55 protein-coding genes (2 of these 55 only partly in view) are annotated in these 55,433 nt (G+C 73.5%); 33 read left to right on the top strand and 22 right to left on the bottom strand.

Annotated features, from left to right (window positions below; all coding sequences use genetic code 11):
• A protein-coding gene (locus tag H576_RS15000; RefSeq protein WP_051172468.1) for a SpaA isopeptide-forming pilin-related protein crosses the window boundary here: on the bottom strand, positions 1 to 3,098 show its 5' portion. It extends 172 nt beyond the left edge of the window; the window shows 3,098 of its 3,270 coding nt (coding positions 1–3,098); it begins with the start codon at positions 3,096 to 3,098; its stop codon lies off the left edge, out of view.
• 373 nt (positions 3,099 to 3,471) lie between these two features.
• Between H576_RS15000 and H576_RS0108540 the strand changes: the two genes are divergently transcribed.
• Complete coding sequence (locus tag H576_RS0108540) at positions 3,472 to 6,366, top strand: helix-turn-helix domain-containing protein (RefSeq protein WP_029150595.1); 2,895 nt, start codon at positions 3,472 to 3,474, stop codon at positions 6,364 to 6,366.
• A gap of 15 nt (positions 6,367 to 6,381) precedes the next feature.
• Here the strand turns inward: H576_RS0108540 and H576_RS0108535 are convergent, their stop codons facing one another.
• Together H576_RS0108535 and H576_RS0108530 are read right to left on the bottom strand one after the other, a co-directional pair.
• Positions 6,382 to 6,846 (bottom strand): SIP domain-containing protein, encoded by a 465-nt coding sequence (locus tag H576_RS0108535; RefSeq protein ID WP_029150594.1) that lies wholly within the window; start codon positions 6,844 to 6,846, stop codon positions 6,382 to 6,384.
• A gap of 64 nt (positions 6,847 to 6,910) precedes the next feature.
• Positions 6,911 to 7,378, bottom strand: coding sequence for a carboxymuconolactone decarboxylase family protein (locus tag H576_RS0108530; protein WP_029150593.1), 468 nt, complete (start codon positions 7,376 to 7,378; stop codon positions 6,911 to 6,913).
• 195 nt (positions 7,379 to 7,573) lie between these two features.
• On the opposite strand from H576_RS0108530, the gene H576_RS14995 reads away from it, so the two are divergent.
• The 6 genes from H576_RS14995 to H576_RS0108500 are packed head-to-tail and all read left to right on the top strand — an operon-like array spanning position 7,574 to position 13,267.
• Positions 7,574 to 8,407, top strand: coding sequence for an alpha/beta fold hydrolase (locus H576_RS14995; RefSeq protein ID WP_245559146.1), 834 nt, complete (start codon positions 7,574 to 7,576; stop codon positions 8,405 to 8,407).
• On the top strand, positions 8,404 to 9,924 hold the full coding sequence (locus tag H576_RS0108520) for an ABC transporter substrate-binding protein (protein ID WP_029150592.1): 1,521 nt from the start codon (positions 8,404 to 8,406) through the stop codon (positions 9,922 to 9,924). The genes H576_RS14995 and H576_RS0108520 overlap by 4 nt, the downstream gene beginning before the upstream one ends.
• Before the next feature lie 4 nt (positions 9,925 to 9,928).
• Positions 9,929 to 10,879, top strand: a complete 951-nt coding sequence (locus tag H576_RS0108515; protein WP_029150591.1) for an ABC transporter permease — start codon at positions 9,929 to 9,931, stop codon at positions 10,877 to 10,879.
• A complete protein-coding gene (locus H576_RS0108510; RefSeq protein ID WP_029150590.1) occupies positions 10,876 to 11,709 on the top strand; it encodes an ABC transporter permease in 834 nt (277 codons plus the stop codon). The genes H576_RS0108515 and H576_RS0108510 overlap by 4 nt, the downstream gene beginning before the upstream one ends.
• Positions 11,706 to 12,485, top strand: a complete 780-nt coding sequence (locus H576_RS0108505; RefSeq protein WP_029150589.1) for an ATP-binding cassette domain-containing protein — start codon at positions 11,706 to 11,708, stop codon at positions 12,483 to 12,485. The genes H576_RS0108510 and H576_RS0108505 overlap by 4 nt, the downstream gene beginning before the upstream one ends.
• The gene (locus tag H576_RS0108500; RefSeq protein ID WP_029150588.1) at positions 12,482 to 13,267 is read left to right on the top strand and encodes an ABC transporter ATP-binding protein; all 786 of its coding nucleotides are present in this window, start codon (positions 12,482 to 12,484) and stop codon (positions 13,265 to 13,267) included. The genes H576_RS0108505 and H576_RS0108500 overlap by 4 nt, the downstream gene beginning before the upstream one ends.
• 7 nt (positions 13,268 to 13,274) lie before the next feature.
• Here the strand turns inward: H576_RS0108500 and H576_RS0108495 are convergent, their stop codons facing one another.
• Complete coding sequence (locus H576_RS0108495) at positions 13,275 to 13,481, bottom strand: hypothetical protein (RefSeq protein ID WP_029150587.1); 207 nt, start codon at positions 13,479 to 13,481, stop codon at positions 13,275 to 13,277.
• A 25-nt stretch (positions 13,482 to 13,506) separates the two neighbouring features.
• Between H576_RS0108495 and H576_RS0108490 the strand changes: the two genes are divergently transcribed.
• Complete coding sequence (locus H576_RS0108490) at positions 13,507 to 14,031, top strand: CGNR zinc finger domain-containing protein (protein WP_029150586.1); 525 nt, start codon at positions 13,507 to 13,509, stop codon at positions 14,029 to 14,031.
• 60 nt (positions 14,032 to 14,091) lie between these two features.
• A complete protein-coding gene (locus H576_RS14990; protein WP_051172464.1) occupies positions 14,092 to 15,501 on the top strand; it encodes an HNH endonuclease signature motif containing protein in 1,410 nt (469 codons plus the stop codon).
• Positions 15,502 to 15,507: 6 nt separating this feature from the next.
• Here H576_RS14990 and H576_RS0108480 read toward each other — a convergent pair whose 3' ends face one another.
• Genes H576_RS0108480 through proC form a run of 3 tightly spaced genes read right to left on the bottom strand, consistent with a single transcriptional unit; the run spans position 15,508 to position 18,443 of the window.
• Complete coding sequence (locus tag H576_RS0108480; protein WP_029150585.1) at positions 15,508 to 16,203, bottom strand: potassium channel family protein; 696 nt, start codon at positions 16,201 to 16,203, stop codon at positions 15,508 to 15,510.
• An 18-nt stretch (positions 16,204 to 16,221) separates the two neighbouring features.
• Entirely contained in the window at positions 16,222 to 17,547 is a 1,326-nt protein-coding gene (locus H576_RS0108475; RefSeq protein WP_211215789.1) for a TrkH family potassium uptake protein, read from the bottom strand.
• A 59-nt stretch (positions 17,548 to 17,606) separates the two neighbouring features.
• Positions 17,607 to 18,443: a pyrroline-5-carboxylate reductase gene (proC, locus tag H576_RS0108470; protein ID WP_029150583.1), complete on the bottom strand. Its 837-nt coding sequence runs from the start codon at positions 18,441 to 18,443 to the stop codon at positions 17,607 to 17,609.
• A 40-nt stretch (positions 18,444 to 18,483) separates the two neighbouring features.
• Here proC and H576_RS0108465 point away from each other — a divergent pair, with 40 nt between their 5' ends.
• The 6 genes from H576_RS0108465 to H576_RS14985 are packed head-to-tail and all read left to right on the top strand — an operon-like array spanning position 18,484 to position 23,142.
• Positions 18,484 to 19,455 (top strand): cation diffusion facilitator family transporter, encoded by a 972-nt coding sequence (locus H576_RS0108465; protein WP_029150582.1) that lies wholly within the window; start codon positions 18,484 to 18,486, stop codon positions 19,453 to 19,455.
• Between the two features lie 28 nt (positions 19,456 to 19,483).
• Entirely contained in the window at positions 19,484 to 20,413 is a 930-nt protein-coding gene (locus tag H576_RS0108460; RefSeq protein ID WP_029150581.1) for a TIGR03560 family F420-dependent LLM class oxidoreductase, read from the top strand.
• 29 nt (positions 20,414 to 20,442) lie between these two features.
• Positions 20,443 to 20,841, top strand: coding sequence for a TOBE domain-containing protein (locus H576_RS0108455; protein ID WP_029150580.1), 399 nt, complete (start codon positions 20,443 to 20,445; stop codon positions 20,839 to 20,841).
• Entirely contained in the window at positions 20,838 to 21,641 is an 804-nt protein-coding gene (modA, locus tag H576_RS0108450) for a molybdate ABC transporter substrate-binding protein (protein WP_029150579.1), read from the top strand. The genes H576_RS0108455 and modA overlap by 4 nt, the downstream gene beginning before the upstream one ends.
• Positions 21,638 to 22,411 carry an ABC transporter permease gene (locus H576_RS0108445; RefSeq protein ID WP_029150578.1) on the top strand — a complete coding sequence of 258 codons (774 nt, stop codon included), beginning with the start codon at positions 21,638 to 21,640 and terminating at the stop codon, positions 22,409 to 22,411. The genes modA and H576_RS0108445 overlap by 4 nt, the downstream gene beginning before the upstream one ends.
• Positions 22,408 to 23,142, top strand: a complete 735-nt coding sequence (locus H576_RS14985; RefSeq protein ID WP_051172460.1) for an ATP-binding cassette domain-containing protein — start codon at positions 22,408 to 22,410, stop codon at positions 23,140 to 23,142. Before H576_RS0108445 ends, H576_RS14985 begins: the two co-directional genes overlap by 4 nt.
• A 7-nt stretch (positions 23,143 to 23,149) precedes the next feature.
• Here the strand turns inward: H576_RS14985 and tadA are convergent, their stop codons facing one another.
• Entirely contained in the window at positions 23,150 to 23,611 is a 462-nt protein-coding gene (gene tadA, locus H576_RS0108435) for a tRNA adenosine(34) deaminase TadA (protein ID WP_029150577.1), read from the bottom strand.
• Between the two features lie 50 nt (positions 23,612 to 23,661).
• On the opposite strand from tadA, the gene upp reads away from it, so the two are divergent.
• The gene (gene upp / locus H576_RS0108430) at positions 23,662 to 24,294 is read left to right on the top strand and encodes a uracil phosphoribosyltransferase (protein WP_029150576.1); all 633 of its coding nucleotides are present in this window, start codon (positions 23,662 to 23,664) and stop codon (positions 24,292 to 24,294) included.
• On the opposite strand, the gene H576_RS0108425 is transcribed toward upp, so the two are convergent.
• The 3 genes from H576_RS0108425 to H576_RS0108415 all read right to left on the bottom strand — a co-directional run bounded on the left by H576_RS0108425 (position 24,279) and on the right by H576_RS0108415 (position 31,951).
• Positions 24,279 to 27,779 (bottom strand): TM0106 family RecB-like putative nuclease, encoded by a 3,501-nt coding sequence (locus tag H576_RS0108425; RefSeq protein ID WP_029150575.1) that lies wholly within the window; start codon positions 27,777 to 27,779, stop codon positions 24,279 to 24,281. The genes upp and H576_RS0108425 overlap by 16 nt on opposite strands.
• Before the next feature lie 62 nt (positions 27,780 to 27,841).
• Positions 27,842 to 29,803, bottom strand: a complete 1,962-nt coding sequence (locus H576_RS0108420) for a right-handed parallel beta-helix repeat-containing protein (protein ID WP_029150574.1) — start codon at positions 29,801 to 29,803, stop codon at positions 27,842 to 27,844.
• An 81-nt stretch (positions 29,804 to 29,884) separates the two neighbouring features.
• Positions 29,885 to 31,951, bottom strand: a complete 2,067-nt coding sequence (locus H576_RS0108415) for an NAD(+) synthase (protein ID WP_029150573.1) — start codon at positions 31,949 to 31,951, stop codon at positions 29,885 to 29,887.
• A 164-nt stretch (positions 31,952 to 32,115) separates the two neighbouring features.
• Between H576_RS0108415 and H576_RS0108410 the strand changes: the two genes are divergently transcribed.
• From H576_RS0108410 to H576_RS14980, 10 genes are all read left to right on the top strand, one after another.
• Positions 32,116 to 32,607: an Asp23/Gls24 family envelope stress response protein gene (locus H576_RS0108410; RefSeq protein WP_029150572.1), complete on the top strand. Its 492-nt coding sequence runs from the start codon at positions 32,116 to 32,118 to the stop codon at positions 32,605 to 32,607.
• Entirely contained in the window at positions 32,604 to 32,795 is a 192-nt protein-coding gene (locus H576_RS0108405) for a DUF2273 domain-containing protein (RefSeq protein WP_029150571.1), read from the top strand. The genes H576_RS0108410 and H576_RS0108405 overlap by 4 nt, the downstream gene beginning before the upstream one ends.
• Positions 32,792 to 33,163 carry a hypothetical protein gene (locus tag H576_RS0108400; protein WP_029150570.1) on the top strand — a complete coding sequence of 124 codons (372 nt, stop codon included), beginning with the start codon at positions 32,792 to 32,794 and terminating at the stop codon, positions 33,161 to 33,163. The genes H576_RS0108405 and H576_RS0108400 overlap by 4 nt, the downstream gene beginning before the upstream one ends.
• On the top strand, positions 33,164 to 33,736 hold the full coding sequence (locus tag H576_RS0108395; protein WP_029150569.1) for a hypothetical protein: 573 nt from the start codon (positions 33,164 to 33,166) through the stop codon (positions 33,734 to 33,736).
• Positions 33,733 to 34,350 carry a hypothetical protein gene (locus H576_RS0108390; RefSeq protein WP_029150568.1) on the top strand — a complete coding sequence of 206 codons (618 nt, stop codon included), beginning with the start codon at positions 33,733 to 33,735 and terminating at the stop codon, positions 34,348 to 34,350. The genes H576_RS0108395 and H576_RS0108390 overlap by 4 nt, the downstream gene beginning before the upstream one ends.
• Positions 34,351 to 34,426: 76 nt before the next feature.
• Positions 34,427 to 34,600 carry a CsbD family protein gene (locus H576_RS0108385; protein WP_029150567.1) on the top strand — a complete coding sequence of 58 codons (174 nt, stop codon included), beginning with the start codon at positions 34,427 to 34,429 and terminating at the stop codon, positions 34,598 to 34,600.
• A 69-nt stretch (positions 34,601 to 34,669) separates the two neighbouring features.
• Positions 34,670 to 34,936, top strand: a complete 267-nt coding sequence (locus H576_RS0108380; protein ID WP_029150566.1) for a GlsB/YeaQ/YmgE family stress response membrane protein — start codon at positions 34,670 to 34,672, stop codon at positions 34,934 to 34,936.
• A 15-nt stretch (positions 34,937 to 34,951) separates the two neighbouring features.
• Positions 34,952 to 35,518 carry an RNA polymerase sigma factor gene (locus tag H576_RS0108375; protein ID WP_051172458.1) on the top strand — a complete coding sequence of 189 codons (567 nt, stop codon included), beginning with the start codon at positions 34,952 to 34,954 and terminating at the stop codon, positions 35,516 to 35,518.
• On the top strand, positions 35,515 to 36,132 hold the full coding sequence (locus H576_RS0108370; protein WP_029150564.1) for an Asp23/Gls24 family envelope stress response protein: 618 nt from the start codon (positions 35,515 to 35,517) through the stop codon (positions 36,130 to 36,132). The genes H576_RS0108375 and H576_RS0108370 overlap by 4 nt, the downstream gene beginning before the upstream one ends.
• Positions 36,129 to 36,500 (top strand): hypothetical protein, encoded by a 372-nt coding sequence (locus H576_RS14980; protein ID WP_051172456.1) that lies wholly within the window; start codon positions 36,129 to 36,131, stop codon positions 36,498 to 36,500. The genes H576_RS0108370 and H576_RS14980 overlap by 4 nt, the downstream gene beginning before the upstream one ends.
• On the opposite strand, the gene H576_RS0108360 is transcribed toward H576_RS14980, so the two are convergent.
• The 7 genes from H576_RS0108360 to H576_RS0108330 all read right to left on the bottom strand — a co-directional run bounded on the left by H576_RS0108360 (position 36,476) and on the right by H576_RS0108330 (position 46,968).
• The gene (locus H576_RS0108360) at positions 36,476 to 37,087 is read right to left on the bottom strand and encodes a tRNA-specific adenosine deaminase (protein WP_029150563.1); all 612 of its coding nucleotides are present in this window, start codon (positions 37,085 to 37,087) and stop codon (positions 36,476 to 36,478) included. The genes H576_RS14980 and H576_RS0108360 overlap by 25 nt on opposite strands.
• A 44-nt stretch (positions 37,088 to 37,131) precedes the next feature.
• A complete protein-coding gene (locus tag H576_RS0108355; RefSeq protein WP_245559145.1) occupies positions 37,132 to 37,308 on the bottom strand; it encodes a hypothetical protein in 177 nt (58 codons plus the stop codon).
• Between the two features lie 66 nt (positions 37,309 to 37,374).
• On the bottom strand, positions 37,375 to 40,344 hold the full coding sequence (locus tag H576_RS0108350; RefSeq protein ID WP_029150561.1) for an AAA family ATPase: 2,970 nt from the start codon (positions 40,342 to 40,344) through the stop codon (positions 37,375 to 37,377).
• On the bottom strand, positions 40,341 to 41,498 hold the full coding sequence (locus H576_RS0108345; RefSeq protein ID WP_029150560.1) for an exonuclease SbcCD subunit D: 1,158 nt from the start codon (positions 41,496 to 41,498) through the stop codon (positions 40,341 to 40,343). The genes H576_RS0108350 and H576_RS0108345 overlap by 4 nt, the downstream gene beginning before the upstream one ends.
• Before the next feature lie 43 nt (positions 41,499 to 41,541).
• Positions 41,542 to 44,886: an ATP-binding protein gene (locus H576_RS0108340; protein ID WP_029150559.1), complete on the bottom strand. Its 3,345-nt coding sequence runs from the start codon at positions 44,884 to 44,886 to the stop codon at positions 41,542 to 41,544.
• Positions 44,883 to 45,530, bottom strand: coding sequence for a DUF4194 domain-containing protein (locus H576_RS0108335; protein ID WP_029150558.1), 648 nt, complete (start codon positions 45,528 to 45,530; stop codon positions 44,883 to 44,885). Before H576_RS0108335 ends, H576_RS0108340 begins: the two co-directional genes overlap by 4 nt.
• Positions 45,523 to 46,968 carry a DUF3375 domain-containing protein gene (locus H576_RS0108330; RefSeq protein WP_029150557.1) on the bottom strand — a complete coding sequence of 482 codons (1,446 nt, stop codon included), beginning with the start codon at positions 46,966 to 46,968 and terminating at the stop codon, positions 45,523 to 45,525. The genes H576_RS0108335 and H576_RS0108330 overlap by 8 nt, the downstream gene beginning before the upstream one ends.
• 51 nt (positions 46,969 to 47,019) lie before the next feature.
• On the opposite strand from H576_RS0108330, the gene H576_RS0108325 reads away from it, so the two are divergent.
• Complete coding sequence (locus tag H576_RS0108325) at positions 47,020 to 48,789, top strand: helicase HerA-like domain-containing protein (RefSeq protein WP_029150556.1); 1,770 nt, start codon at positions 47,020 to 47,022, stop codon at positions 48,787 to 48,789.
• Positions 48,790 to 48,907: 118 nt separating this feature from the next.
• A complete protein-coding gene (locus tag H576_RS0108320) occupies positions 48,908 to 49,684 on the top strand; it encodes an SseB family protein (protein ID WP_029150555.1) in 777 nt (258 codons plus the stop codon).
• Between the two features lie 37 nt (positions 49,685 to 49,721).
• Here H576_RS0108320 and H576_RS0108315 read toward each other — a convergent pair whose 3' ends face one another.
• From H576_RS0108315 to H576_RS0108305, 3 genes are read right to left on the bottom strand one after another with little or no spacing between them, the layout of a single operon-like run.
• Entirely contained in the window at positions 49,722 to 50,102 is a 381-nt protein-coding gene (locus H576_RS0108315; RefSeq protein ID WP_029150554.1) for a type II toxin-antitoxin system VapC family toxin, read from the bottom strand.
• Complete coding sequence (locus H576_RS0108310; protein WP_029150553.1) at positions 50,099 to 50,368, bottom strand: hypothetical protein; 270 nt, start codon at positions 50,366 to 50,368, stop codon at positions 50,099 to 50,101. The genes H576_RS0108315 and H576_RS0108310 overlap by 4 nt, the downstream gene beginning before the upstream one ends.
• A 44-nt stretch (positions 50,369 to 50,412) precedes the next feature.
• A complete protein-coding gene (locus tag H576_RS0108305) occupies positions 50,413 to 50,694 on the bottom strand; it encodes a GNAT family N-acetyltransferase (RefSeq protein ID WP_029150552.1) in 282 nt (93 codons plus the stop codon).
• A gap of 373 nt (positions 50,695 to 51,067) precedes the next feature.
• On the opposite strand from H576_RS0108305, the gene H576_RS0108300 reads away from it, so the two are divergent.
• The 5 genes from H576_RS0108300 (at position 51,068) to H576_RS0108280 (ending at position 55,115) form a co-directional block, all read left to right on the top strand.
• The gene (locus tag H576_RS0108300) at positions 51,068 to 51,793 is read left to right on the top strand and encodes a winged helix-turn-helix domain-containing protein (protein ID WP_036320041.1); all 726 of its coding nucleotides are present in this window, start codon (positions 51,068 to 51,070) and stop codon (positions 51,791 to 51,793) included.
• 271 nt (positions 51,794 to 52,064) lie between these two features.
• Positions 52,065 to 52,949 (top strand): DNA-3-methyladenine glycosylase family protein, encoded by an 885-nt coding sequence (locus H576_RS0108295; RefSeq protein WP_029150550.1) that lies wholly within the window; start codon positions 52,065 to 52,067, stop codon positions 52,947 to 52,949.
• Positions 52,950 to 52,956: 7 nt separating this feature from the next.
• Complete coding sequence (locus H576_RS0108290; RefSeq protein ID WP_029150549.1) at positions 52,957 to 53,157, top strand: hypothetical protein; 201 nt, start codon at positions 52,957 to 52,959, stop codon at positions 53,155 to 53,157.
• Between the two features lie 284 nt (positions 53,158 to 53,441).
• On the top strand, positions 53,442 to 54,254 hold the full coding sequence (locus tag H576_RS0108285) for an aggregation-promoting factor C-terminal-like domain-containing protein (protein WP_029150548.1): 813 nt from the start codon (positions 53,442 to 53,444) through the stop codon (positions 54,252 to 54,254).
• Positions 54,255 to 54,311: 57 nt separating this feature from the next.
• Positions 54,312 to 55,115 carry a siderophore-interacting protein gene (locus H576_RS0108280; RefSeq protein ID WP_029150547.1) on the top strand — a complete coding sequence of 268 codons (804 nt, stop codon included), beginning with the start codon at positions 54,312 to 54,314 and terminating at the stop codon, positions 55,113 to 55,115.
• 54 nt (positions 55,116 to 55,169) lie between these two features.
• Here the strand turns inward: H576_RS0108280 and H576_RS0108275 are convergent, their stop codons facing one another.
• Positions 55,170 to 55,433: the 3' end of a carbohydrate ABC transporter permease gene (locus tag H576_RS0108275; protein ID WP_029150546.1), read on the bottom strand. Its footprint extends 576 nt past the window's final position; the window shows 264 of its 840 coding nt (coding positions 577–840); the start codon falls outside the window, past its right edge — the gene reads right to left on this strand; its stop codon occupies positions 55,170 to 55,172.

Genomic DNA, 55,433 nt, shown 5'->3' with positions numbered 1-55,433 from the left:
CCGCTGATCACAGCTGTGAAGGACGGGGCGGGATCCGCGAGCACGTATCCCACGGGGGCGGCCGTCTCGGTGACGGTGTACTCGCCCCAGTCGAGGCCGTCGACGAGGAACGAGCCGCTCAGGTCGGCGTCCTCCACGACGAGCGGGGCGTCGGCCGGGTAGCCGGGTCCCGTGATCTGCCAGGTCGATCCCGCGAGCGGGCTGCCCGCCGGCGATCCGTCGCCGACGGTTCCCGAGACGGCCTTGCTCCAGGCGATCGATCCCGTCATCCGCTCGTTGACGAGACGGTACGTCTCGTGGTCGAGGGCCGCGACGGAGATCTGCACGCCCTCGGCGTCGGGATCGGCGTCGGGCGCCTCCTCCCACGACGCGTCGGAGTGCGGGTCGTCGCCCGTGAGCACCTGCAGGGTCGGCCGGTATCCGGCGGGGCCGTCCTCGGAGACCGTGTAGGTGTGGTCGGGCCGCACGTTCACGGTGCTCGCGCCGTCGACGTCCTCCTCGGCGCCCGTGACGACGCTCGCCTCGAGGCCCGAGACGCCCTCGGCGGGGCTCGCCGTGAGGCTCCAGTCGGAGGCCGTGTCGCCGCCGTCGATCGGGTCGACGACGTGCTTGAGGAGCGTGATCGACGCGGTCTGGTTCACGGCGGTGCAGCGCATCGCCTGGCCGAGCGGCACCGTCGCGCCGCCGTCGGCGCCGTCGATCACGTCGGAGATGACGGCTCCGTCGGCGTCGACGAGGACGCACTGCCAGCTTCCCGTCGAGTCGGGGAGCGCGAGTGGGCGCGCCCGCTCGTCGACCTGCGCGTAGCGGGGGTCGCCGCCCGACTCGGCGAGCGCGTAGGTCGCGTCGGCGGTCACGACGCCCGTCGCCTCGGGCGATCCCGTCGCCCCACGAGGGCCGGCCGCGGCGCCGCTCGGCGCGATCGCGTCGAGCGTCCAGTCGGTCGGGTCGGCGCTTCCGCCCTCGACCTGCTTCACGAGCGTCAGCTCGCTCGTGCAGGTGATCTCGTTGCGCACGACGATCGTGTTGTGCTCCTGGTCGAGGGCGATCCGGGTGAGCGCGTCGTCGGCCGGCGCCGCGTCGACGGCGTACGCCATGTCGAGGGAGACCGCGTCGCCGTTCACCTCGACGATGGTCGCCTCGACGAGCTCGCAGCGCTGCATGTCGCCGAACGACATCGCCTCGCCGATCCCGACGTCGTCGCCGACCTCGTAGCCGTCGCGGATCGTCGCCCAGTCCTGCGGCTTCGCGGCGTCGGATCCGCTGCTCGTCAGCGCCAGCTCGGCGCGGAGCGCGTCGGGCTGGTCGCCGTTCGCGTACTCGGTCCCGTTGACGACCCAGGTCTTGTCGACCTGCACGTCGGCGGGGTGGCGGTCCTCGGTGTTGTACACGGTGCAGTTCACCTGCTCGCCGGCCTCGACGGTGAGGGAGAATCCGGGGTTCGCGAGGTCGTCCGCGAGCACCGTGATGTCGCGCGGGGCGTCGGATCCCTCGGACCGAACGGAGCACTGGGCCGAGACGAACGCGTACCCGTCGTGCTGGGCCTCGCGGATCTCGATCCGCTCGTCGGCTCCGTCGCTCATGCTCAGGGGGAACGAGACCGTGCCCGTCCCGTCGTCGATCGTGGTCCGCGTCGCGGGATCCTCGATCGTGCCGGCGTCGTCGCTCGAGGCCGTGAACGACCAGCCCGCCCCGGCAGGGACGGCGCCCGAGACGTCGCCGTCGGCGGCGTCGCTCGGGACGAGCATCTTCGTGACGTTGAGCGACGAGGCGCACTGCTGCTCGATGAGCGACCGCAGGGCGGCGCCCGCGTCGCTGACGTCGGCGATCTGGTAGTAGTCGGCGTCGAGGGCGTTGCCCTGCGCGGGGTCGTACCTCACGGGGCCCGAGAGCGCCTGCAGGTTGCGGGCCGTCGTGGGATCCGTGATCCCCGTGCCGACGCCCACCGCGAGCACGCGGGTGCCCTTCGCCTTGAGCGCGTTCGCCGAGAAGACGGCGTTCTCGACCTCGCGGTCGCGCGTGAAGTTGCCGCTGCCGCTCACGGACGAGTCGCCGCTCGTCGGGTTCGGCCCGTACATCGTCGGGTTGCCGTCGGTGATGACGATCGCGACGTCGTAGTGGCCCGTCGCGCCGGGCGCGCCCGCGGCGACGGCCGGGACGTAGAGGCCCTGGTCCCAGTTCGTGCCGCCGCGGATCGCCTGGCCGGCGAGCGTCGGGGTGACCCAGTTCCGGTAGCTCGACTTGAAGGCGTCGGCTCCGGCCTGCGTCGAGACCGACGTGAGCTGCGGGACGTTCGCCTGCGACGTCAGAGCCGGCGAGTACGAGCCGAAGCTGAACAGCGACATGCGCGACGGCGTCCCGACGAGCGCGTCCACGAGGGTGCTGGCCTGGCCCTTGAGGGCGTCCAAGTCTCCGTTGTTCGAGACGGAGTTCGACAGGTCGAGCACGAGGGCCACGTCGAGGCCGCAGGCGAGGGGCAGCTCGGGGTTCGCTCGCGAGACCTGCCACGTGCCGCCGGACGCCGTCCGGGTCGCGGCGGTGTCGGTGCTCGCCGTCGGGGACGTCGTGAGCATGAATCCGACGGTCGACGTGCTGCTGTAGGTGCTGCGGGCGGTGAGCTCCGGAGTGCGGAACCGGTAGGCGGTGCTCTCGGAGTTCGCGCCGCTGCCGTCGCCCGTGCGGATCGCGTCGTTGAGGAACCAGCCCGCCGGGGCGCTCTCCTGCGTCACCCAGAACTGCGCGTTGCGGTTCGCGCCGCCGCCGTTCGTGTTCGGCACGACGAAGCTGCAGTCGCCCGCGCTGTCGGAGACGCAGCGCGCCCACCCCGCGCCGTCGCCGGCGACGCCGTCCGGGCGCGTGCCGTTCGGCGCGGAGGCGGAGCCCCGCTCGAGGTGCAGGACGACGCCCGCGAGGCCCGCGACGCTGGTTCCGCCCGTGCGATCGCCGCCCACCTTGACGGTGACGACCGACTGCGAGGACGAGGGCGTCGGAACGGCGGCCGTCGCGGCGTCCGCGGCGCCGAGGGGCGTCGCGGGGAGCCCGACGATCGCGAGGATCATCGCGGCCGCGGCGGCGACGATGCCCGCACGCGAGCTCACAGCTCTCTTCTTCATTGGGTCACTCCCTGTCCGATGACGGCGCCGCAGGTGCTGTGGCGGCGCAGAGACCGGGCAGATCCGACAGACCCGTCCCGTTCGCCGACCGCGACGCTACGGCGCGAGAGGGGCGCGATCGGGGGCGAGAGGGAAACCCCCGTGGAGACCACGCGGAACTCCCAGTGGCCCGCGACCTCACCTCGTGCAATCCACGGGCAGAAAGCACCGGCGGATCGACCCATGAGGTATCCTTATCGCGTCAATTCGGTGCACCCGGGGGGAGTTGTGCCTGACCCGGCGACAAGACAACCGGCTCGTAAACCGTCAGAGTTCTTTTGAGGGTTCCGCCCCGGCAACTGCGGGGAGCTTTTTGCCCATGTCGTCCTCTTCACAGAATCTGTTCGGGCGCGATCTCGAACTCGAGCGCGCCAGGTCGCGTTTCGCCTCCGCCCTCGAGTTCCGCGCCCAGGCGATCACGATCGAGGGGCCGCCGGGCATCGGCAAGTCGGCGCTCGCGCGGAACCTCGCGTGGGAGCTCATGGCCGACCCGCAGTGGCGCGTGATCGTGGTGCCGTGCCTCGACGGCGACCGCGCGAAGCCCGGCATCGTCGCCGAGCGCATCGTGTCGGCGATCGACGCGCCCGTCTCGGCGGGCGATCCCCTCTCCCGGCTCATCGAGGCCTTCAACAGCGAGGCGATCGCCACCTGCCTCGTGCTCGAGGACCTGCAGTGGATCGACGACGAGACCTCCGAGGCGATCTGGCGGGTCGCCGAGAACTACCAGTCGGCCCGCGCCCTCTTCATCGCCACGGCACGCACGGGATCTTCCCCGCTCTTCGAGCGCGTCAAGCGCTTCTCCGCGACGGGGTTCCACGGCGCGCACCTCTCGCTCGGCCCGCTCGACGAGGACGCCGTCCGGGCCCTCGCGAGCGCGCGCCTGGGCGTGCCCGCCCCGCGCGGGCTCGCGGGCCGGCTCCACGACGCGACGGGCGGCTCCCCCCTGCACGTCGACATCGCGCTCGACCACCTCGTGTCGGCCGCGCCGGGACGGCGCAGCCTCGACGCCGCTCTCGAGGCGCTCGACGACGGGACGTCGCAGCGATCGCGGCGCTTCGAGGCCGCGACGGCCGACGCCCTCGCCGCCGAGAGCCCCTCGGTCCGCGCCGCGCTCGAGCTCCTCGGGTTCGCCGATCGCGCCCTGCCGTTCACCTTCATCGACGACGAGCTGGAGGCAGAGGGCCTCGCACTCGTGGACGCCTGGGAGCTGCGCGCGACGGGCCTCGTGGCCTTCGCGGGCGACGCCCGCGTCCGCCCCGTCCACCGCGCCGCGTCGAGCGCGATCCGGCTCGCGACGGCGCGCAGCCGGCGCTCCGCCCTCCACCAGGCGCTCGCGACGGTCGGAACGCGGAAGCAGCGGCTGCCCCACCGCCTCGCGATCCTCGGGCGCTCCCCCAGCCCCGAGACATCCGCGGCGCTCGTCGACGACCTCATGCAGGTGGGCGCCTCCGACGCGCACGACGGGCACTTCTCGGCCGCCTTCGGCTGGTTCGGCGCGGCGGCGGCGATCACGACGTCGCCCGAGCCGGTCGTCGCCGCGATACGGGCGGCGGTGGCGGCAGACAGGCTCGCCCTGCTCGCCCGGCTCGACGCCGACGCCGTCGCGTCAGCGGAGCCGGCCATCCGGGTCGCGATCTCGGCCCTCCTCGCGATCGAAGATCGCTCGCTCACCCGCGCGTTCGCCCTCATCGACGGCGTCGTGGGCGCCCCGTCGTCCGCCGGAGGGGCCCTCGTTCTCGCGGCTGCGGCGTCGCTCGCCGCGCGATCCGCGTTCTGGCTCGGCGACATCGAGGTCGGGAAGCGCGCCTCGGCCGCGCTCGCGGACGCGCTCGATCGCATGGCCGAGGCGCCGGGCGACGCGGGCGCGCAGGGCGCGGCCGGCACGGGCGAGCTCCTGGGGCTCGCGGGGGTCCTGCGGTACTGGTCGGCGTTCGGCGCGGCCCGCGGATCCGCGGCGAGCGCGGCGCCGCCCGAGATGACGTCCCTCGCCGATCGGATCGCCGAGTACCCGTCCGCCGGGTTCATCCAGCAGGGCGTCCGCACGATCGCGGGGGCCGTGCTCCAGCGGCGCGGGAGCATGCGCGAGGGGTACGAGCAGCTGAGCCTCGCGGCCGCCGCCCCCGCCGAGCCCCGGCTCCGGGCGCACGCGCAGACCGAGCTCGCGCTCGTCCGGTTCGCGGCCGGCGAGCTCGGCGAGGCCGAGCGGGCGGCGACGCTCGCCCTCTCGAACACGCTGATGGACTCGGACGGGCCCGACGCGCTCTTCACCTACGCCGTCGCCGCGCTGGTCTCGGCCGTCAAGGGCGACACGGAGGCGGCCGCGGCTCACCTCGACCGCATCGACGCCGCGCCGACCCGCTTCTCCGCCGCGCCCGTGGTCGGCGCCACCGCCTCCCTGGCCCGCGGGTGGTGGGCCTTCCGCGACGGAGACCACGACGAGACGGTGCGCCACCTCCGGGCGATCGACGAGAACCGGATCGGCTGGTGGATCGTCGGGCTCCCCGCGACGATGCTCCTGGCCCGCTCCCTCGCCGCGACGGGGCGCCACGACGCACTGCCGGCGCTCGTCCGCCGCATCGAGGATCCGGCGCGCCGATACGACGAACGCGCCTGTGCCGCGCTCGTCCGCTACGCGCGGGCGTGGGTGTCCGCGGGCGACGGCGACGGGGCTGCCGCGGCCGCGCACCTCCTCGCCGCCGTCGACGGCTTCGACGCGCTCGAGCCGATCTGCGCGCCCGAGGGCGGGGCAGCGGGCGGCGGGCTCCGCCTCTACCGGTCGATCGCCGCGCTCGACGCGGCGGCGCGCCTCCGCGCGGAGGCCGGCGACGCATCGTCGCCGGCCGTGCTGCGCGCCAGGGAGCTCGCCGTCGAGGCGGCGCAAGAGTTCGAGCGCGCCGGGCTCGGACGCCTCGCCGCCGAAGCCCGAGACGTCGCGTCGACTGGCGGCGCCGCCGCGTCCCCCGCCTCCGGCGCCCGCGGCGGCGCCGCGACGCCCGTGTCCCTGCCGCCCGCGATCGTCGAGCTGCTCACGCGGAGGGAGCTCCAGATCGCGTCGCTGGTCAACGACGGCTTCAGCAACCGCGAGATCGCCGACGAGCTGTTCATCTCGGTGCGCACCGTCGAGTTCCACGTGCACAACGTGCTGCGGAAGCTCGACGTCGGGTCGCGCTCCGCGCTGCGCCGCCTCATGCGGGAGACGGACTGCCCGACGTGATCGGGCGGGCGCCGATCAGAGGTAGGCGGCGACCTCGGGGGTCGTCATGATCCGCGCGCGGTCGACGCCGCGGCGCGACGTGAGGTGGTCGACGATGTCGGCCGTCGCGACGAAGCCCGCGAGGAGGGTGATCGTCGGGGCGTGCTCGTCACAGATGACCTCGTCGGCGTAGGCCGTGACGGCGCGCGTCAGGGCGAGGCCCGTGCCGCAGAATCGACCGGTCCCCGGCTCGCCGCGGCGGGCCGAGCGGTCGAGCCACGTGACGCTCATGCGCGCGGGGACCGCGAGATCCGAGACCCACGTCGCGTCCGGGACCTCGACGAAGACGCGGCCCGTCGCGCAGAGCGGCAGCGTCGCGAGGAAAAGCTCGAGGTCGACGAGCGAGTGCTCGTCTGCCGTGACGAGGTGCTGGGCCCGCGCGTGCCGGCGCGAGCGACAGGTGATGTCGTCGTGCGTCTCGGCGAGGGATACGGCGGTCATGATCCCGCCAGGATACACCGGTAGGTGAGGCTTACCTCACAGTCCCTCGGGTCTCACAGCCGGCTCATGCGGAGGCGAGGGGAGGGACGGGGTACCGCCCCGCGATCGTCAGGCGGTTGAACGCGTTGATCGAGATCGCGATCCAGCTGACGGCGACGTACTCCTGCTCGGTGAGGACCGCGCCGACGCGGTCGTACACGTCGTCAGGGATCCCTCCCTCGTGGATCAGCGTGTGCGCCTCGGCGAGCTCGAGCGCCGCGCGCTCCCGCTCCGCGAAGACCCCCGACTCGCGCCAGGACGAGAGCTGGCCGAGCTCGTCCATCGTGACGCCCGCCTTCTGCGCCCGCTCGACGTGCACGCGCAGGCAGTACGCGCACCCGTTGATCTGCGAGCACCGCAGCTGCACGAGCTCCCGCAGCCGGTCGTCGACGCCGTACTCGCGCGCCGTGCGGCCGACCTCCTTCGAGAACGCGTCGAGGGACTGGTAGACGCCCATCGCCGACTTAGCCAGATGCACTCGCTGTTCGCTCATGCGCACACCGTATCGAGGAGCGAGCCGGGACGCGAAGAAGATCACTCTGCACGCCACAACTGCTAACTATTGACGAATACGCTGAGCTCAGCACTCTGGAAATGCGCACTTCTGCGCCTGATTTCCGCGCGGGGCTCGCGAGGCCCCACAATGGCCGCAACCACAGCACCCCCGTTCCTCGCGCGAAGGATCCCCGTGACGACACCCCCCGAGCGGCTCTCGCTCACCCTGCCGGACGGCCGCTCGCTGTCCGCGCTGCGCACGGCGGCCGCGCCCCGCATCGTGCTCGTCCACGGGGCCGGCCTGAACGCCCGCACCTGGGATCGGACGATCGCCGCGCTCGGCGGCGCGATCCTCGCGATCGACCTCCCAGGCCACGGCGACTCGTCGTGGCGGGAGGACGCCGACTACTCCCCCGCCGCGCTCGCGCCCGACCTCGCGACGGCGATCGAGGCGTGGGCCGACGCGCCGGTGCACCTCGTCGGCCACTCGCTCGGCGGCATGACGGCGACGCTCGTCGCGTCAGACCGCCCGGACCTCGTGAGCCGTCTGACGCTCGTCGACATCCTGCCCGGCGCCTCGGCGCAGCAGGGCGCCGACGGGCTCGTCGAGTTCTACCGCCGCATCGAGTTCGATTCGGTCGACGACGCGACCGACTACGCGATGTCGTTCGGCCTGGGCGGCGAGCGCGCCGACGCGCGGCGCGGCGTCGAGCTCAACACCCGCATGCGCGCGGACGGGAAGGTCGAGTGGAAGCACCACATCGCCCACGTCCTCTCGCCCGTCGTCGACATGCCGCGCGGCATGCCGGCGTTCGGCGACGACCTCTGGGACGTGCTCGGCCGCGTCGCCGCGCCCGTCGAGCTCGTCCGCGCGACCCGCGGCATCCTCACGGACGACGCGATCGCCCGCCTCGCCCGCGTGGCCCCGGGCGCCGTCGTCCACGACGTCGACGCTCCCCACAACGTGCAGGAGACGGCGTGGGCAGAGCTCGCCGCCCTGCTGGCCGAAACGAAGGATCCCGCATGACCCTGCGCCGCACCCTCACGGCGGGGGCCGTCTTCGCCGCCTCCGCTCTCGTCCTCGCGAGCTGCTCGGGGGGATCCGGCGGACCCGCCTCGGGCGATGTCGACCCCGACGCGACCCTGAACGTGGGCCTCGTGACGGCGCCGACGAACCTCGACATCCGCTCGACCTCGGGGGTCGCCCTCGAGCAGGCGCTCGTCGGCAACGTCTACGAGGGCCTCGTCGCGCGCGACGACGGCGAGGACGTCGTCCCCGCGCTCGCCTCCTCGTGGGACGTCTCGGACGACGGGCTCACCTACACCTTCGACCTCGAGACGGGCGTCACCTTCCACGACGGCGCCGACATGACGGCGGGCGACGTCGTCTGGTCGCTCGACCAGGTGCGCGGCGACGCCGGGGCGATCGGAAGCTCCGACCTCGCGTCGGTCGCGTCGGTCGACGCGCCCGACGACCAGACCGTCGTCATCACCCTCGCGGAGCCCGACCAGGATCTGCTCTTCGCCCTCACGGGCCCCGCGGGCATCGTCCTCGACGAGGGCGACGACACCGACATGCGCACGGCCGAGAACGGCACGGGCCCCTTCACGCTCGGTGAATGGAACCAGGGCGACAGCATCGTCCTCGAGCGCTACGACGGCTACTGGGGCGACGCGGCCGGCGTCGCCGAGGTCGTCCTCAGCTACTTCGACGACACGGCCGCGATGGTCAACGCGGGGCTCGACGGATCCCTCGACGTCCTGGCCGCCGTCGACAACGAGCTCGCGCCGCAGCTCGAGGACGGCTTCGACGTCACGACGGCCGACACGACCGACAAGTTCATCCTCGCCTTCAACAGCGGCGCCGCGCCCCTCGACGACCCGCGCGTGCGCGAGGCCCTGCGCCTCGCGATCGACCACGACGCGATCGTCGCGGCGGTCGGCACCGCGACGGCGCAGTACGGCCCGATCCCGGAGCTCGACCCCGGCTACGAGGATCTGTCCGACACCCTCTCGTTCGACCCCGACGAGGCCCGCAGTCTGCTCGCCGAGGCCGGAGCGCAGGACCTCACGCTGACGCTCACGATGCCGAACCACTACTCGACGACGGTCTCGAACCTCGTCGTCTCGATGCTCGCCGACGTCGGCGTCACGCTGAGGATCGACCGCGTCGAGTTCTCGACCTGGCTCAACGACGTCTTCAGCCCCGATACGCGCGGCGACTGGCAGCTGAGCTACGTCGACCACGTCGAGGCGCGCGACTTCGCGACCTGGACCGACCCCGACTACTACTACGCGATGAACGACGAAGACGCCCTCGCGCAGGTCCAGGACCTGTACGCGCAGGCCATGCGGCAGACCGACGCCGACGCCTCGGCAGACCTGCTCGCGCAGGCGGCCCGCGTCGTCGCCGAGCAGAACCCCGTCGACTGGCTCTACACGTGGAAGGTCATGATCGCGACGGCCCCCTACGTCCACGGCTTCCCGACGTGGTCGCCCTCGTCGCGCCTGCCCTTCGCGGGCGTGACGGTCGACGCCGCCTGACGCCGTGGTGCGATACGCGCTGACGAGGGCCGCGCTCCTCGCGCTCGGCCTCGTCGTCGCGAGCGTGCTGATCTTCGCGACCCTGCGGGTCCTCCCGGGCGACGTCGCGCAGATGATCGTCGGCACCGAGGGGACCGCCGCGCAGGCGGCGCGGATCCGCGCGGAGCTGGGCCTCGACCAGCCGCTCATCGCGCAGTACCTGTCGTGGACGGGCGGGATCATGCGGGGCGACTTCGGCGACTCGCTGCTCACGGGATCCCCCGTCCTCGGAGAGCTCGCCGACAAGGCCCGCGTCACCCTGCCGCTCGGCCTCCTGGCGCTCGCGATCGCGGTCGTCATCGCGGTGCCGTTCGGGGTCCTCGCGGCGCTCCGGCGGGGTCGCCCGTCGGGTGCCGCGATCGGGGTCGCGTCGCAGATCCTCGCGGCGGTGCCCGTCGTGTGGGCGGGGATGATGCTCGTCGTGGTCTTCGCGATCGCGCTCGGCTGGCTGCCGGCGCAGGGCTTCCCCCGCGGCGGGTGGCGCCACCCCGGCGCCGCGCTCGAGTCTCTCCTCCTCCCGGCGATCACGATCGGGGTCGTCGAGGGCGCCCTGCTCATGCGCTTCGTGCGCAGCGCGACCCTGACGGCGCTCGGCCAGGACTTCGTCCGGACGGCGGCGGCGAAGGGCCTCACCCGCACGCGCGCCCTCCTGCAGCACGGCCTGCCGAGCGTCGGCCTCTCGGTCATCACGGTCCTCGGCGTGCAGATCGCGGGGATCCTGGTCGGCGCCGTCGTCGTCGAACAGCTCTTCAACCTCCCGGGGATCGGGCGCATGCTCGTCGCCGACGTCGGGTCGCGCGACCTCGTGAAGGTGCAGGGCGAGCTTCTCGTCCTCACGGGCTTCGTGCTCGTCGTCGGCTTCGTCGTCGACCTCGTCCATCACGCCCTCGACCCGCGGCAGAGGGAGGCGTCATGAGGAGCCTCTGGCGCATCGGAACGGGCCGCACCGCCCTCGTCGTCCTCGCCGCCGTGACGCTCACGGCGCTCGTCTCGCTCCTCTGGACGCCGTTCGACCCGCGCCACGCCGACGCCTACGCGCGCTGGGCGGGGCCGGGCTGGCCGCACCTGCTCGGGACAGACGACTCGGGCCGCGACATCCTCTCGAACCTCATGGCCGGGGCGCGCGTGACGGTCGCGGTCGCGCTCGGCGCGGGCGCCGTCGCGATCGCGGTCGGCGTCCTGCTCGCGGCTCTCGGCGCCCTGACGGCCCGGCCCGTGCGCGAGGTCGTCGCGGTCGCGGTCGACATCCTCATCGCGTTCCCCGTCCTCCTCATCGCGATGATGCTGTCGGCAGTGTGGGGCGGATCCCTCTGGGTCGTCGTCTGGGCCGTCGGCATCGGATACGGGGTCAACATCGCGCGCGTCGCGCGCGGGGAGCTCCGCCGGCTGAACCGCGCCGACTTCGTCCTCGCGGCGCGCGCCTCGGGCCTCACCCGCGGCCAGATCCTCGCCCGGCACCTGCTGCCGAACGCGGCGCCCGTGTTCATCGTGCAGCTCTCGTGGTCGATGGCCGCGGCCGTCCTCGCCGAGGCGGGCCTGTCCTACCTCGGCTTCGGATCCCCCGCCGCGACGCCCAGCTGGGGCCTGCTGCTCAGCGAGCTGCAGAGCTACATCGCGCAGCACCCCCTGAGCGTCGTGTGGCCGGGGCTCGCGATCACGGTCACGGTGCTCGCGCTCAACTTGCTGGGCGACGCGCTGCGCGACGCGACCGACCCCGCGCTCCGGTCACGGGAGGCGGCGTCATGACGCTCGAGGTCGAGGATCTGCGTATCGAGATCGGCGGAAGGCCCGTCGTCGACGGGCTGTCGTTCGCCGTGCCCGACGGCGCGCGCCTCGGGCTCATCGGGGAGTCGGGATCCGGCAAGTCGCTCACGGCCCTCGCGGTCCTCGGGCTCCTGCCGGACGCGGCGAGCGCGACGGGATCCGTCCGCTGGAACGGGCGCGAGATCCTCGGGATCCCGGACCGCGACCTCGCCCGCCTGCGCGGCGACGAGATCGGCATGGTGTTCCAGGAGCCGCAGACGGCGCTCAACCCGATCCGCACCGTCGGGCGCCAGATCGGCGAGCCCGCGCGGATCCACCGGGGCGCGTCGAAGCGCGAGGCCGCGACGCTCGCGGTCGAGCTCGCGCGGCTCGTCGCGCTGCCGGACCCCGAACGGATCGTCTCCCGGTACCCGCACCAGCTCTCGGGCGGTCAGCGGCAGCGCGTGGCCCTCGCGATGGCCCTCGCCTGCGAGCCCGACCTGCTGATCGCCGACGAGCCGACGACGGCGCTCGACGTGACGATCCAGGCCGAGATGCTCGAGCTCATGATGGGTCTCACCGCCGAGCGCGGCATGTCGCTCGTCTTCGTGACGCACGACCTCGCCGTGCTGGCGCGGGTCGCGACCGACGCCGTCGTGCTCGAGCGCGGCCGCGCCGTCGAGCGCGGGCCCGTGAAGCGGCTCCTGACGGCGCCCGAGCACCCCGTGACGCAGGGGCTCCTGCGCGACGCGACCGCGACCCTCTGGAGGGCCGGATGACCGATCTCATCGTGGCGCACGGCGTCTCGCGCTCGCACCCCGTGCCCCGCCGCACGCTCTTCGAGCGGCGCGCGACGTCTGTCGCGCTCGAGCCGACGAGTCTCACGATCCGCGCGGGCTCGTCGCTCGGGATCATCGGCGAGTCGGGCTCGGGCAAGTCGACGCTCGTCCGGCTCCTGCTCGGCCTCGAGACCCCGACGACCGGGACGGTCGACGTCGGGGGGCGACTCGTCGACGCGTCGGCGCCCGCCCGATCGCAGCGGTGGCTGCGGCGCATGACGGGCGTCGTGTTCCAGGATCCGTACGCCTCGCTCGACCCGCGCATGACGGTCGGGCGCATCGTCGCCGAGCCGCTGTGGGCGCTCGGCGTGCCGGGCGACCACCGCGCCCGGGTCGCGGAGGTCCTCGGCCAGGTGGGCCTCGGAGCCGACGCGACCGAGCGGTACCCGCACGAGTTCTCGGGCGGCCAGCGGCAGCGTGTCGCCCTCGCGCGGGCGATCGCCCACCGCCCCGCGGTGCTCTTCGGCGACGAGCCTCTCTCGGCCCTCGACGTCACGGTGCGCGCGCAGATCCTGCGCCTCCTCGGGGAGCTGCGGCGCGAGACCGGCATGACCCTCGTGCTCGTGAGCCACGACATCGGCGTCGTGCAGAGCCTCTGCGAGCAGGTCGCGGTCATGAAGGACGGAGCGATCGTCGAGCAGGGCGCGACCGCGGAGGTGCTGAGGCGGCCAGCAGACCCCTACACCCGGCGTCTCCTGGCCTCGATCCCGACGCTCCCGTAGGCGCGGCTCAGGCCCGCGGCGCGACGACGCCGCTCAGCGGCGCGGGGACGACGGCGCCGTACGGCTGCAGGTCGACGCGGCGCGCTCCGCAGGGGCACGAGACGTAGCGGACGACGCCCTCGGACGTCGCGTGCGCCGACGCCGTCGCCCAGGCGTGCTCGTGCGCTGTCGCGTCGACGGCTTCGGGCAGCGGGAGGGAGCGCGTGGTGGGCATGATCCGAGTCTGATGTAATGCCCTTATGCATCTCAACCCTTACGGGGAGTACGCGGTCCTGCTCGCGGGCTCGCTCGCGAACGACTGGCCGGCCGATCGCGCCGCGCTGTTCGAGCGCACGCGGGAGTTCGGCATGACGCTCGCGTGGCCCGAGGAGGAGGACGACCACCCCCGCACGCGCGCCGTGATCGACGGCTGGCTCGAGGTCGTCGACACGCCGAGCGATGCCGTTCGAGCCGAGGCCCTCAACGAGCGCATGGCTCGAGCGGCGGCGTACCCGCGGATGACCGACCACGACGGCCAGGGCTGGCACCTGCACTACCGCGCCCCCGATCGCTCGATGCCCGACGCGCTCGCCTCCGTGATCGCGGTCGGCACGGCGCTGCACCTCGTGACGCGCGGGATGCACCGGCTCGGGAGGTGCGCGGCGGATCCGTGCACGCGCGTCGTGGTCGACGTCACGCGGAACGGGCGGCAGCGCTACTGCTCGACGCGGTGCGCGAACCGCGCGGCCGTGCGGCGGCACCGCGCACGGATCAGGAACGAATAGACGTATCTTTCTTCTCTCGCAATCCTTGCCTTTCGAATCTTTCTTCGATAGACTGGCCCCATGACGAACCCGGCGCCGCCTCCGACCTCGTGGGACATGACTCCCTTCGAGCGCGAGCGCGCCGACGAGGCGCTCGCGGCGCTCCGTGCGGCCGACGAGATGCGCGCGGGGGCCGACAGCCTCGCCGCGTCGGCGCACGCCGTCCTGCAGGCGATCGCGCGGGCGCAGTCGAAGCGCAGCGGCGCATCGGGCGACGAGCAGGATCTCCCGTATCGATCGATGGCCGAGGAGGTCGCGTCGTCGTCGCGGGTCTCCCGCACCGTGGCCGAGCGCCAGCTGGCCGACGCCGACGCGCTCACCTCGATGTACCCCGCGACGCAGCAGGCGCTGCGCGCCGGGCGGATCTCGCTCGAGCACGCCCGCGCGATCGTGTCCGAGGGGCAGGCCCTGACGACCGACGAGGCCCGGTCCCGGTTCGAGCGGCTCTGCCTCGAGAACGCGGTCGACGCGACGGCGCCCCGCACACGGCGCGCGGCGAAGACACTCGTCGATCGGCTCGAGCCGCGCGACGTCGAGCATCTGCACGAGCTGTCGAGGGCGAAGCGCCGCGTCGTCCTCCGCGACCTCGACCACGGCATGAGCGAGCTCTGCGCCGTCGGCGAGTCGACCGCGATCCACGGCGTCTTCGACAGGCTCACGACGATGGGGCGCTCGGTCGCGGCCGCGCACCGGGCCGAGCACCGGCGGGAGCGGGGCGAGGAAGCCGGGAGGGCCGAGGAGGCCGACCCGAGCAGGCGGACGCTCGACCAGATCCGGGCCGATCTCCTCCTCGACATCATGCTCACCGGCGCCCCGAACGCGCACCAGCAGCACACGCCCGGCGACACGGCGCTCGGCGAGATCCGTGCGACGGTGCAGGTGATCATCCCGGTCGATCGCCTCACGGACGTCGACGCCGGCACGCCGGGCGGCGCGGCACGGGAGATGGGCCGGGCGCTGCTCGAGAACGAGCAGCCGATCAGCACCGCGGCGGCGAAGCGCGTCGCGGGCACGGCGCCCACGTGGGATCGCATCTTCGTCGCGCCCGACGGGCAGGTCACCGCGACCGACAGCTACCGGCCGCGGCGCGAGCAGCGCCGATTCCTGCTCGCGCGCGACGGCACATGCCGGTTCCCGGGATGCGAGGCGAAGGCCCGCAGCTGCGACATCGACCACACGCACGACTACGCGCTCGGCGGAGCGACGAGCCTCGACAACCTCGGCTGCCTCTGCGCCGCGCACCACGTCGTGAAGCACGCGACGCCCTGGCGGGTGAGGCAGCTCGCCCGAGGGGTCTACGAGTGGACGTCTCCGCTCGGGGCGAAGCGCACGACGGTCCCGGCGTCGCGGGTGCGGTTCCGCGACCTGTCGGCCGACGGCGGGCCGCCCGCCGAGCCGGCGCCGCGCACCCGCGCGCCCGCGCCGTTCTGAGCGCGATCAGCGCAGCTGCGCGAAGGCCTCGACCCGCTTCGTGGGGCCGACGGCGAGCACGCTGTCGCCCGGGTCGAGCACGGTGTCGTGACCGGCGTGCTCCCACTCCGCGGATCCCCGCCGGCGAGCCGCGATCGTGATGCCGTAGCGCGAGCGCAGGTTCTTCTCGCCCAGGGCTCCGCCGCACAGCTCGGTCGGCGCCGTCACCTTCACGAGCGCGTATCCCGGGTCGATCTCGAGGTAGTCCTTCGCGGCCCCGCGCACGAGGTGCGCGACGCGGCGCCCCATGTCCGACTCCGGGTAGACGATGTGATCGATGCCGAGCTGCTCGAGGATCCTCCCATGCTGCTCGTCGATCGCCTTCGCCCAGATCTGCGGCCCCCGGAGCTGCAGGAGCATCGACGCGATGATGATCGACGCCTTCAGGTCGCCCGAGATGGCGATGACGGCGCGGTCGAACTGGTCGACCGCGAGCTGCTGCAGCACCTCCTCGCGCGTGGCGTCGGCGCGCACCACCTGGGTGAGCTCGCCGTTGAGCGCCTGCACGGCGTCCTCCGACACGTCGATCCCGAGGACCTCGGTCCCCGACGCCATGAGCTCGAGCGCGACCGAGCGCCCGAACCGGCCGAGGCCGATGACGACGACCGAGTCGGCCTCGGCGATGCGCCGGCTCCGCTCGCCGAACGACAGAAGGGATCCCATTTCTTCTCCTTTCGCGCCTCAGCCGATGGCCGGGCGCTCCTTGGGCAGTTCGTAGGCGATGGGGCGGTCGCGCAGGGCGAGCGCCGTCCCGAGCGTCATCGGGCCGAGACGCCCGATGAACATGAGGGCGACGAGGATCAGCTTCCCCGCCGTCGGGAGGTCGGGCGTGATCCCCGTCGAGAGGCCCACGGTGCCGAACGCCGAGATCGTCTCGAAGAGCACGCGGTCGAGGCCGTATTCGGTCATCGCGAGGATCGCGAGCGTCGCCGAGATCACCGCGGCGAGCGCCAGCAGGACGACCGAGATCGCCTCCCTGTGCACCGAGCGCGCGAGGCGCTTCCCGAAGATGTTGACGGCCGACCCACCGCGCAGCTCGGTCACGAGGATGAAGAGCAGCACGGCGAAGGTCGTGAGCTTGATGCCGCCCGCCGTGCCCGCGGGCCCGCCGCCGATGAACATGAGGACGTCCATGACGAGCCACGTCTCGTCGTGCATCTGCCCGATGTCGACCGAGTTGAACCCCGCCGTGCGGGTCTGCACCGCGTGGAAGAACCCCGCGAGCACGCGCGACGCCGGGCTCAGGGATCCGAGGGTCGCCGGGTTCGACCACTCCATCGTCGTGATCGCGACGGTCCCGACGACGAGCAGGGCAAGCGTCCCGGCGATCACGATGCGCGTGTTCATCGACCACCGCCGCGGCACGCTGAGCTCGCGGCGCAGCTCGCGCAGCACCGGGAAGCCGAGCCCGCCGATGATGATCGCCGCGCAGATCGGGAGGCAGATCCAGGGGTCGGACACGAACCCCGAGAGGTTGTCGCTGAACAGCGCGAAGCCCGCGTTGTTGAACGACGAGACGGCGTGGAAGACGGCGTGCCACGCGGCGGTCACCACGTTCTCCCGGTACCCCGTGAGGAAGCGCACGAAGAGGAGGAGCGCGACCGACCCCTCGACCGTGACGGAGGTCACGAAGATCCCGCCGACGATGCGCCGGATGCTCGCGGGCCCCGCGTGCTTCGTCTCGGCCGACGCCGTCATGCGCGCGCGGACCCCGAGCTTCCGCGCGAGCGCGATCCCGATGAGTGCCGCGAAGGTCATGACGCCGAGCCCGCCCACCTGCATGAGCACGAGGATCACGGCCTGGCCGAACCCGTTCCACGCCGTCGCGGTGTCGACGACCGCGAGCCCCGTCACGCACAGCGCGGACGTCGCCGTGAACAGCGCGTCGACGAAGGTCGTGTCGACGCCGGGCGGGGACGACAGCGGGAGCCAGAGCAGGCCGGTGCCGATCACGAGAGCGAGCCCGAAGGCCAGGACGATCGCCTGGGCGGGCGCGAGATGCCTCACGAATCGAGAACAGTACGCCTGTCCGCGACCCGCACACGAGGAATCGCCGCGGGCGTGTCTCAGCCCTCGGCGGCGAGCTCCTTGGCGCGGGCGTACGCCGCGTCGGTCGCGCGCGCGAACAGGGCCCCGAGGTCGGCGTCCTGCAGCACCTCGACGGCCCTCTCGGTCGTCCCCTTCGGGCTCGTGACGCGGCGCCGGAGCTCGGCGGGATCCTCGGCCTCGGCGTCGATGAGCGCCGTCGCGCCCGAGAACGTGCCCTGCGCGAGCAGCAGCGCGTCGGCGTCCGAGAAGCCCTGGTGCCGGGCCGCCTCGACGAGCTTCTCGATGAGCAGGAAGACGTAGGCGGGGCCTGACCCCGAGATCGTCGAGACGGCGTCGATCCCGTCGTCGCCGTCGACCTCGACGACCTGGCCGACCGTCTCGAAGAGGCGGCGCACGACCGCGACGTCGGCCGGGGTCGCGTGCGCGCCGGGCGCGATGCCCGTCACGCCCCTGCCGACCGTCGACGGCGTGTTCGGCATCGAACGCACGACGTGGGCGCCCGGGAGCTTCTGCTCGAACCGCGCGAGCGTGATCCCCGCCGCGATGCTCACGACGATCGCGTCGTCCCGCAGGTGCGGCGCGATCTCCTCGAGCAGATCGGCGACCATGGCGGGCTTGACGCCGACGAGCACGACGCGGGCGGCCGCGGCGGCACGCGCGTTGGCGTCGGGCGTCTCCTCGAGCGCCCAGCTCGTCACGCCCTCGAGCCCCGAGAACGCGGCGGCCTTCGCGGCCGAGCGGTTGGTCACGTGGACGCCGCCCACGGGGATCCCGCTCGCGACGAGGCCGCGCAGGATCGCGCCTCCCATGGATCCGGCACCGAGGAACGCGACAGAGGGCAGGGCTTCAGGCATGGCATCCACGGTACCGTCGGCGCTCGAATACGCTGTCGCCATGAGTGCACACGGCGGCGGCAAAGCGATCCTCGCGGCTTTCCTCGCGAACATGGGCATCGCCCTCGCGAAGTTCATCGGATGGCTCCTGTCGGGCTCGGCCTCGATGCTCGCCGAGGCCGTGCACTCCCTGGCCGACTCGGTCAACCAGATCCTGCTCTTCAGCGGCGGCGCCCGCGCGCGCCGCCACGCCGACGTCGAGCACCCCTTCGGCTACGGTCGCTCGCGCTACGTCTACGCCTTCATCGTCGGCATCATCCTGTTCTCGGTCGGCGGCGTGTTCTCGATCTACGAGGGCGTCGAGAAGCTCACGCACCCGCACGGCCTCGACGAGACCTGGTGGTGGCTGCCGATCGTCATCCTCGTGATCGCGATCGTCCTCGAGGGCCTCTCGCTGCGCACCGCCGTCGGCGAGGCGCGCGCCGTGAAGCAGAAGGGGCAGTCGTGGTGGGAGTTCGTCCGCCGCTCGCGCTCCCCCGAGCTCCCGATCCTGCTGCTCGAGGACACGGGCGCGCTCACGGGCCTCGTCTTCGCGCTCGCGGGCGTGACGGGCACGGTGATCACGGGCGACCCGGTCTTCGACGCGCTGGGGACCCTCGCGATCGGCGTGCTGCTCGTCGTGATCGCCCTCATCGTCGGCGTCGAGATGGCGAGCCTCCTCGTGGGCGAGGGCGCGACGCGGCAGGAGCTCGACGCGATCATCCGCGCCGTCGAGGACGGCCCCGAGGTCCAGAAGCTCATCCACATCAAGACGCTCTACGTGGGCCCCGAGGAGATGCTCGTCGCCGCCAAGATCGGCCTCCCCCAGGACAAGCCCGTGCAGTCGGCCGCCTACGACATCGACGTCGTCGAGGAGCGGATCCGCGCCGCCGTCCCGAACGCGCGCCTGATCTACCTCGAGCCCGACGTGTACCGCGACCCGAAGAAGGCCCAGCCGCCGACCGACGCCTTCGTGTTCCCCTCCTCCGACTGACCCCTGGCGGCGCCGATAGCCTGAGGGCATGACCGAGTTCGCCGTCTTCACCGAGCCCCAGCAGGGCGCCTCCTACGACACGCAGCTCGCCTTCGCGCAGCAGGCCGAGCGCTCCGGCTTCGACGGCTTCTTCCGCTCGGATCACTTCCTCGCGATGGGCGACATGCCGCGCGTCGCGCCCGGCGCGACCGACGCCTGGACGACGCTCGCGGGGCTCGCGCGCGAGACCGAGACGCTGCGCCTCGGAACGCTCGTCTCGTCCGTCACGTACCGCGTCCCCGGGATCCTCGCGGCGCAGGTCGCGCAGGTCGACGCGATGTCGGGCGGGCGCGTCGAGCTGGGCCTCGGGACCGGCTGGTTCGAGGACGAGCACCGCGCGTACGGGATCCCGTTCCCGGCCAAGCGCTTCGACCTGCTCGAGGAGCAGGTCGCGATCATCACGGGCCTCCTCCACGGCACGGCGGGAGAGCCGTTCTCGTTCTCCGGGGAGCACTACGCGCTCGAGGGCGGCCCCGCCTTCGCCACGGTCCAGGAGCGGATCCCCGTCACGATCGGCGGCGCGGGTCTCAAGCGCACGCCGGCCCTCGCGGCGCGCTTCGCGCGCGAGTTCAACGTCGCGTTCCAGGACGACGACGTCATCGTCGACCGCTGGGCACGCGCCCGCGCCGCGGCCGAGGAGATCGGGCGCGACCCCCGCACGCTGCGGCTGTCGACGGCCCTCACGACGCTCGCGGGGGCGAGCGAGGCCGACCTCGAGCGCCGCGCCGCCGCGACGAACGTCGACCTCGCGGCGTTCCGCCGGCGCAGCACCTTCTGCGGCTCGGCGCAGGAGATCGCCGACCGGGCGGGCGCGCTCATCGAGGCCGGGGCCGAGCGGATCTACTTCCAGCTCATCGACATGGAGGACCTGGATCACGTCGCCTTCCTCGGCGAAGAGGTGCTCCCGAAACTCCGCTGAAACGTAGATGCGTCTAACCTCTGATAATTGTGACGCAGATACGGATCAACGACGCCGCCGCCTTCCTCGGCGTGAGCGACGACACCGTCCGGCGATGGGCGGACCAGGGGGCGCTCCCCTCGGGCACCGACGACAAGGGCCGCAGGGTCGTCGACGGGCTCGCCCTCGCCGAGTTCGCCCGCGAACGGGCGACGCAGCCCGCCGACCCGCTCGGCGGCGTCGCGCGCTCGGCGCGCAACAGCTTCGTCGGACTCGTGACCCGCGTCGTGTCCGACACCGTGATGAGCCAGGTCGAGCTGCAGTGCGGCCCGCACCGCATCGTCTCGCTCATGAGCACCGAGGCGGTGAACGACCTCGGCATCGAGCCGGGGTCGGTCGCGGTCGCGAGCGTCAAAGCCACCCAGATCGTCGTGGAGGTAGCCCGATGAAGACCCACCAGAAGACCCCGCTCGCAGCCCTGTCGCTGCTGATCGCCGTCCCCCTCGCCCTCGCTGGCTGCTCGACCGGCTCGGACGACACGACGGACAGCGCCTCGGGCAGCGCGTCGGACGGCACGACCGACAGCACGACGCTCGTCGTCGCCGCCGCGGCCTCGCTGCAGAACGCGTTCACCGACATCGGGTCGCAGTTCGAGGACGAGCACTCTGGCGTCACGGTCTCGTTCACCTTCGATGGCAGCTCGGGCCTCGTCTCGCAGCTCCAGGAGGGTGCGCCCGGCAGCGTGTTCGCGAGCGCCGACGAGGCCAACATGGACAAGGCCGTCGACGCGGGGCTCACGACGGGAGACCCGCAGGTCTTCGCCCGCAACACCCTCGAGATCGTCACGCCGCCCGACAACCCCGCCGGCATCGAGACGCTCGCCGACCTCGCGTCGGGCGACGTCGACGTCGCGATCTGCGCCGCGCAGGTGCCCTGCGGGGCCGCGACGCAGCAGGTGCTCGAGAACGCGGATCTGACGCTCACCCCCGCGAGCGAGGAGCAGAGCGTGACCGACGTCCTGGGGCGCGTCACGAGCGGCGAGGCCGACGCGGGTCTCGTGTACGTGACCGACGTGACCTCGGCGGGCGACGAGGTCACCGCGATCCCGTTCGACGGCGCCGACGCGGTCGTCAACGACTACCCGATCGCGACGCTCGACGACAGCGACCTCGCGCAGGACTTCGTCGACTACGTGCTCTCCGACGCCGGTCAGGAGGTCCTCGCGTCGTACGGCTTCGTCGCGCCGTGACGACGCGGATCCCGCGCTGGCTGTACGCGCCGGCGGCGCTCGGCGCGCTGCTGGTGCTGCTGCCCATCGCGGGCCTCCTCTCGCGGGTCGAGTGGGCGCGCCTCCCCGCGCTCCTCACGACCCCCGAGGCGACGGACGCCCTCCTCCTCAGCCTGCGCACCGCGGCGTGCAGCACCGCGATCTGCGTCGTCCTCGGGGTTCCGCTGGCCTTCGTCCTCGCGCGCGCCGCGTTCCCCGGCCTCGCCGTCGTGCGCGCCGTCGTGCTGCTGCCCCTCGTGCTTCCCCCGGTCGTCGGCGGCCTCGCGCTGCTCTACGCCTTCGGGCGCAACGGCCTGCTCGGCCAGTGGCTCGAGGCGGGCGGCGTCCGCATCGGCTTCACGACCGTCGCGGTCGTCCTCGCGCAGGCGTTCGTGTCGCTGCCGTTCCTCGTCCTCAGCATCGAGGGGGCGCTGCGGCTCGAGCACCGCCGGTACGAGCAGATCGCCGCCACGCTCGGCGCCTCGCCGTCGGTCGTGTTCCGGCGCGTGAGCCTCCCGCTCCTCGCCCCCTCGCTCGTCTCGGGGGCGATCCTCGCGTTCGCGCGGTCGCTCGGCGAGTTCGGCGCGACCCTGACCTTCGCCGGGAACTACCAGGGCACGACGCGCACGCTCCCCCTCGAGATCTACCTGCAGCGCGAAGTGGACCCGTCGATCGCCGTCGCGCTCTCGCTGCTGCTCGTCGTCGTCGCGGTGATCGGCGTGCTCCTCACGACGGCCCGGAGGGCGCGATGACCGCCGAGTTCCCGAAGACACTCGCCGTGGAGGTCCGCTCGCACGGCCTCGCGTACGACCTCTCGGTCGGCGCGGGCACCTCGGTCGCGGTCATGGGGCCCAACGGCGCGGGCAAGACCACCTTCCTCGAGACGGTCGCGGGGCTCGTCCCCGGATCCGTGGTCCTCGGACCGGCCGACCTCACCCGCACCCCGTCGCACCGGAGGCCCGCCGCCCTCCTCGCGCAGGACCCGCTGCTCTTCCCGCACCTGTCGGTGCTCGACAACGTCGCCTTCCCGCTCCGCCACCGCGCGGGCCTCTCGCGGGCCGCGTCCCGCGCCGCGGCGGCCGAGCGGCTCGCGGACCTCGGGGTCGACCACCTCGCGGCGCGGCGCCCCGCGCACCTGTCGGGCGGTCAGGCCCAGCGCGTCGCGCTCGCCCGGGCGCTCGCGACCGACCCCGAGCTCCTGCTGCTCGACGAGCCGCTCGCCGCGCTCGACGTCACGGCAGTGCCGCCCCTGCGCCGAGCGCTGCGCGCCGCCGCCAGCGGACGCACGACCCTCATGATCACGCACGACCCGCTCGACGCGCTCGCGATCGCCGACGAGCTCGTCGTCGTGTCGGACGGATCCGTCGCCCAGCAGGGCCCGACGGCCGAGGTGCTGCGCGCGCCCGAGACCGCGTTCGGGGCGGCGCTGCTCGATCAGAACCCCTGGATTCGCACCGCCGACCTCGACGCGCTGCGCGGCTGAGGCGCCGCTACCGCCGCGCCTCGAAGAACGCGGTCAGCGGCGCGCGCGCGGCGTCCTCGAGCACGCCGCCGACGACCTCCGCGCGGTACGGCAGGCGGCGGTCGCGGACGACGTCGTAGAGGGATCCCGCGGCGCCCGCCTTGTCGTCCCAGGCGCCGAAGACGAGGCGCGAGATCCGCGACTGGAGGAGCGCGCCGGCGCACATGAGGCACGGCTCGAGCGTGACCACGAGGGTGCAGCCCTCGAGGTTCCATGCCCCGATCGCGCGGGCGGCCTCGCGCATCGCGAGGACCTCGGCGTGCGCCGACGGGTCATGAGTCTCCTCGCGGCGGTTGCGGCCCGACCCGATCACGGTGCCCGAGCCGTCGACGACGAGCGCCCCGACCGGCACCTCGCCCGCGGCGCCGGCCTCGAGCGCGAGCGCGATCGCCCGGCGCATGAGGTCGACGTCGCCCGGGTCGTGAGTCATGCCTCGAATGTACGGGGTGCCGTCCGACTTTCTCCCGTAGCCTGGACACCATGCGCGTGCACATTGCCGACCACCCGCTCATCACCCACAAGCTGACCGTCCTGCGCGACGCGAAGACGCCCTCGCCGGTGTTCCGCCAGCTGACCGAAGAGCTGATGACGCTGCTCGCCTACGAGGCGACCCGCGAGGTGCGCGTCGAGGAGACCGAGATCCAGACCCCGGTCACGACGACCAAGGGTGTGCGGATCGCCGACCCGAAGCCGCTCGTCGTGCCGATCCTGCGCGCGGGCCTCGGCATGCTCGAGGGCATGACCAAGCTCGTCCCGACGGCCGAGGTGGGCTTCGTCGGCATCGTGCGCGACGAGGCGACGCTCAAACCCTCGACCTACGCCGAGCGCCTTCCCGAGAACCTCGAGGGCCGCCAGTGCTTCGTCCTCGACCCGATGCTCGCGACCGGCGGGTCGCTCGCCGCCGCGATCAAGTTCCTCTTCGACCGCGGCGCGACCGACGTCACGGCCGTGTGCCTGCTCGGCACGCCCGAGGGCGTGCGGGCGATCGACACCCTCGTCGGCGACCGCGACGTCAAGCTCGTGCTCGGCGCGATGGACGACGGGCTCAACGAGAAGGGCTACATCGTGCCCGGCCTCGGCGACGCGGGCGACCGCCTCTACGGCACGGTCTGAGCGGCCGGCCGCGCGACGAGCCTGCTGAAGGCGCTGAGCCGCGCGACCGACTCGGCGCGCATCGGCAGGTCGTCGACGAGCGCGGGGCTGTGCACGAGGTAGGCCGCAACCTTCGCGCGGCTGATGCCGACGTTGAGCCGGTTCTCGAGCAGCAGGAAGTCGGGCCCGCGCGGCGCGTCGCGGCCCGATGACGCGGCGAGCGTCATGATCGCGACGGCGGCCTCCTGCCCCTGGAAGCGGTCGACGGTGCCGACGCGTACCTCGGGGAACCCGGCCCGCGCGAGCTCGCGCTCGACGAGCTGCTGCTGCGCGTTGTAGGGCGCGACGACGATCACATCGGCCTGCGTGAGCGGCCGCGGATCGAGCGCCGTCGCGACCTGTTCGTCGTCGATGTCGATGTCGACGAAGGCGCGCCCCACGACGTCGCGCACGATGCCCACCACAGCGGAGGCCTCCTCGGGCGAATCGGTCGCGTTGCCGCGATGCCGCACGGGAACGGGGTGCAGCCCGGGCTCGACCCCCGCGACCGACCGCAGCTCGGCGCCCGGCCGCGAGCGGAGGCGGCCCGCGTACGAGAGCTCGGAGACGGGGCGCGAGACCGCCGGGTGCATGCGCCAGCTCTGCGCGAGAAAGTAGCCGTTCTCGGGCGAGAGCACGGGGTCGTCCTGCATGAGCCACCCGAGCGCCGAGGTGTTGACGGGGGCCGGGTGCACGGCCTGGCTGACCTGCGGCAGCTGCCGCGGGTCGCCGAGCAGCAGCAGGCGGCGCGCGGCCATCGAGACCGCGATCATCGGCGCGAGCGAGAACTGCCCGGCCTCGTCGACGACCAGGAGGTCGAGCGAGCGCCGCGCGACCCGCGTCTCGTTCGCGAAGTCCCACGCCGTGCCGCCGACGACGTATCCGCGCAGCTTCGACTGCTGGAAGCCCGCGATCGCCTGCTTCCTCACGACCGTGAACGCCTCGCGCCCCGTCGGCTCGGCGCCGCCGCGCAGCGACTTGCCGACGAGCTCGCGCGGGGTGCCCGCGCGCACGACCCTGTCGAGCATGTTCTCGACGACGGCGTGCGACTGGGCGACGACGCCGACCTTCCACCCGTGCTCGTTCACGAGGCGCGCGATCACGTGCGCCCCCACGTAGGTCTTGCCCGTGCCCGGAGGACCCTGGACCGCGAGGTAGGTGGGAACCGACAGGAGCGAGAACACGATCGCCTCGGCGTCGCTGCCGATCGCCGTCGACACGACGCGGCCCGAGTGGTGCGCGGCGCCGAGCCCGCGGAGGATGTCGGTCGCGGGGTCGATCGGGAACGCGCCGTCGGTCTCGCCCACGGCCGTCGCGGCCCGGAGGATGCTCGTCGACCACTCGCGGATCGCGGTCTGCATGCGCCCGGCGGGCGGCGGAGACGGCGGCGTCATGGCGACGGGCAGCTCGCGCCACGTCTCGCCCGCCGCCGTCTCCTCGACGAGGGCCCCGCCCTCGAAGACCTCGACGACCGTCGCGGGGCGCGGCACGTGGATCCACCGCTCGGACGCGTCGTTCGCGAAGGGCGCCGGAGCCGCGTAGAGCAGGAACGGGCGCGATCCGACCGTGAGGCGGCTTCCCGGGGCGAGGTCGCCGCGCAGCTCGAGCCGCCGGCGCCCTCCGCTCCACTCGCTCGCGATCGACGACGCGCGCGCGTCGACGAGCATGACCTCGCGCGCGTCGGCCCACAGCGACGCCGGCTCCCGGAGGCGCTCGAAGTGCGCCTGCCAGAAGCCCTTCGCCTCGCGCGGGTAGTAGTCGATCGCCGCGGCCGCGAGCCGCAGCGCCATGGCGTCGCTCGGCGCGAGGTCGGGATCGCCTGCGCGCCGCACGAGCGACTCGGCCTCGAGCGACGGCTCGTAGGGCTGGCCGAGCGCGTCGTCGGGGGCGGCCGGAACGGCCCCCGTCTCGCGGGCGCGCTCGACGAGCCAGTCGCGCAGGCGCCGCGTCGACACGCAGTCGTAGCGGTTGTAGTCGGCGAGGTCGTCGAGGATCGCCTGCCCCGCGTCGGCGCGCCCGCCCGCGATCAGCTCGCGCGCCTCGACGTAGCGCACGATCGAGTCGTCGCCCTTCTGGACGCTCTGAGTGCGCACCTCGTCGCCCATGTAGAGCGGCTCGAGCTTCTTGATCGAGTACGAGCGGGATCCCACCCGCAGGGCGTGCTTGACGACGGGGTACAGGTCGACGAAGAGCTCGTCGCGCAGCATCGCGTCGACCTCGGCCTCGCACACCCCGTGCCGCGCCGCCATCGCCGCGAGGTGGACGGGCTCGTACGGCGCGTAGTGGTAGATGTGCATGCGGGGGCTCGCGCTCCGGCGCTGCGCGACGAACTCGCAGAACCGCTCGAGGGCCTCGCGCTCGGCGGCGAGGTCGTGCGCCCAGATCGACGAGTACTGCTCGCGGATGTCGACCCACCCGAAGAGGTAGTCGATGCCCCACGCCGGCCGGCCGTCGACCCCGGGCTCGGCGTGCAGCGGGTCGCCCTCGAAGTCGAAGAAGATGTCGCCCATGTCCGGGCGCGGCATGGATCCGAGCGCGTGCGGGTTCTGCACCTGCCACTCGGGCACCGCGCGTCCCTCGGACGCGATCTGCAGCCGGGCCTGCGAGCGGAGGCCCGCGAAGGCCTCCTCGCTCATGCGCGCGGGCGCCTCCGAAGCCGCGGCGAGCGCGTCGATCGTCGCGATGCCGGCGTCGCGCAGTCGGGTGCGCTGCTGCGGCCGCATGCCCGCGACGAGCAGGACGTCGCGCCGCTCGACGACCTGCGCCTCGCACTCGGCGCATCGGCCGCACGCGCGCACGTCGAGATCGCCCCGCGGATCGCCCCACGCGATCGCCGGGATCGGGTCGCCGATGGCGCGGTCGGCGACGAGCGCCCGCAGGCGGTCTCGGCGCGCCGAGAACAGCGGGAGCAGGTCGGCGACGTCGTGCGTCGAGGTGGTGCCGTCGCCGAGGAGGAGGTCGACCTCGTCGGCGCGCGGAACACCCAGCGCATCGAGACGGTCGACGTATGCCGCGAGCTGCATGAGCGCCGTGACGCGCGGAGTGCGCGCGAGCTTCGTGTCCTGCACGCGCCAAGCCCCCGCGTCGTCGCGCACGAGGAAGTCGGCGAAGCCCACGAAGTCGTCGGCAGAGAAGGCCGCCTGGAACACGACCCGCACCGCGGGATCGGCGAGCGCCGCGTTCGTCTCGTCGACGGCGGCGGCGAGCGCCGACGACGCCGACGAGACCCGCTCGATCTCGACGACGGCGTCGGCGTGCTCGGCGCGATACGCCGCGAGCTGGCGCGCCTCGTGCGCGTCGCCGAGCGCGGCGGCCCTCTCGAGCATCGGGTCGTCGGGCTCGTCGACGGCGGCGCACCGGCCGAGCTTGGCGTCGATCTGGCGCAGCCACGCGAACTCGCACTCGGCGGCGGCCTTGAGGTCGCTCGCGCTCCAGACGAGGCGGTTCGAATCGCGGATGATGCGCATGCCTCAACGGTATGCGGCACCCCTGACAGGCGAACGGGGCGACCGCGCGGCCGGGCGCGGCGTCACACGAAGCGGATCGCGTTCCGCCCCGCCGCGAGCGCGGCGAACGGCCCAGCCGGGTATGCCGCGCCCCGATCCTTCCGCGCTCCCGTGAGATCGCGATCGGCCGCGATCGGCGAACCGTCGGGATCCTCGAACTGCGCGCCGACGAAGCGCACGGGCTCGAGGTCGTCGCCCGTCACGACGCCGACGGCGTCGGGCGCGAACCCCGCGGGGAGCTCGATCTCGACGACCGTCTCCTCGCCCTCCTCGCGCACCGCGACGACGGGGTCGGCGTCGAGCCGCGCCGACGCGGCGTCGCCCGCGTAGGCGCGCGCCCCCGCCGCGTACACGTTGTCGCGCAGGTAGACGGGCTGCTCGACGCCGGCGAAGCGCTCGTGGTCGCCCAGGCTCGGATCGTCGACCCGCTCGAGGTACTCGTCCATGCTCTGGGGGTGGCCGTCGTAGGCCGCCGTTCCGGGCTCGGGGCTGCGACGCGAGCCCGCGCCGTAGGCCGGCTGGCCGTCGCCCGCGAGGAAGAGGTTGCCGATCCAGCGGTCGTCCCCGCCGAGGATCGCCGCGTATCCCGCGACCTGGGTGCTGTGCGGCCGGTGGTAGGGCGTCGGGCGCTCGACGACCGGCTCGACCGCGACGGTCCCCGCGACGAGGTTGTTGAGGAAGGCCCCGCCCTGGCTGAACACCTCGAGGGAGGCCCGCGAGGCGAACAGGTTGTGGTCGGCGACGTAGGGCCCGTGGCTGACCTCGACGAAGAGGTCGCGGCTGTTCGCGTAGAGCGCGTTGCGCGTGATCCGGGTCCCCTGCGTCTGCCAGTCGAGCCAGATGCCGAGCGAGCAGTCGTGGATCCGGTTGCCGGCGATCACGACGTCGATCGCGGCGTGCAGCTTGATGCCCGCGATCTCGTGGCCGAAGAACTCGCGCTTGATCGCGATGTTCCAGATCCGGTTGCGCTCGATGGTCGAGAACACGGCCCCGAGGTGGCCGACGACGGCGTTCTGGCCGCAGTCGTGGATCCGGTTGTCGCGCACGATGTGCGACCCGATGTGCTCGGCGTCCCAGCCGATCTGGCGGGCCGAGAACACCGACTCGAGCTGGTACTGGTAGCCGGGCTTGTCGCGGCGCTCCGTCGCGAAGTCGTGCCCCGTCGAGCGCTCCTTGCCGAGGCTCACGGCCGAGCACTTGGCGTCGTGGATGTCGTTGCCCTCGATGATCCATCCCCTCGCCCAGTTCGGGCCGATGAGGCCCGGCTGGTCGGCGGTCGGGGGCGCCCAGGGCGTCGCCGCCTGCGCGAGCTCGAAGCCCCGCACGGTGATGAAGTCGACGCCGTGCGCCTCGGGCGAGAAGACCTGGCGGCGCACGTTGATCTCGACGAGCTCCGCGTTCGGGTCGACGTCGTGGAATGCCGCCCAGATCGTCGTCTCGCCCTCGCCCACCTCCGCAAACCAGCGGAAGCGGGTCTGATCCGGGTCGCGCACCGCGTCGACGGTTCCCGTCCAGTCGTCGAGGACCTCGGTGCGGATCCCCGCGTCGTCGAGCTCGGCGCGGCTCGCGGCCTCGTAGAACCCACGGCCGTTCAGGTAGACGTCGCCGAGGTGCCGCGTCGGCGCGTCGGCCGACGGAACGACCCAGTCCCCCGCGACCTCCTCGGCGAAGGGGTTCCAGTCGCCGAAGAGCGCGTTCGGCACGCGCACCGACCAGACTCCGGATCCCTCCGCTGTCCACCCCGTGACGCGCTCGGATCCCGTGATCCGCACGTGCTCGCCGGCTGCCGCCGCGTAGGTGATACGGCGCCTGTCATCGCGCCCGCCGCGCGCGGGGCGCACCCACTCGCGGTACACGCCCTCGTGCACCTCGACGGCGTCGCCCGGCATCGCGACGCGGGCCGCCCTCCCGATCGTCCGGAAGGGCGCGTCGGCGCCGCCCTCCGCCAGGTCGGAGCCCGTCGTGGCCACATGGAAAGTCGTCATCGTTCCTCGCCTCGCTCGTCATCGAACTTTATGTTGCACTTGGCAACAAACACGATGCTAGCGGCGATTCTCCGCTGGACGTCAGGCGCGCTGATCCGCCGGCAGCGCAGCGTCGAGCTCGGCGAGCCAGGCGCGGGCGTTGCCGTCGGACGGCGCGCGCCAGTCGCCGCGCGGCGAGAGCGAGCCGATGTGGCTCACCTTGGGCCCGTTGGGGACGGCGGATCGCTTGAACTGCGCGAAGCCGAAGAAGCGCTGGAGGAACACGCGCTCCCACTTCGCGATCGTCGCGAGGTCGTAGGCGAAGCGCTCCTCGTCGGGGAACCCGGGCGGCCACTCCCCGGCATCGGCGTCGCTCCACGCGTGCATCGCGAGGAAGGCGATCTTCGAGGGCCGGAATCCGTGCCGCAGCACCTGCGCCAGCGTGAAGTCGTGGAGCGCGTACGGCCCGATCGTGTCCTCGGTCGACTGCACCTTCCCGTCCTGCCCGACGGGCACGAGCTCGGGCGAGATCTCGGTGTCGAGGACCGACTGCAGGACCTCGGCCTCGGCCGCCGTGACGCCCTGCGCCTCGCCCTCCGAGATGACCCAGCGGATGAGGTGCTGGATCAGCGTCTTGGGAACGCCGCTGTTGACGGCGTAGTGGCTCATCTGGTCGCCGACGCCGTAGGTCGCCCAGCCGAGCGCGAACTCCGACAGGTCGCCCGTGCCGACGACGATGCCGCCGTTGTGGTTCGCGAGCCGGAAGAGGTAGTCGGTCCGCAGGCCGGCCTGGACGTTCTCGAAGGTCACGTCGTAGACGGCCTCGCCGGATCCCGCCGGGTGCCCCATGCGCGCGAGCATCTCGGTGGCGGCGGGGCGGATGTCGACCGTCTCGATCGCGGCGCCGACCGACTCGGCGAGGGCGATCGCGTTGGAGCGCGTGTGGTCGCTCGTCGCGAAGCCCGGCATCGTGTAGGCGAGGATCTCGCTGCGGGGCCGCCCCATGAGGTCCATCGCCCGTGCGATCACGAGGAGGGCGTGCGTCGAGTCGAGCCCGCCCGACACCCCGATGACGGGCTTCGGATCGCCGATCTGCCGCATGCGCTGCACGAGGCCCGCGACCTGGATGTTGAACGCCTCGTAGCAGTCCTGCGCGAGCCGCGCCGGGTCGTCGGGGACGAACGGGAAGCGGTCGACCGCGCGGCGCAGCCCCACGTCGCCCTTCGGCGGCCGCAGCTCGAACCCGACGCGGCGGAAGTCGGTCGACGCCGCGTGCGTGCGGCGGTTGTCGTCCTGCGTGCCCTGCCGCAGGCGGTCCTGCCGCAGCCGGTCGAGGTCGACGTCGGCGATCGAGTACGTCGGACCCTGCGGGAAGCGCTCGGTCTCGGCGAGAAGCGAGCCCGACTCGTAGATCATCGTCTGGCCGTCCCACGACAGGTCGTTCGACGACTCGCCGAGCCCGGCGGCCGCGTACGCGTAGGCCGCGTTGGTGCGTGCCGAGGCCGACTGGACGAGGAGCCGGCGGTCCTCGGCCCGCGCGATCGTGATGGGGCTGCCCGAGAGGTTCAGGAGCACCGTCGCCCCCGCGAGGGCGGCGAGCGACGACGGCGGGATCGGCACCCACATGTCCTCGCACACCTCGGCATGGACGACGAGGCCGGGGACGTCGCGCGCCTCGAAGAGGATGTCGGGGCCGAACGGCACGGCGACGTCGCCGATCGAGATCACGCCGCGCTGGTCGTCGCCCGGTGCGTACCAGCGGCGCTCGTAGAACTCGCGATAGGTCGGCAGGTACGACTTCGGCACGACGCCGAGGATCTCCCCCCGGTGGATCGCGACGGCGCAGTTGTAGACGCGGCCGCCGCGGGCGAGCGGCGCGCCGACCACGAGGAGCGGGAGGATCCACGCCGACTGCTCGCGGATCTCCTCGATCGCGTCGCGCACCCCGTCCAGCACGACGTCCTGCATCACGAGGTCGTCGATCGCGTACCCCGTGAGGCTCAGCTCGGGGAACACGGCGACCGCGACGGCCTCGCCGTCGAGGTGCCGCGCGGCCTCGATGATGGTCTGCGCGTTCGTCGCCGGGTCGGCGACCGCGACGGGGACGTGGCACGCCGCCACGCGGGCGAAGCCATGCCCGTACGCGCTCGCGAAGTCGAAGTCGGTCACGCCCCCAGTCTGTCACCGAGGCCGCGCGTGATCGCCCCCGAATCCGTCGGAACGGATCTGTGACGATCCGCGCGCTCGATCCGTCTTCCCCTGTAGAGCGTTGTCCGACGCTCTCCGGATGGCACGGCCGAGGGGCCGCGCCGCTGAACATGGAGGTGGTTCCGATGACCGCGGACGAGACGAACACGACGAACGCGACGACGAACGCCGCGCGCGCACCGCGCGTCGACAAGGCGACGGCGAGCGGCCAGGCGGCCGTCTCGCCCGAGGGCGCGTCGGAGGGGCGCACGACGATCGCCGAGGACGTCGTGGCGAAGATCGCCGGTATCGCGGCGCGCGAGGTCTCCGGCGTGCACGCGCTCGGCGGCGGCGGCGCCCGCGCGCTCGGCGCGATCCGCGATGCCGTCAACGCGACCGACCTCACGCAGGGCGTGAAGGTCGAGGTCGGCGAGACGCAGGCGGCCGCCGACATCACGATCGTCGTCGACTACCCGACGCCGATCCAGGACGTCGCTCAGAACGTCCGCGCGGCCGTGGCCGACGCCATCACCCGCCTCGTCGGGCTGCAGGTCGTCGAGGTGAACGTCGACGTGAACGACGTGCACCTGCCGAGCGACGACGCGGACGACGGCGACGACGAGTCCCGCGTCTCATGAACGCCACGCTGACGGGCGCCCTCGTCGGCACGATCCTGGCCGTCGTGGCGCTGACGTTCGGGTTCTGGGGGTTCCTGCTCGTCGCGCTCGCGATGGCGATCGGCGCCCTCGTGGGCCGCGTCGTGTCGGGCCAGCTGGATCTGCGCGCCCTCGCGGGGGCGCTGACCGGCAGGCGGACCTCGTCGTGAGCACCGCGGTCGCCCCGCCGCCGGCGCGCCCCGCCCTCCCGCACGGGGTCGTGCGGGTGCGGGAGCGCGTCGTCGACGCCGTCGTCAGGGAGGCGTCGGCGGCCGCCATCGGGGTCGCGCGGGACGAGGTCTCGACCGAGGTCTCCGAGTGGGCGGGCGGGCTCTCCGTGCGGGTCTCCGCGCGGTTCCCGATCCCCGACCTGTCCGACGCGGACGCCGTCAGGGCCGCGACCCCGATCCCCGACCGCGCGCGGGCCGTGCAGTCGTCGCTCGCGGACACGCTCGCGCGGCTGACGGGCAGGGAGATCCGGCGGGTCTCCGTCGCGATCACGGGCGCGATCGTTCCTCCGAGGAAGAGGGTGAGATAGGTGTCGGACGCAGTGCTGAGGCGCGTCGTGCGCCGCGAGACGCACTCGCCGCGCACGGCCGCGGCCGTCGTCGTGCTGGTTGCCGCCGCGCTCGCCGCGGCGTACGTCGGGGTCGAGATCGCGCTGGCGCTCTCGGGCGCCGACCCGCTGCTCGTGTCGCCGGGGCACGCGCTCGCGTGGCTCGAGCGGCTGCCGAGCACGCGGTTCGCCGCGCTGGGCGCCGTCGCGGCTCTCGCGGGGATCGTCCTGATCTGGCTGGCCGCGAGCCCCGGACGGCGGCCGAAGCACGCGATCGGCCGCGCCTCGCGGGCCGTGCTCGCCGACAACGCCGTGATCGCGTCGTCGCTCGCGGAGCGCGTGAGGCGCGAGATGGATCTCTCCCCCGGCGCGGTGGTCGTCGGCGTCGGGCACCGCCAGGCCGACGTGACGGTGCGGCCCGAGCCGGGGCAGCAGCTGGAGAGGGCGTCGGTCCGAGCGGTCGCGGAGGCGGAGCTCGACGAGTACGATCTGACACCCAGCGTCAGTGTGCGGGTGCGCGTTCTGCGGCCCGGTGGCGAGGAGGCCGCGCGATGAACGACACGAACCGAGCGGTGAACCGTGTCGTGCTGATGGTCGCGGGCGTGCTCCTCCTCGCGGCGGGCGCCGGGGCCCTCGCGGCGATGGCGTGGCCGGCCGCGGGAGACGCCTGGGCCGCCGGCGGCGCGGCCGCGATCGAGTGGATGCGGCGCGCCCACGATGCGACCCGCGTGTCCGAGGCGACGACGCTGAGCTGGTTCGTCCTCGCGCTCCTCGCGGCGCTGCTGCTCGTCGTCGTGTTCGCCCTGGTCGTCGTCGCGCGCCTCGGAGGGGGCAGGAGCGGATCCGTCGCCCGGTTCGAGCCGGGCGAGGGCGCGCAGGGCGCCGTGACGATCCGCCAGGGGTTCGCGTCCGACGCGATCGCCCGGTCGCTCGACGGCGACCGCGACATCCTCGCGTGCCGGGTCGACACGAGGGCCGTCGCGGGTGAGGACGTGCTGCACGTGAGCGTCACGCCGCGCCGCGGCACGTCGCCCGCCGCCGTCGCCTCTGCGGTGACGGCGCTCCTCGACAGCCTCGAGGTCCTGACGGGACGCGACGCACCCGCGCTCGTGTCGATCCGCTCCGGGATCCGCTCGAGGCTGGCCGGAGACCGGCCGCGGGTGACGTAATCACCCGCCGACGCATGACCACAGACCACCGCCCTCGGCACCGGGGGCGGCAGAGAAAGAGAAGGGAAGCACGACGATGAGTGCAGGGGACAAGATCAAGGCCGCGGCCGAGAAGGCCGCCGGCCACGTCAAGGAGACCGTCGGCAAGGCGACCGACAACGACGACCTCGTCGCCGAGGGCAAGGCTGACCAGGCGAAGGGCGCCGTCAAGGAGACGGTCGAGGACGTCAAGGACGTCTTCAAGAAGTGACCCTCGCCGGCGGGGCGGGCGCTCCGCCCCGCCGGCATCCCCGCAGTGCTTTCGAAAGGAACGACTCTCATGGGCTTCTTCGGTTTTCTCATCCTCGGCCTGCTCGCGGGCGCGATCGCGAAACTCATCCTCCCCGGGAAGCAGGGCGGCGGATGGTTCGTCACGCTCCTGCTCGGCGTCGTCGGGGCGCTGCTCGGCGGGTGGCTCGGCGGGCTGATCTTCGGCGTCGACCTGCAGGGATTCTTCGACCTGTCCACCTGGCTTCTCGCGATCGGCGGGTCCATCGTGGTCCTGCTGATCTACGGCCTGATCACGGGGCGCCGGTCCAAGAAGTGACGGCGGGGACGCGGGATGAGCACAGATCATCGCGATGATCCGCTGCGCTCGGCCGACGACGGCATCGTCGCCGGCCGAGCGGCCGACGGCGACGCGGCGGCGTTCGCCGCGCTCGTGCGAAGGCACACCCCCGTCATGCGCGCGTACGCGCGCCGCATCCTCTCGGGGAGCGCCGATGTCGACGACGTCGTGCAGGACGCGTTCGTGACCGCGTGGGAGCAGCTGCCCCGCCTCGAGGATCCGGGGAGCGTCAGGAGCTGGTTGATGCGGATCACGGGCCGCAAGGCCATCGACCGCATCCGCGCGGCGCGACCGCACGCCGACGTCACCGAGATCGACGCGCCGGCTCCCGAGCTCCTGGCCCCGCCGCGGCAGGCCGAGGCGCGGGCGGGCGTCGCCGCCCTCGGCGAGGCGCTCTCGAACCTCCCCGCGCCGCAGCGGGAGTGCTGGGTCCTCCGGGAGCTCGGCGGGTGCAGCTACGCGGAGATCGCCGACGAGCTCGGGATCCCGACGTCGACGGTGCGCGGCCTGCTCGCCAGGGCGCGCAGGGACCTGATTGTGCGGATGGAGGAGTGGCGATGAACGAACACGACGCGCCGGGCGACCCCGTCCTCGGCGTCGGCCCCGAGGACCTCGACGGCCACACGATCGAGGAGCTGTCCGACTACCTCGACGCCGGGCGCACGCCGCCCGACCCGTCGATCGACCGCTCGCCCGGCTGCCGCATCGCGCTCGACGCGCTCGAGAGGCTCCGGGACCTGACCCCCGAGCTGCTCGCCGCCGACACCGCGGCGGAGCCCGAGCCCGACGACGGGTGGGTGCAGCGCGTGCTCTCGGGCATCGCGCTCGACGCGCGCGCCGGCCGCCGCATCCCGCTCGACAGCGACGCGCCCGGAGCCGACCTCGGGATCACCGAGGGCGCCGTGCGCGGCGTGATCCGGGCCGCGGAGACGGCGTTCCCCGGCGTCCTCGTCGGCGCGTGCCGCTTCGACGGCGACGTCACGGTGCCCGGCGAGCCGATCCGGGTGCGCGTCGACGCCAGCGTCCCCTACGGCGAGCCGATCCCCGCGCTCGCGGGGCGGCTGCGTGTCGAGATCCGGGGGCGCCTGCGCGCCCACACGTCCATGAATCTCGCCGCGGTCGACATCGCGGTCCGAGACGTCCGCCGCCCCCGCGGCCGGGAGGAGAGCAGATGACCGACGAGCGAGAGACGCGGCTCGCCGGCGACATCGCCGAGGCGGTGCGCGAGGTCCCCGGCGTGACGGCGCTCTACTCCCCGGGAGGCGCGGCGTCGCAGCTCGTCGATGCCGGAGCGCGGGCGCTCGGCGTGCGCGCGGCGGACGCCGCGCCCGTCCGCGTGGAGCGGGATCGAGACGGAACGCGGGTCGAGGTCGCGATCGGGGCGCACGCCGCGCACGGCGGCGCCGCGACCGCCCGGCGCGTGCACGCGGCGGTACGCGCGCTGTGCGACGCGAGGGGCGCCGGCCCGTCGATCGTCCGGGTGACCGTCGTGCACGTCGACGACGGTCGTCCGGGCGATCAGGCGGCGGAGCGCGCGTTGTAGACCGTGATGGATCCGCCGTCGATCGCGGCGCGGTACTGCTCGAAGACTTCGATCGCCTCGGGCTTCGCGACGTCTACCGCCACCCGGATCCCGCGCGCCTCGAAGTCCTCGGCCCACGTCGCGATCATGGGGCCCTCGTCGAAGGTCGTGAGCTCCTCGAGCTCGGGTCCCTGGCCCGCGAGGACGAGCGAGGTGATCCCCGACCACATCGTTGCGCCGTAGCACTGCACGCAGGGGCGCCAGTTCACGACGAGCTCGTGCTCGGGCAGGCCCTCGCCGCCGAGATCCCACGTACCGAGCGCTTGCTGCGCCATGCCGATCGCCGTCACCTCGGCGTGCCCGAGGGAGATGTCGTTCGACAGCACGACGTTGACGCCGACCGAGACGATGCGGCCGCTCTCGCGCTCGACGATGATCGCGGCGAAGGGGCCGCCGTTGCCCTCACGCCAGTTGCGGTCGGCGAGCCGGTTGACGAGGGCGACTCGCTCTTCGCGGGTCGGGAGCGCCTCGGGGACCGGGGCGAGCTCGTCCTCCAGCCAGGCGGGGAGGTCGAGCGAGAACGTGTGGGCGAGCGTCGAGAACTGCATGACGCCAGAGTAGGTCGCGTTTGTTACGCGTTTTCGCCTGCCCGCTATTCGCTGCGTGCGCGTCCGAGCAGAGACCGCAGGACGAAGAACACGACGACCGCCACGAGGACCACGAGGACCGCCTTGAACAGGAACCACATCACCGAGAAGAGGGCCTGGACGATCGCGATCGCGATGACGACGGCGACGATCGCGCCGAGGACGGACCAGAAGGTCTTCACGATGCGGCCTTCGGGTCGAGGGCGAGGGATCCGGTGCGGGTCATGCCACCCAGGCTACCCGGGCGGTCAGTCCTGGTCGACGACGCTCCACCCCTCGCGGACCCGGCGCACGCGCAGCTGCGCCGGGATCTGCTCGCGCATCGCCTCGACGTGGCTGATGACGCCGACGGTGCGGCCGCCCTGGCGCAGCGCGTCGAGCGTGCGCATGGCCGATTCGAGGGTGTCGGCGTCGAGCGAGCCGAAGCCCTCGTCGACGAAGAGCGTGTCGAGGCGGACTCCCCCGGCGCGGCCCGTCACGACCTCGGCGAGCCCGAGGGCGAGGGCGAGGGACGCGAGGAACGTCTCGCCGCCCGACAGCGAGTGCGGCGGCCGGGCGCGGCCCGTGAAGGCGTCGACGACCTCGATCCCGAGGCCCGAGGCGGCGCCGCGGCGCGCGAGCGCGTCGGTGTGGCGCAGCGTGTAGCGGCCGTCGCTGACCTCGGCGAGGCGCACGTTGGCCGCCTCGACGATCTCTTCGAGCTCGGCCGCGAGCACGAAGGTCTCGAGGTTCATGCGCTGCGCGTTCGGCGGGCGCCCCGCGACGGTGTCGGCCAGGCGGGTGACGAGCTGCGCCCGGCCCGCCGCCTCGGCGATCTCGGCGCGGACGGTCTCGGCTCGCGTCCAGGCCTCGGCGAGCGCGTCGGCTGCGCGACCCGACGCCGTGCGATCCTCGACCGCCGCGTCGACGGCGGCGCGGGCGCCCGCCACGGCGGCCTCGGCGGGGGCCGTGTCGACGGGATCCGCCGGCAGCTCGGGCGGGAGGCCCGCGAGCTCGGCCTCGGCGGCGAGGCGGCGGGCGCCGCGCTCGGAGAGCTCGCGCTCGATCCGCCCGCGTGCGTCGTCGCCGCGCAGAGCGTCGCGCGCGGCGACGTCATCGCCGAAGCCCGCCGCGCCGAGCGCGTCGGCGAGGTCGGCGCGGGCTCCGGCCGCCGTGGCCGCGGCACGCTCGTACTCGCGCACGGCTTCGGCGAGGGCCGCGGCACGCGACGCGAGGCGCCGAGTCGACCCGATGCGCTCGGCGACCGACCCGAAGGGCCCGCGCGCCGCGTCGACGGCGCGGCGGTCGGCGGCGAGCTGCTGCTCGTCGGCCGCGATCCGCGCCGCGAGAGCCGCGCGCTCGGCCGTCACGGCGTCGGCCTCGTCGGCGAGCCGCCGCTGCGCTCGTTCGTGCTCGCCCAGCTGACGCTCGAGCGCCGCCTTCTCGGCGGCCGCGCTCTGCGCGTCGGCCAGTTCGTCTCGCGCCGCGATCAGGTCGCCCTCGACCTCGACCTCGGTGCGGCCGCCGGCGCGGGCCTCGGCCTCGCGGAGCGCGACCTCGGCAGCCTGCCGCGCCGTCGACGCCGCGTCGGCGGCCGCCGCAGCCGCGGCGCGCCGCGCCTCGGCATCGTCGATCGCCTCGGGCGTGACGGCGTCGTCCGAGGGCGCGGCGGGCGCGGGGTGCTCGAGCGATCCGCACACGGCGCACGCGGCGCCGGGCTCGAGCGACGCCGCGAGCTCGCCCGCGATCCCGAGCAGCCGGCGCGCGTGCAGATGGTCGACCGCCTCCTCGGCGGATCGGCGGGCGGAGACGGCCTCCGCGGCCGAGGCCGAGGCCGCGGCGTAGGCGGCGCTCCGTCGCGCGGCGTCCTGCAGCGCCCGGAACTGCTGGTCGAGAGCCGCGATGTGCTCCTCAACGCGCTCACGGTGCGCGGCACGCGCGGCCGCCTGCGCGAGCGCCTGCCGCGCCTGGTCGATGCGCTCGGGGAGCGCAGCCCGCTGCTCGGCGACGCGCGCCGCGCGGCCCTCGAGCCCGGCGAGCTCGTCACGGAGGGAGGACAGCGCGTCGTCGCGCGCCGCGAGCCGCGTCTCGCGATCGCGCAGCTCCTCCCATGCCCCCGTGCGGCGCTGCGCCTCGGCGACGTAGGCGTCGAGCTCGGCCGGAGGGGCGGCGTCTGCGGGGTCGTCGTCGGAGCGGGAGGCCGACCACGCGTCGCGCGCGCGGCTCTCCGCCCCCGCGGCCTCGGACTCGGCGTCGACGGCGACCCGCGCGGCGTCTGCGGGGCCCCGCACCGCCTCGGCCCGCCGCGCCGCCTCGAGCTCGGCGCGCAGGCCGCTCTCGCGGTCGGCCGAGGCGTCGAGTTCGGCGACGACCGCCCGAGCCGCGTCGCGGCGCACCTGGTGGTCGCGCATGGCCCGGACGGCGTCGCGCGCCCGCTCGGCCGTCTCGCGCGCCGAGCGGGCGTCGGCCTCCCGTGCCAGGGCCGCCTCGTGCGCCGAGCGCGCCGCGTCGACGGCCGCGCCGAGCCGCTCGATCGGCTCGTCGGCCTCGCCCGCGGGCCCGCCCAGCGCGCGCTCGACGTCGCCCGCCGCCTGCTCGAGCGCGGCTTCCAGGGCCTGGCGCCGCGAACCCACGCGCGCCTCGGCGTCGCGGCGCCGCGCGTCGAGCGCGCCCTCGTAGTCTTCGAATCGCCTGGTGCCGAAAAGAGTGCGGAGAAGCCGCTGCCTCTCGTCGTTCTTCGCGAGGAGAAAGTGCGCGAAGCGCCCCTGCGCGAGCAGGATCACCTGCAGGAACTGCTGCGCGCTGAGCCCGACGACCTCGTCGACGAGGGTGCCGACGTCGACGGCGCGCGCGGCCCGGCCGACCCACGCGTCGTCGACCCACTCGGACATCTCGACGCGGGCGGCCTCGGTCGTCGTGCCCTCGCCGCGCTGCTTGGGGCGCTCGTACTCGGGGCTGCGCACGATGCGCCAGCGCACGGCGTCGATCGAGAACTCGAGCGCGACCTCGGTGGGCTCGCCGAGCTCGGCGTGGTCGCTGCGCAGGCGCCTCTCGCCGTCCTCGGATCGCGGCGTCTTCCCGTAGAGCGCGAAGCACACCGCGTCGAGGATGCTCGATTTGCCGGTGCCGGTGCGCCCCGTGATGAGGAAGAGCCCGTCGGCCGCGTAGCGGTCGAGGTCGATCGTCTGCCGCGCACGGAACGGCCCGAACCCCGCGGCCTCGACGCTGTGGATCCTCATGCCGTCTGCTCCGCGGCCCGGCGCTCGCCGATCACCTCGGCGATGAGCGCGCGCTCGTCGCCGCTCGCCCCCTCACCGCGCCGGACGAAGTCGAGGAAGTCGCCCACGATCTGCTGGTCGGGGGCGGCGCGGCCGACGCGCTCGCGATACGAGCGGCGCGGCTCGTCGCCCGCGCCGGCGGGATCGTGCTGGATCGCCGCGCAGAACGGGAAGCGCGCCTGGAGGCGGCGCATCGGATCGGGCTGAGGCACGCGGTCGGTCAGCACGGCGCACACCCAGCTCTCGGTGTGCGCGTCATGGGCGGGATCCTCGAGCAGCTCGGCGAGCGTGCCTCGGAGCGTCACGAGCGGCCGCGGCACGGGGAGGCCGAGCCACTGCGCGTCGACGAACCCGTCGTCGTCGATGTCGACGAGCCAGGACCCGCGGGGCTTGGAGCCCTCGCCGAAGCTGTAGTGCAGCGGCGCCCCCGAGTACCGCACGCGGTCTTCGAGCACCGCGCGGCCGTGGATGTGGCCGAGCGCGACGTAGCTCGGCCCCGCGAGATCTGCGAGCGGCACGACGTCGAGGGATCCCTGGCGCAGGTCGGCGCGGACCTCGCGCTCGAGCTGCGGCGTCGGCTCGACGCCGGCCGCGAAGCAGTGCGCGATCGCGACCGAGGGGCGGTCGCGGCCCGCGCGCGCGGCGTTCACGAGCCCCATCGCGTGCCGCACCGCCTGCTCCTGCGTGCGGACCCCGGCCTCGGGCCAGACGCCGCGCACGAGCGCGGGCTCGAGGTAGGGGATGCCGTAGAAGTCGACCCCGCGGATCGTGATCGGATCTCCGATCGACGCGGGGTCGGTCACGACGTGCACCCCCGCCGCACCGAGGAAGGGCGCCTGGAAGCCGAGTCGCGCCGCCGAGTCGTGGTTGCCGCTCGTCATGACGACGTGTGCGCCGGCCTCGCGGATGCGCCGCAGCACGTCGGTCAGCAGCGTGTACGCGCCCGCGGCGGGCGTCGCCGAGTCGAACACGTCGCCCGCCACGACGACGACGTCGACGCCGTGCTCGTCGACCTGGTCGACGATGGCGCCCAGAACGCCCGCGAGCGCCTCGAGCGTCGCGTTGCCGTGGAACGACCGGCCGATGTGCCAGTCGGACGTGTGCAGGATCCTCATGCGACGCACCATACGGTCCACCTCCGACACGCGAACGGCGGCCTCAGTCGAGACCGACCTTCGGCTTGGCCCACGACCGGCCCTTGGTGTCCTTGACGATGTCGTACTCGACGTCGACGTGGGGCTCGATCGCGCTGTACTTGTCGTTCGGGGCGCCGATGACGAGCTGGAACCCCAGACCGCGCCAGGCCCCGATCGCGCGCTTCGTGAAGTGGGCGTCGGCCTTGATGAGCGCCTCGTCCATGAAGACCGGCGCGTACCGCGGCCGCTCCGCCCCCGCGTCGCCGAGCTGGTAGCGCAGGGCGGCGCCGACGATGAAGGCGATGAGCTCCTGCGACTCGCCTCCCGACTTCTCCCCGATGTGGTCGTAGAGCGCCTGGTGAGCCTTCGTCACGGCGTCGACCCGCTCGGCGCTGACCCGCACGTGCTGCCGCACGTCGACGAGGTCGGCGAAGTCGGGGGCCTCGCGGCGGAAGCGCGAGATGAGCTTCGCCATCCGCTCGTATACGCGCTCGCGGTCGCCGTCGCTCTCGGCCGCCTCGATCGCGGCCCGGACGTCGCGCAGCTCGCGGCGGAAGCGCCGGCGGCCCTCCGACTGCGCCTCGCGCGTGACGATCTGCAGGCGGCTCGCCTCGTCGGCGAACGGGAGATCCTGCATGATCCGGTTGATGGGGTCGATCCGCTCGCGGATCTCGCGCATCGCACGGCTCAGGGATCCGTCGAGGTTCGCGAGGTCGTTGCCCGAGAGGTTCAGGAGGCTCTCGCGCCACTCGGCCTCGAGCTCGTGCAGCCCGCTCGTCTCGAGCGCCTCGAGGATCCGCTCGAAGTCGCCGACGGATGCGTCGGGGTCGGCGAGGAGGTTCGGGTTGGGCCAGCGCGCGAGGAAGCCCTGCATGAGCCGGCGCATGCTCTCGCGCTGCTCTCCGTGCGCCTCGACGGCGGCGCGGCGGTCCTCGAGGAGGCGGTGCGTCGCGGTCTGGAGAGCCGCGTCGAAGCGGTCGAGCGCCGCGGCGGGCGACGGCTCGTCGTGCTCCTCGTACACGAAGCGCTCGTCGAGGTAGGCCGTCTGCGCCGCCGTGAGCGCGCGCTCGGCGCGCTCGGCGTCGTCGATGACGGCCTGGCTCGCGTCGACGTCGTCGACGACGTCGCCCCACCGGGTTCCGATCTGCTCGGCCTCGACCGCGGCGCGCGCGACCTCGGCGCGCAGCCGCTCGGACCGCGCCCGCGCGTCGTCGATCTGCCTCTGCAGGCCCGCGATCTCGGGGCTGTCGGCGGCGACCTCCTGCGCGAGAGCCGTCCAGCGCTCGCGGTCGGCCTCCGCCGACGCCGTGTCGACCTGGTCCCACGTGACGTCGGCGATCTTCTCGAACGCCGAGCGCCGCGCGTCGACCTCGTCGAGCGCCCGCTCGGCCGTCTCGACGCCCAGCTCGGCGTCGCGCAGGCGCGCCTCGGCCTCGAAGCGCGCGCGCTCGAGCTCGCGCTGGCGACGCCCGGCCGAGAACCCGAGGACGCTGCGGCGCCCGTGGCCGCCGTGGGATCCGCGGGATCCCTCCGACACCTGGCCGCCGATCGTCAACGCGCGCCGATGCCGCCCGAACTCGGCGGCGCTGTCGACGCACACGAAGGCGTAGCGGTCGTCGAGGCGCTGGCGGAGCCACCCCGTGAACGGGGTCTCGCGGAAGTCGAGGCGGCCCGGAAGCGTGCGGGCGTCGGCGGGCGCGGGAGCCGGGATCCCCGTCTCGACGCCCTCGTAGCGCAGGCGCTCGCCCGTGCGGACGCCCTCGATCGCGGCGCGGAACGCCGGGAGGCGCTCGGCGTCGACGAGCAGGGTCGTCGCGAAGCCCCCGAGCGCGAGCCCGAACGCCTCGCGCCACGGCTCGAACTCCGTGCGCACCTCGACGAGCTCGGCGACGAACGGCAGGTCGTCGGGCGCGAGCCCCGCCGCGTCGGCGAGCTCGCGGCGTGCGCGGTCGAGGTGCGAGGGGATCGCGCCCGTCGCGCCCTGCGACGCGCGCATCTCGGCGTCGATCTCGCCGAGCGCCGACCGCGCGGCCGTGCGCTCGGCCGCGGCGTCGACGAACGCCTCGCGCGCGGCCCCGCGGGCGTCGCGATCCGCGAGCGCCCTCCGCGCCGCGCCCGCGAGCGCGTCGAACTCCTCGCGCGTCGCGGCGCTCGCCCCGAGCGACGCGACGTCGGCGTCGAAGATCTCGCGGCGGCGCTCGGCAGCGGCGAGGCGCCGCTCGGCGTCGCGCAGCTCGCGCTGGGCGGTCTCGAGGCGGTCTCCCCCGGCGTTCCGGAGCACCTCCACGAGGCCGTCGCGTTCGGCGTCCGCGGCGTCGGCGAGCGCCTGCTTCTCGCGGCGGACGGCGTCGATCTCGCGCGTGCGGCGGCCGAGCTCGCCCTCGACGTCGCGCAGCAGGTCGAGCCGGCGGCGCGCGCGCCAGAGGGCGGCGAGCGAGGAGGCGTCCGACACGTCGCCCACCTCGTCGATGAGCCGCTCGCGCTCGGCGGCGGCGCGGATTCGCTCGCGCAGCCCGCGGATCGGCGCGATGGCGTCGACCTGCGCCCGCGCGACGAGCATGCGGGTGCGCGTCGCGTCGAGCTCGTCGAAGTGCGCGACGACGGCGTCGGCGGTCACGAGCGTCTCGGGCTCCTCGAGCACCATGCGCTTGTAGAGGTCGTCGACCGTCGTGATCTGCTGGCCCGCCTGGATCCGCGCGAGCAGGCTCATCGCCTTCGCGCCCGCGCCCGCGGCGCCGATGCCGAGGACGGCGTGCAGGCGCGCGGAGAACTCGCGGTCGGTCGCGACAGGGTCGAGCCCCGCCGCGCGCAGCGCCGTGTCGCTGAAGCGCCGCGCGGCCGCCTCCTCGAGCGCCGCGAGGTCGAACGCGCCGTCGACGGTGGCGCGCACGCGCACGGCCTCCTCGAGAACGCGCGCGGTCGCCGGGACGTACCAGGCGCGGACGGCCGTGAAGCGGGATCCGTCGTGGTCGATCCACGTCATCGAGACGGCCGTCCACGTGTCCTCGCCGTCGCCGCGCAGGACGCGCACCTTCGTGCCGTCGTCGGTGCGGGTCTCGTCGATCTTGCCGCGGCTGTACGACAGGATGTTGCGCTGGTCCTCGCCGCGCGGGCGCCCCGTCACGCCGCCGTTCGACGCCCCGTTGAAGGGCGTCGTGTGGGGCATCATGAGCGCGATGTAGGCGTCCATGAGCGTCGACTTGCCCGTGCCGGATCCGCCCACGAGGAGCGTCGCCGTCGGCGAGAAGCGCACGCGGTGATGGCCGTCGTATCCGCCCCAGTTCACGAGCTGCAGCTCGCCCGCGAGCCACTGCTGGCCGCGCGATCCCGCGGGGATCAGCCCGAACAGGGTCTCGAGCATCGTCACCTGGCGTCCTCCTCGTCCTCTTCCGCCCCGCGCTCGCGCAACCAGTCGCGCAGCTCGCGGAGCTTCTCGGCGCTCATGACGATCTCGATGAGCGGGCTGATCCGGTACCGGCCCGCCGTCTCCTCGTCGATGACGCCCTCGCGGTCGAGGCGCTCGACCGCCGCGCGGACGGCGCGCTGGCGCCGGGCGGTGTCGCCGTCGTCGCCGGCGAAGTAGCTGAGCACCGTCTGCTCGATGTCCTCGATGTCGACCCGCGCGGCGGGCTCCCCCGCGACGTGCTCGCGCTGGAAGACCGTGCGCAGGTGCACGAGCACGAGGGTCTCGGTGCGGCTGTACGCCTGGTCGCGCAGGAGGATCGGAACGTCGATCTCGTCGCCGCGCACCTGCTGCTTGTAGGCGAAGCCGCGGTCGTGGTCGACGACGAGGCGCACGAACAGGTCGTTGAGGCGCGACTCGACGAGGGCCTGGTTGTCGAGGAGCGTCGTCCACTCGGCGCGGTTGCGCTCGGCCGAGAGGAAGCGGCGCTGGAGCACGTGCACGAGGACGCGGCGCACGTCGGCGTCGAGGACGCCGCGGTCCCCGGCGAACAGCTCGTCGGGGTCCTCCTCCATCGCGACGGGGTCGATGAACGGTGCGTCAGTCATCGGTCTGCTCCTTCTTCGCGCGCGCGGAGACGGCCCCGAACGCGAATCTCCTCGTCGTGCCGTCGGGCCGGAGGGCCTCGGCGTACGAGATCTCCCCGCCGTCCTCCGTGTCGCCGCGCAGGGTGATCTCGAGCAGGCCGACGAGGTCGACGGGGCGGCGCGACGGGGATCCCGCGAACGCCTCTGCCAGATCGAAGTCGCCGAGGCCCCGGACGTACTCCTCGAGCTCGGCGTAGTGCGGGCCGCCCCACGCGCGGGTGTCGCCGTCGATGAGCTCGACGTCGTCGGCCTCGGTCAGCGGCGCGGGCGCGCCGGGCGGGCGGATGTCGCCGAGCGTCTGGCGCAGCTGCCCGACGTCGACCGTCGGGAGGCTGCCGAGGGGATCCACGGATCCGTCGCCCTGCCACGCCTGCAGGCCGGCCATGACGTCGCGGAGCAGGTCGTCGACCTGCCGGTCGCGAACCGGATCGTGCGTGCGCACCTGCTGCGTGATGACGTGCGAGGCGCGGCGCTGGGCCGTGAGGACGTCCTCGACGCCCTGCTCGACGCGGCGCGCGATGGCGTCGAGCTCGACGCGCTGGGCGGGGTCGAGCAGGCGCGAGAAGGGCTGCGCGAGCAGCGCGTGGAGGTCGCCCGTGAGGTCGTCGATGCGGTCGGGATCCCCGATGAGGCGCAGGGCGCCCGCGAAGGCGCGGCCCTCGGGCGTCGCCTGCATGATGTGCTGACCGCGCTCGAGGTACTCGCGCAGCACCTCGCCCGTCGGCCGCACGTCGCGGCGGAGGTCGGCGACGACATCGCGCTGCATCTGCTTGATCGACTCGGCGACGCGCGTGAAGTCGGCCGGAAGCTCGCGCGCGAGGTGGAGGACGTTCTCGGCCTCCTCGAGCAGCTCCTCGTCGTCGAGCGGCTCGTGCTCGCCCTGCTCGAGGCGGGCGATCTCCTGCTCGAGGCGCCGCTTCTCGCCCGTGAGGCGCTCGAGGCGGCGCTCCGGATCCAGGTCGGCGTCGCCCGCGAGCCGGTCGACGGCGTCGAGGAGCGTGCGCACGCGCGACGTCGAGACGCGGGTGCGGCCGCCCGTGCGGCCCGTGATCTCGAGCGCGCCCACCGCGTGCGCGGAGAGGCGGTAGACCTCGACGTCGTCCTCGATCTGCGGGATCAGCCACCCGACGCGCACCCAGTAGCGGCAGATCTCGCGCGCCTGGCCGGCCGGAAGGCCGCGATCGTCGTCGTCGTAGCCGGCGGCGCGCAGCTCGCCGAGGATCTCGTCGACCTCGACGTGCGCGTCGCTCACCGCGACGGCGGGGCGGTCGGCGGTGAAGATGCTCGTGAGCGCGGCGACGACGAACGGCGCCTGGCGGCCGTGCAGCAGGTCGAGGGTCGGCGTCCGGAACGCCGCGAGCGCGCGCTGATAGGCGGCTTCCGCGCGGGTTCGAGTCACCCGTCGAGATTACGCGACCGCGACGTCGCACCTTCTCGGTACTGTTCAGGCATGGCAGCGTCTGAGTCCGAATTGGCCCGCCTCCGCGCCGAGGCAGAGAAGGCGGCCGCCGCGCTCGCCGAGGCCGAGAAGGCGGCGGCCGAGGCCGCGGCGGAACCGGAGCCGGTTCCCGCTCCCGAGCCCGCTCCCCCGGCCGCGACATGCGACGGCCCGCTCCCGGCCGAGGGCGTCGAGGCGATCCGCGCCGGCTACGCCTTCGAGGGGTCGACGCTCGACGTCGGGGCGCTCGTCAACGGATCCCCCGTCGCCGACGCGCAGATCCGGATCCCGCTCGGCATGATGAACCGCCACGGCCTGATCGCGGGCGCGACGGGAACCGGCAAGACCCGCACGCTGCAGGGCATCGCCGAGCAGCTCGCCGACAAGGGCGTCCCCGTCTTCGCGGCCGACATGAAGGGCGACCTCTCGGGCGTCGCGGTTCCGGGCGAGGCGAGCGAGAAGCTCACGGCGCGCACCTCGGCGATCGGGCAGGAGTGGCAGGCGAAGGCGTCGGCCGTCGAGTTCTTCGCCCTCGGCGGCGACCGCGCGTCGAACGCCGGAGTCGGCGTGCCGATCCGCGCGTCGGTCAGCGGGTTCGGGCCGCTGCTGCTGAGCAAGGTCCTGGGGCTCAACGCCACGCAGGAGTCGAGCCTGCAGCTCGTCTTCCACTACGCCGACCGGAACGGGCTCGCGCTCGTCGACCTCGAGGATCTGCGATCCGTCCTCGCCTACCTCACGAGCGACGAGGGCAAGCCCGAGCTCGAGGGCATCGGAGGGATCTCGAAGGCCACGGCCGGCGTGATCCTGCGCGAGCTCGTGGCCTTCGCGGCCGACGGCGCCGAGCAGTTCTTCGGCGTCCCCGAGTTCGACGTGACCGACCTGATCCGCACGGCCCCCGACGGACGCGGCGTCCTGAGCCTCCTGGAACTGCCCGGCGTCGCGTCGAAGCCCGCGCTGTTCTCGACATTCCTCATGTACCTGCTCGCCGAGCTGTACGAGGTGCTGCCCGAGGTCGGCGACCAGGACAAGCCGAAGCTCGTGTTCTTCTTCGACGAGGCGCACCTTCTCTTCACGGACGCGTCGAAGGACTTCCTCGCGTCGATCGTGCAGACGGTGCGGCTCATCCGCTCGAAGGGCGTCGGGGTGTTCTTCATCACGCAGACCCCGAAGGACGTGCCGGGCGACGTGCTCGCGCAGCTCGGGTCGCGGATCCAGCACGCGCTGCGCGCCTTCACGCCCGACGACCAGAAGGCGCTCTCGGCGACGGTCCGCACCTACCCGAAGTCGGGCTACGACCTCGAGCAGGTGCTGCTGGGGCTCGGCACGGGCGAGGCGATCGTCACGGTGATGAGCGAGAAGGGCGCGCCGACCCCCGTCGCGTGGACGCGGGTCCGGGCGCCGCAGGGCCTCATGACGACGGCCCCCGACGGCACGATCGCCTCGGTCGTCGCGGCGTCTCCCCTTCTCCAGACGTACGGAGACCCCGTGGATCCCGAGTCGGCCCACGAGATCCTCACCGCGCGGCTGAGCAAGGCCGAGGAGGAGGAGCGGGCCGCCGAGGAGGCCGCCGCGGTCGCGAAGTCCCGCGCCGAGGCCGACAAGGAGTACGAGCGCCAGCTCAAGGCGATCCGCGCCGAGGAGCGCCGCTCCGAACCGCGCAAGCGCACGACCTCCTCCCGCGCCCCGAAGTCGCCCCTCGAGCAGGTGCTCGGATCCGCCCTCACCCGCACCGTGGTGTCGGGCGTGGTCCGCGGCCTCTTCGGGACCGGGCGGCGGCGCTGACGCGCCCGCCCCGGCGCCTGAGACTCTGACGATCAGCCGGATCCTTGCCGATCCCGGCGTCATCGCCAGGGGCTCGGCGGATCGTCAGAGTCTCGGCCCATCCCGTACCGTGGATCCGATGTCCGAGAAGCAGGCGAAGCCCGTCCGTAACGAACGCGTCCAGGAGGCCCTCGCCGTGTGGGCCGAGCGGAAGGACGCCCAGACGCACAGCGATGTGCTGCGGCGCGCGATGGCGGGCGAGCTGCTGCTCGACATCAGCGCGTCCGAGTTCGCCGACGCCGACAACCCCATGCAGGAGGGCGACAAGCTCGTCGTCACCTCGATCATGGGCGACGAGGATCGGGATCTGCTCCTCGCCTTCACCGACAACGCGCTCCTCCAGGCCTACGCGCAGAACCCCGCCGCGCGCTCGCTCGCTCAGCCGGCGGCCGCCGCGCTGAAGCAGGCGCTCGACAACCACGACGGCATCGCGATCGACGCCGGCACGCCCGGCGCGTACGTCGCCTACTCCTCCGAGATCACCCGCGCCTTCGGCGACTCCCCCGCCGACGCCGCCCGCCTCGCCGCCGCGCTCGTCGACGGCGGCGTGCAGATCGACGAGTTCGTGCGGATCCTCCGCGAGGCCGTCCTCTACGTCGGCGGGATCCCCGTGTCCGGCGACGACGGCGAGACGATCGGATTCCACCTGGCGTCGGCGACGAAGCCCGACGGATCCGTGCTGCACGGCGTCTTCACGAGCCCCGCAGAGCTGTGGGCCTGGGAGCCGCGCGCGACCGCCCAGCCAACCGACCTCGAGAAGATCATCGCGGCCGCGCGCGAGGACGGCATGACGGGCCTCGTCGTCAACCCCGCGGGCCCGGCCGCCGAGCTGCCGCTGGACCTCTTCGCCGCGTAAGGCTCCACGAGGCCGCCGGCCGCGGACCGCGCTGCGCCTACAGAACCTCGAGCTCAAGCTTCTCCGCCGAGGAAGCGAGCTTGACGTCGAAGGTCGCCACACGCGAGCCCGACTCCTCCGCGGCGAGCAGAACGCAGCAGTCGGGCATCCTGCCGCCGGTGTGCGCACGGATCTCGGCCAGGCGCTCCGCGGCATCCCCTCCGATCGGACGGACGGAGACCTCGAGCGATTCGAGGCGCGCGAGCATCGTCGCCGATCGCCCCGCCCGCGTGGCCCCGACGAGCGCTTCCGCGAGGTTGAGGGCGCTCACCTGGAACGGCTCGTCGATGTGCGCCCGAAGGAGTTCGACGGCACGCTCATGATGCGCGTCGTCGGCGTCGAAGAGCGCGATGATCACGCCCGCGTCGAGGGTGATCACGCGGGCCACTCGTCGCGCAGCGCATCGAGGTACCCGGCTTCGTATGTTCCCGTCAGCGCTCCCGCCGCCTCATCCAGCGCCGCGAGGCGACGAGCGCGCGCCGCGTCATTCTGCTGCCCGATGGCGTGTCCCCCCTCGTCGATGAGGCGGCGCAGGAGCGCGGCAGGCCTCGCCGCGTCTTCGGGCCACCGTCGTGACGCAGCGCGAAGCGCCGCTGCGACATCCGGCGTCTCCGTGATCGAGTGCCGCGGGAGTGCGGTGGGCATGATGGAAGTGTAGCACCGACCGCATCGGTGCAGCACCTCGATCGTCAGGCCGCGATCAGCGCCCCGCGCTCGGGGTGCTCCTCGAACCACTGCGCGACGTACCAGCACATCGGCACGACCCGCAGCCCGCGCCGCTCGGCGTCGTCGACGGCGCCCTCCGTCACGACGGCCGCGTACCCGTGCCCGCGGTGCGCGGGGTTCGTGAAGGCGCGGGTGAACGAGATCACGTCGCCCGAGATGCGGTAGTCGAGCACGCTCAGCAGCTCGTCGCCCCGGCGCAGTTCGAAGCGCCGGCTCTCGGGGGCGTCTTCGACGGTCATGTCCATGCACCCATCCAACCGCCGAGCGCGGCGCCGCATTCCGTCACACGACGAAACAGAGACCGTGATCCTTTGACATGGGGCGCCGCACGACGTCACAATCGTGGCCATGACTGACGACACCCGCACCCTGTCCGCCCTGGAGGCGAACGGATGCCACGGCATGATGATGCCGCGTGTCGCCATGCGCTGTCGAATGTGTGCGTGAGTCTCCGCCAGACCGCACCCTCCCCCGTTCCCCCGGCCGCTTTTCCCAGCCCGGCCGTCCGCGCGCGTCGCGCGGCAGGTGGATCGGATCCCCGCGTCACCCGTTGAGGTGCCGCTCCTTTCGACAACGTCTTCGGATCCACGGATCCGTCATCTTCTGGAGGACACTCCGATGTCTGCTCTCGCCGCCGTCACGCCCATCCGCCCGGTAATCTCCCAGCAGGAGCGGCAGATCGCCCGCTCCGCCCACCCTGCGACCCGCCTCCGCCCCGTGAACGATCAGCCTTCTCGCCTCCCCGCCGGCACCGAGCCGCGCGGATTCGCGCTGTACGTCGGCCTCGACGAGGCCGCGGCCGCCGCCGACGGCGTGAGCCTCAACACCCTCGTCGACGCCCTGCGCCGCACGATCGCCGAGCTCTCGCCGCAGGCCGAGACCTACGCGACGGTCGCCCTCGCCCCGCAGCAGGCCGGCGGGCGCGACATCGACGTCGTCCGCCTCGCGCTCAAGGAGCCGGGCGCCGTCGCGCGGCAGAAGGCCGAGACCCCGGCCCCCGACCGCAATGCGGGCGTCACGGTCGACATCTCGCGCAAGCGCGTCGTGATCGACGGCGAGTCGGCCGCGCTCACCTACAAGGAGTTCGAGCTCCTGCAGTACCTCGTCCTGCGCGAAGGCCGCACGATCGAGCGCATCGAGCTCGTCGAGTCGCTCTGGCAGGCCGGCGACGCCGACGCCCCGGGCGAGCGCACGATCGACGTGCACGTCCGCCGTCTGCGCGCGAAGCTCGGCCGCTACGAGGACATCGTCCGCACCGTGCGGGGCGCGGGCTACCGCTTCGACCGCCACGCCGACGTCACGATCCGCTACGGCGCGGGCGCCCCCTCCCCCGACCGGTTCTGAGCCCCGGACTCCCCTCTCCTCCCTCCCTCTGACGCAGCCCAGCACGCCCCGCCCCGGTCCCCCGAGAGGGAGCGAAGCGGGCAGGGCCCGGGCGGCGCCGGCAACGGGCCTGGCGGGAGCGGCGAAGCCGCGGGGGACTGCGCCGCCCGGGCCCTGCCCGCGCAGCGGCACCTGCCCGCAGCGGCACCCGGACGCAGCGGCACACCCGCCGCCTGCGCAGCAGCGGCACGCTCATACAGCGAATGTCAGACGCCCCGCATACCGTTGACGCATGCCCCTCGAGACCACCTATCGCCCGGGCCGGGCGCTGGACGTCGGGGCGACCGTCGGCGTGGTCCAGCGCGGGCCGGGCGATCCGACGATGCAGGTGGCGCGCGGCGTGATCTGGCGCGCGAGCCGCACGCCCGACGGCGTCGCGACCGTCGCCCTCGCCGCGCAGGGCGACAGATCCGTGCGCGCGGCCGCGTGGGGGCCGGGCGCCGCGTGGGCGCTCGCGCAGGTGCCCGCGCTGTGCGGCGCGCTCGACCACGAGCAGGGCTTCGACGCGGCGCGCCATCCCGTCGTCCGCGCGGCGGCGGAGCGCGCGCACGGTCTCCGTCTCTCCCGCACCGACGGGCTCTTCGACGCGCTCGCGCAGGCCGTCCTCGAGCAGAAGGTCACGGCCGTCGCGGCGTTCGCCGCCTGGCGCCGCATCGTCACCTGGTTCGGCGAGCGCGCGCCCGGCCCCACGCCGCAGCCGATGTTCGCGCCGCCCACGGCCGACGAGTGGCGGCGGATCCCTTCCTGGGGCTGGCATCGAGCGGGCGCCGAGCCGTTCCAGTCGCGCACGATCGTCCGCACGGCGCAGCGGGCCGCGTCGGTCGCCGCGCGGCCCGATGCGCTCGAGAGGCTGCCCGGGATCGGCCCGTGGACCGCGGCCGAGACGCGGGCGCGCGCGCTCGGCGATCCCGACGCCGTGAGCGTCGGCGACTTCCACCTCGCGCACGAGGTCGGCTACGCGCTCACGGGATCCCGCGTCGACGACGACGGCATGCTCGAGCTGCTCGAGCCGTGGCGGGGGCACCGGCAGCGGGTGATCCGGCTCATCCGGGCGCACGGACCGCGCGAACCGCGCCGGGCCCCGCGGCTCGCGCCCGAGGACCACCGCGCGCGATGATGGACGCATGACGAAGCGCACGCGGTCGGTCCTCATCGCCGTCGGCTTCTTCGCGCTCGCGGCGCTCGTCGGCGTGATCCTCGGCAGCGTCTGGCTGGGCCTCGTCATCGGGCTCGCGATCGGCGTCGGCGCGCTCATCGCGGGCGAATCGAAGCGCGGCGGGCACCAGGGCTACTACGACGACCACGACGACGGCGCCGAGCTCTGAGCCCGCGGCCCGTGCTCCCACGGGTCTCGAAGGAAACTCTGATCCCTCGGCCGTTATCGGTTCGTTACCAAAGGCGCCCACTCCCCCGCGATCCGCGTCAGCATGCGGATCGCGGGGGTCCGGGCACCGCTCTCAGGAAAACGCCTGCCAGTGGTCGATTCGACCGCCATTCCGCGGCGCGATCGGCCCCTTTCCGCCCCGCACCCAGTTCGTATGCGTCAGTATCGATCCTCGTGCCGGTGACCCTCGCGGCACATACCCGAGACGTTCTGGATGCCCGATAGATGACTGGCGAGACCCCGCTCCTCACCCCGTTCCCCCGCGCCAACCACCTGCGCCTCCTCCGCAAGGAGAAGGAGCGCCGCAACCGACTCGTCAGCGTCGGCGTCGCCGCGGCGGTCGGCATCGTCGTGATCGGCGGAGGCACCGCGATGGCCGCGACGGGATCCCCCGCCCCGCGCTTCGAGTCGGGCGCCGTCACGCTCGCGACGGGCCAGACGGCCGACGACGCGAAGTCGGCCCTCGACGCCGCGCAGCAGCTGCTCGACCGCGCGAGCGGCAAGGTCGACACCGACGACCTGCAGTCGGCCGTCGACGTCCTCTCGGGCTACGAGAAGATGCCCGAGGCGATGGTCGCCTCGGCGACGAGCGACGTCGACGACGCGACGGGCACCGTGACCGACGCGATCACGGCGTACGAGGCCGAGCAGAAGAAGAAGGCCGAGGAGCAGGCGGCGAAGGAGGCCGAGGAGGCCGCGGCCGCCGCCGAGGCCCTCGCCGAGGCCAACACGGTCGAGGGCGCGAAGGCGACGGCGACCCAGATGGCCGCCGACGACTACGGCTGGGGATCCGACCAGTTCGCGTGCCTCGACTCGCTGTGGACCAAGGAGTCGGGCTGGAACTACCAGGCCTCCAACGCGTCGAGCGGCGCCTACGGGATCCCGCAGGCCCTCCCCGGCTCGAAGATGGGAACGATCGCGAGCGACTGGGAGACCAACGCGTCGACGCAGATCGCCTGGGGCCTGCAGTACATCGCGGCGTCGTACGGCACGCCCTGCTCGGCGTGGGCGCACTCGCAGTCGGTCAACTGGTACTGAGCGGATCAGGGCCGAGCTTGGCCCTCACCCGAATGCGGGTAGGTTAGCCTAACTTCCATGACGACGCCCCTCCCGACCTCCCCAGGTTCCTTCTCGATCGAGGGCGAGATGCTCGACCTCCGGTTCCGCTTCGCGACGCTCACGCAGCGCGAGCGGATCACCGCCGGGTACGTGCGCGTGCGGCTCGAGGGGCCCGAGCTCGAGGGCTTCGGCGGCACGGGGGTCGACGACCACGTGCGGATCTTCCTCCCGGAGTCGCGCGTCGAGACCGTCGAGGAGATGCGCGCGGCGCCGAGCCGCGAGTACACCCCGCTGTTCTGGGGGACGACCGAGCAGGGCGCGCACTACGTCGACCTCGAGTTCCAGGTGCACGGCGACGAGGGCGTCGCGGGCGTGTGGGCCGACACGGCCGAGCTCGGGTCGGTCATCGGCATCGGCGGCCCCCGCGGGTCGCGCCGCATCGAGGGCACACCCGACGGCTGGTTCCTCGCGGGCGACGAGACGGCGATCCCGCAGATCCGCCGATACGCGAACGCCCTGCCCGCGGGCGCCGCCGTGCGGATCCTCGTCGAGGTCCCCGACGCGTCGCACGAGGTGCCGATCGAGGCCCCCGTCGCGGTCGAGTACCTGCACCGCGGCGACGCCGCACCGGGATCGGCGCTCGTCGCGGCGCTCGACGCCCTGGGCGAGGCCGACCGCCCCGGAACGGACCCCTTCGTCTTCATCGCGGCCGAGAAGGCCGTCGTCAGGGCCGGCCGCGCGCTCGCCTGCGACCGCTGGGGCCAGGACCCCGACAAGACGGTCATCAAGGGCTACTGGAAGGCCGCCGAGACCGGTTCCTCGTACCACGCCGCGCACTGAGCGGCGCAGCCCCGGGAGGCTGCGCCGCTCAGTCGCCGACCGGTCTGCGGAGCGCTACTTCACCGCACCCGACGACAGCCCTGCGATGAGGTGGCGCTGCACGATCATGAACCCGATGATGACGGGCAGCGAGACCACGACCGAGGCCGCCATCAGCTGGTTCCAGTAGACGTCGGTCTGCGACGAGTAGGCGCGCAGGCCGATCGCGAGGGTGCGGGTCGCGTTGTTCGTGAGCACGCTCGCGAACAGCACCTCGCTCCACGCCGTGATGAAGCAGTACACCGTCACGGCGATGATGCCGGGGCGGGCGACGGGCAG

Source organism: Microbacterium indicum DSM 19969 (genome assembly GCF_000422385.1).
In the GTDB taxonomy this organism is placed as follows: Bacteria; Actinomycetota; Actinomycetes; order Actinomycetales; family Microbacteriaceae; genus Microbacterium; species Microbacterium indicum.
Note: the sequence above shows the minus strand (reverse complement) of the source record. Positions and strands in the feature narration are given on the sequence as shown.

Coding starts and splice junctions, on each gene's coding strand:
- H576_RS0108540 (WP_029150595.1), top strand. CDS start 3,472: ATGTCGTCCTCTTCACAGAATCTGTTCGGGCGCGATCTCGAACTCGAG.
- H576_RS0108535 (WP_029150594.1), bottom strand. CDS start 6,846: ATGACCGCCGTATCCCTCGCCGAGACGCACGACGACATCACCTGTCGC.
- H576_RS0108530 (WP_029150593.1), bottom strand. CDS start 7,378: ATGAGCGAACAGCGAGTGCATCTGGCTAAGTCGGCGATGGGCGTCTAC.
- H576_RS0108520 (WP_029150592.1), top strand. CDS start 8,404: ATGACCCTGCGCCGCACCCTCACGGCGGGGGCCGTCTTCGCCGCCTCC.
- H576_RS0108510 (WP_029150590.1), top strand. CDS start 10,876: ATGAGGAGCCTCTGGCGCATCGGAACGGGCCGCACCGCCCTCGTCGTC.
- H576_RS0108505 (WP_029150589.1), top strand. CDS start 11,706: ATGACGCTCGAGGTCGAGGATCTGCGTATCGAGATCGGCGGAAGGCCC.
- H576_RS0108500 (WP_029150588.1), top strand. CDS start 12,482: ATGACCGATCTCATCGTGGCGCACGGCGTCTCGCGCTCGCACCCCGTG.
- H576_RS0108495 (WP_029150587.1), bottom strand. CDS start 13,481: ATGCCCACCACGCGCTCCCTCCCGCTGCCCGAAGCCGTCGACGCGACA.
- H576_RS0108490 (WP_029150586.1), top strand. CDS start 13,507: ATGCATCTCAACCCTTACGGGGAGTACGCGGTCCTGCTCGCGGGCTCG.
- H576_RS14990 (WP_051172464.1), top strand. CDS start 14,092: ATGACGAACCCGGCGCCGCCTCCGACCTCGTGGGACATGACTCCCTTC.
- H576_RS0108480 (WP_029150585.1), bottom strand. CDS start 16,203: ATGGGATCCCTTCTGTCGTTCGGCGAGCGGAGCCGGCGCATCGCCGAG.
- proC (WP_029150583.1), bottom strand. CDS start 18,443: ATGCCTGAAGCCCTGCCCTCTGTCGCGTTCCTCGGTGCCGGATCCATG.
- H576_RS0108465 (WP_029150582.1), top strand. CDS start 18,484: ATGAGTGCACACGGCGGCGGCAAAGCGATCCTCGCGGCTTTCCTCGCG.
- H576_RS0108460 (WP_029150581.1), top strand. CDS start 19,484: ATGACCGAGTTCGCCGTCTTCACCGAGCCCCAGCAGGGCGCCTCCTAC.
- modA (WP_029150579.1), top strand. CDS start 20,838: ATGAAGACCCACCAGAAGACCCCGCTCGCAGCCCTGTCGCTGCTGATC.
- H576_RS14985 (WP_051172460.1), top strand. CDS start 22,408: ATGACCGCCGAGTTCCCGAAGACACTCGCCGTGGAGGTCCGCTCGCAC.
- tadA (WP_029150577.1), bottom strand. CDS start 23,611: ATGACTCACGACCCGGGCGACGTCGACCTCATGCGCCGGGCGATCGCG.
- upp (WP_029150576.1), top strand. CDS start 23,662: ATGCGCGTGCACATTGCCGACCACCCGCTCATCACCCACAAGCTGACC.
- H576_RS0108425 (WP_029150575.1), bottom strand. CDS start 27,779: ATGCGCATCATCCGCGATTCGAACCGCCTCGTCTGGAGCGCGAGCGAC.
- H576_RS0108420 (WP_029150574.1), bottom strand. CDS start 29,803: ATGACGACTTTCCATGTGGCCACGACGGGCTCCGACCTGGCGGAGGGC.
- H576_RS0108410 (WP_029150572.1), top strand. CDS start 32,116: ATGACCGCGGACGAGACGAACACGACGAACGCGACGACGAACGCCGCG.
- H576_RS0108405 (WP_029150571.1), top strand. CDS start 32,604: ATGAACGCCACGCTGACGGGCGCCCTCGTCGGCACGATCCTGGCCGTC.
- H576_RS0108390 (WP_029150568.1), top strand. CDS start 33,733: ATGAACGACACGAACCGAGCGGTGAACCGTGTCGTGCTGATGGTCGCG.
- H576_RS0108385 (WP_029150567.1), top strand. CDS start 34,427: ATGAGTGCAGGGGACAAGATCAAGGCCGCGGCCGAGAAGGCCGCCGGC.
- H576_RS0108380 (WP_029150566.1), top strand. CDS start 34,670: ATGGGCTTCTTCGGTTTTCTCATCCTCGGCCTGCTCGCGGGCGCGATC.
- H576_RS0108375 (WP_051172458.1), top strand. CDS start 34,952: ATGAGCACAGATCATCGCGATGATCCGCTGCGCTCGGCCGACGACGGC.
- H576_RS0108370 (WP_029150564.1), top strand. CDS start 35,515: ATGAACGAACACGACGCGCCGGGCGACCCCGTCCTCGGCGTCGGCCCC.
- H576_RS14980 (WP_051172456.1), top strand. CDS start 36,129: ATGACCGACGAGCGAGAGACGCGGCTCGCCGGCGACATCGCCGAGGCG.
- H576_RS0108360 (WP_029150563.1), bottom strand. CDS start 37,087: ATGCAGTTCTCGACGCTCGCCCACACGTTCTCGCTCGACCTCCCCGCC.
- H576_RS0108350 (WP_029150561.1), bottom strand. CDS start 40,344: ATGAGGATCCACAGCGTCGAGGCCGCGGGGTTCGGGCCGTTCCGTGCG.
- H576_RS0108345 (WP_029150560.1), bottom strand. CDS start 41,498: ATGAGGATCCTGCACACGTCCGACTGGCACATCGGCCGGTCGTTCCAC.
- H576_RS0108335 (WP_029150558.1), bottom strand. CDS start 45,530: ATGACTGACGCACCGTTCATCGACCCCGTCGCGATGGAGGAGGACCCC.
- H576_RS0108325 (WP_029150556.1), top strand. CDS start 47,020: ATGGCAGCGTCTGAGTCCGAATTGGCCCGCCTCCGCGCCGAGGCAGAG.
- H576_RS0108320 (WP_029150555.1), top strand. CDS start 48,908: ATGTCCGAGAAGCAGGCGAAGCCCGTCCGTAACGAACGCGTCCAGGAG.
- H576_RS0108310 (WP_029150553.1), bottom strand. CDS start 50,368: ATGCCCACCGCACTCCCGCGGCACTCGATCACGGAGACGCCGGATGTC.
- H576_RS0108305 (WP_029150552.1), bottom strand. CDS start 50,694: ATGGACATGACCGTCGAAGACGCCCCCGAGAGCCGGCGCTTCGAACTG.
- H576_RS0108300 (WP_036320041.1), top strand. CDS start 51,068: ATGTCTGCTCTCGCCGCCGTCACGCCCATCCGCCCGGTAATCTCCCAG.
- H576_RS0108295 (WP_029150550.1), top strand. CDS start 52,065: ATGCCCCTCGAGACCACCTATCGCCCGGGCCGGGCGCTGGACGTCGGG.
- H576_RS0108290 (WP_029150549.1), top strand. CDS start 52,957: ATGACGAAGCGCACGCGGTCGGTCCTCATCGCCGTCGGCTTCTTCGCG.
- H576_RS0108285 (WP_029150548.1), top strand. CDS start 53,442: ATGACTGGCGAGACCCCGCTCCTCACCCCGTTCCCCCGCGCCAACCAC.
- H576_RS0108280 (WP_029150547.1), top strand. CDS start 54,312: ATGACGACGCCCCTCCCGACCTCCCCAGGTTCCTTCTCGATCGAGGGC.